A 57,671-nucleotide genomic window follows, 5' to 3' on the forward strand; every position below is an offset into this window, starting at 1 on the left:
CGACCGCCATGGCGTTACCGCCCACCGCGTCATCCGAACCACAGATGCTCTGACGATCGGTGGTGCTGCCGGCGTTGAACTGGCACTGGTACGAATTGGAGTTGTAGTACACCGCCTTCGGACCAATGGTGTTGGACTGGAAGCCACGCACGGTGCTCGAACCACCGGCGTAGAAGTTCTCGTAGAACGGCATTTCCTTGCCGCCCAGCCCATCCGCGTAACCCAGACGGCCGCGACCCAACAGCACCCAGGTGCGGTCGTCGTTGATCGGCACGTACTGTACGCTGTCCAGCGTCACCTTGTAGTATTCGTTGTCCGACCCCGGAATGGTGACCTTGCCGTTCAACGTGGTGCGGTTACCCGAAGTCGGGAAGTAGCCGCGGTCCAGGTTGTTGTAGGTCCAGCCCAGGTTCAGGGTAAAGTCGTCCGTCGAGTAGCTGGCGCGGTCGGTCTTGTTCGCATCCACGCCCATCGAGTCGAGGTAACGCCACATGGCGATCTGCGGCTGCATGTTCGACAGGCCGTTGTGGACATAGCCCAGGCCGGTGCGCAACGAGTTGTTTTCATTGATCGGGAAGCCCAGCGTGCCGTCAACACCGTAACTCTTGTTGGTGTAGTCGGACAGATCCGCGTTATCCGCTTTAAAGTCGTTGTAGAAGACGCGGCCGCCCAGGCTCACACCGTCAACTGTGAAGTACGGGTTGGTGACCGAGAATTCGGTATACGTCTGGTAATCGTTCTTGGTGCCGCTGATGCCGACCGAGTAGCCGGTACCCAACCAGTTATCCTGCTGCACGCCGGCCTGGAAGCTGACGCCGCTCTCGGTGCCGTAACCGACGCCGAAGTTAAAGGTACCGGTGTTGCGTTCTTTAACCTTGTAGGTCACGTCGACCTGATCGGCAGTGCCCGGCACACGCTGGGTTTCCACGTCAACCGTTTCGAAGTAGCCCAGACGGTTCAGACGCTCTTTGCCCTGCTCGACCTGCTCGTTGCCGAGCCAGGCGCCTTCCATCTGGCGCATTTCGCGACGCAGTACGGAATCCTTGCTGGTGTCGTTGCCTTCGAACTTGATGCGACGCACGTAGAAGCGGTTGCCCGCGTCAACGTTGACGTGCAGTTTGACGGTTTTATCCGCGTCATTGATCTCCGGCTGGGTGCCGACGCGCGGGTAGGCGTAACCATAACGGCCCAACATCGTTTTGATGTTGTCTTCCATTTTGGTCACTTTGCTGCCGTTATACAGCTCGCCCGGCTCGATTTTGGTGATCTGAGCGACTTCCGCCGAGTGGCCGGCCAGGTTGCCGTTCACGATAACATCAGAAAGCTTGTACTGATCGCCTTCGGTGATGTTGATGGTGATGTAGATGCCTTTTTTATCCGGCGTCAGGCTCACCTGGGTAGAATCGATGTTAAAGCGGGCATAGCCGCGATCCAGATAGAAGCTGCGCAGGGTTTCGAGATCGCCCGCCAGTTTTTGCTTCTGGTATTTGCGATCGCCGACCAGGTTCCACCACGGCACTTCGTCACGCAGCTGGAAGCGCGAGATCAGTTCGTCGTTGGTGAAGGCGTGGTTGCCGACGATGTTGATTTGTTGAATCTTGGCGGAGACCCCTTCCGTGAACACCAGCTTCAGGTCGACACGGTTGCGCGGCAACGGCGTGACCACGGCTTTCACCGAGGCGCTGTATTTACCAACGCTGTAATAGAAGTCTTCCAGCCCTTTTTCAATGCTGGAAATCGTGGTGCGGTCGAGCGCCTCGCCCACCCGGACGCCGGAGGCTTCCAGGTTTTGCTTGAGCATGTCATCCTTCACCGACTTGTTGCCGGAGAAAGTGATGCTGGCGATGGTAGGACGTTCCTTCACCTGCACGATCAAGGTATTACCATCGCGCAGTACGCGCACGTCCTCGAAGTTGCCGGTGGCAAACAAGGCACGAATGGTATTACTGATGTCATCGTCAGTGACGGTATCGCCGACGCGAACCGGCATGTTGAGTAACGCCGCACCGACGGCAACTCGCTGCAGGCCTTCGAAATGAATGTCTTTCACTACGAACCCGTCTGCACCGTATACGGTGGCGCTGCCAAACAGCAGCGACGCTATGAGCAACTTTTTCATCGCCATCGTTGTTATGCGTTCTTCCTAACCTATCCCCGCCCCTAAAGGCGGGAAAAATCATTGAAAAGTGCAAGACCCATCAACAACACCAACACGATCGAACCTATGCGGTAGCTGTAGTCCTGTACTCGCTCGGAAACCGGCCCACCCTTCAGCTTTTCTATCGCCAGGAAGAGGAGATGCCCACCATCTAACACCGGTAATGGGAACAGGTTGATGATCCCCAGGTTGACGCTAATCAACGCCAGGAACATCAGATAATACACGAATCCGACTCCGGCTGACGCCCCAGCTCCCTGTGCAATCGAGATCGGGCCACTCAGGTTGTTCAGCTTTACATCACCGGTTATTAATTTGCCCAGCATGTTGACCGTCAGCCGCATCAGCTGCCAGGTCTTGTCGCCGGCCTGATACAGCGCCGGGAACGGTCCATACTGGCGAATCGTCTTATACTCTTCCGGCAGCGGCAGCACCTTTGGAATGATGCCTGCAAACCCCACCGATTTGTCTTTTCCCACCGGCTTTGTATCCGGTATCAGCGTCAAAGACAAGGGGGCGCCGTTTCTTTCAATCTCCAAAGCCAGCGGTTGCCCCGGGCCATCGTGGATACGCTTCACCAGCGTCTGCCAACGACCCAACGGCTGACCATCGACTTTAACGATCCTGTCCCCCGCTTGTAAACCCGCCTTTTGCGCCGCCGAGTTCGGCTGCACTTCCGCCAACACGGATTCGATCTGCGGGCCGCGCGGCATAATCCCCAGCGCGACAACGGGATCCTGCTTGTCCGGTTCAAAGTTCCACTGGCGCAAGTCCAGGGTTTTGGTCACCACCTGCGAAGAGCCGAACGGCGCTACGCCGACTTCGGTTTGCGCATCGCCAATCTTCGCCACCAGCGCCAGACGAACTGACTCCCAATCAGGCGTTTCGATGCCGTCAACCGACTTTAGTTCCATGCCAGACGAAATTTCAGCCTTGGCGGCGATCGATTGCGGCGCGATTTCGCCGATCACCGGACGGAAACTCGGCACGCCGATGATGAACACCAGCCAGTAGGCAAGGATAGCAAACAGGAAGTTGGCGATGGGGCCGGCGCTGATGATGGCCGCGCGCTGCCAGACGGTTTTATTGTTGAAGGCCTGGTGGCGCATCTCCGGCGCCACCGACTCCACGCGCTCGTCCAGCATCTTCACGTAGCCGCCGAGCGGGATCAGAGCGATAACGTACTCGGTGCCCTGGCGATCGGTTCGGCGCCACAGCGCCCGGCCAAAGCCGATGGAGAAGCGTTCAACGCGCACGCCGCAACGACGGGCAACCCAAAAGTGTCCGAACTCATGCACGGTAATCAAGATACCGAGCGCAATCAGAAACGCCACCAGGTTCCAAAGCACGCTGACCATCATCCCTCACTTTCCGTCATCGACGGATTAAAACACCAACAGCATCAGGCAGGCAAACACCGGCACCGCCGCGGTCAGGCTGTCGATACGATCCAGTATGCCGCCATGACCGGGAATCAAATGCCCGCTGTCCTTGATGCCCGCTTCGCGTTTGAACATGCTTTCGGTCAAATCGCCCAGCACCGAAGCCAGCGCGGCGATCACCGAACAGGCCAGCAGCGTGGTCGGCACCACGTTCAGCGGCGCGTAGCGGCCGAACAGCCACGAGATCACCGCCGACGTCAGCAACCCGCCGATCAAACCTTCCCACGTTTTGCCCGGTGAGACCTTCGGCGCCAGCTTATGCTTGCCGAACAGCTTGCCGAACATGTAGGCACCGGAATCTGCGCCCCACACCAGCAACATCACGTACAGCAGCCACCAGGCGCCGGTAAACGGGTTTTGCTCGTAGCCGAACTGGCGCAGCGCCAGCATGCCCCAGAAAAACGGCACGATGGTCAGCAGGCCAAACAGCAGGCGCAGCGGGCGCGAATTGCGCCAGATAGCGGCCGAGCCGGGATAGAACAGCACCAACAGCAACGCCGCCAGCCACCAGGCCAACGACAGCCACAGCGAGCCGCTTATCTGCGGCACGGATTGATGGTAAGCGGGGACGCTGAGCATCATCAGCGCAAGCAGAAAACCGCACAGTATCGCCAACCAGATGCGCTGCGAACGGGAGGTAAAACCGGCCAATTGGCCCCACTCCCAGGCAGCTAACATGCACACGACGAGCGTTACCAGAGCAAAGGCCAACGGCGGCAACAGGAACAGCGCCGCGATAACGATCGGGATTAAAATCAGAGCAGTTATGAGGCGATACTTCAGCAAAAGTTCTCCCTAGGACGCATCGGCGCCGTTAGGTGTTGTTCCCCCGAAGCGGCGCTCACGTTGTGCAAATGCATTCAGCGCACCTTCAAAGACAAGTTCATCGAAATCAGGCCAGAGCACATCAGTAAAGTAAAGTTCAGCATAGGCGATTTGCCACAGCAGGAAATTACTGATGCGATGCTCGCCACCGGTGCGGATAACCAGATCCACCGGCGCCAGGTCGCTCATGCAAACCCGCTCGTTCAATAATTCCTCGCTGATCTGATCCGGGTGCAACTCGCCTACCCGTACCTGTTCGGCCAGTTCCCTTACTCCCTGAATGATATCCCAACGGCCGCCGTAGTTGGCAGCGATATTGAGCGTCAGGCCATCGTTATTTTCCGTCAGAGCTTCAGAGCGGCGGATCCGCTCCTGCAAACGCGCGCTGAATCGGCTGATATCGCCGATCACTCGCAGCCTGACGTTATGTTTATGCAGGCTTTTTACTTCACTATCCAAAGCGCGGACAAAAAGCTCCATCAGGGCAGAGACTTCCTGCACCGGACGGTTCCAGTTTTCGCTGCTGAAGGCATAAAGCGTGAGCGCATCTAAATGGTGGCTGGCGGCAAAACTGACCGCGCGGCGAACCGATTTCACCCCTGCTTTATGACCGAAGACACGTAACTTGCCCTGACGTTTGGCCCAGCGTCCGTTACCGTCCATGATAATGGCGACATGGCGCGGCCCCGGGGAAGATGGATTAGCCTCTTGTTGGTTTGCGGACGACATAACTCGTACTTATTTCCTCAATAGAAATATAACTGCCTTTCCGGAACATCAGGCCCTTACGCGCAAAAAAAGCCGTGTGCCCGACACGGCTTTCAGCCTGCCCTTGCGACACCCGGCGCAGCCGGGCCGCCATTGACGCACAAGGCGCCAATCGGGCCATAATTCAACGGTATAACCGCTGACAGGTGGCGCAGACTATACCACCTCAGCGGGGCATGAACAAACGGCCCCGCTGCGGCGCACGCGAATTACGAGCAAAATCGGATAATCACCGTGATCGGCCGCACAACGCGCGAACCCGCTCCTCAGCGGCGGCGCGCGCCTGACGGTCAATGTCTAAGACCGCTTCGATGCTCGTCGGTTCCTGCAGCGCGAGACGTTCCACCACCTGGCGATTGACCGCCGCGATATCGGTAAAGCGAATCTGCTGCTGCAAAAATGCCGCCACGGCGATTTCGTTGGCCGCGTTCAGCGCGGTGGTGGCCGCCTGGCCGGCATCAAACGCTTCGATCGCCAAATACAGGCAAGGATAACGCTCACGCTCCGGTTCGGCGAAGGTCAGCGAACCGATACGGCAGAAGTCCAGCGCCTCCACACCGGAATTCACACGCTGCGGATACGCCATCGCGTGAGCGATTGGCGTGCGCATATCCGGCGTCCCCAACTGCGCCAGCACACTGCCGTCTGCATAGCGCACCATCGAGTGAATCACCGACTGCGGGTGCAGGATCACTTCCATTTGCTCGGCCGAGGCGTTAAACAGCCAGCGGGCCTCAATGTATTCCAGACCTTTGTTCATCATGGTGGCGGAATCCACCGAGATCTTGCGGCCCATCGACCAGTTTGGGTGGGCGCAGGCTTGATCCGGCGTCATCGCGGCGAACTGTTCCAACGGCGTGGTGCGGAACGGGCCGCCGGAACCGGTAAGCACGATGCGCGAAACACCATGACTGTCCAGTGAAGAGTATCCCAACTGACGCTGAATGTTCTCAGGCAAACTCTGAAAAATCGCGTTGTGCTCGCTGTCGAGCGGCAGCAGTTGCGCCTGGCTTTGCCGCACCGCGTCCATAAACAGACGGCCGCAGGTGACCAGCGACTCTTTGTTGGCCAGCAGCACCTGCTTGCCCGCGCGGATCGCCGCCAGCGTCGGCAACAGCCCCGCGGCGCCGACGATGGCCGCCGTCACTTGATCGACGTCATCCAAAGCGGCCAATTCACAGGCCGCTTGTTCCCCAGCCAACACTTCGGTAGCGACACCGTTCTCCGCCAGGATAGCGCGCAGCTCGCGCGCGGCGCTTTCATCCGCCATCGCGGCAAACGCGGGCCGAAATTCCATGCATTGCTGCGCCATGACCGCAACGTTGCGGCCGGCCACCAGCGCTTTGATCGCAAAACGGTCGAGATTCGCCCTGACCACGGCCAGGGTGCTGGTCCCTACCGAGCCGGTCGAGCCAAGAATGGTCAGTTGCTTCATGAGTTCACTCTGAATAACTGTCTGATGAGATCGGAGGTGCTCCAGTGTGGAACCTTGGACACCGCTTGTCCATGATCTTTCAGTACGATGAAACGGGATCTGCGCCACAAAAAACAAAGCGCCGCCCAGGCGACGCTTTTTTTCTGCGCGATGCTGATTAGAATTCCATCAGCTCTTTTTCTTTCTCCGCCAGCGCGGCGTCGACCAGCTTGATGTAAGCGTCGGTCATTTTCTGAATCTCGTCTTGTGAACGACGCTCTTCGTCTTCGCTGATCTCTTTATCTTTCAGCAGCGCCTTGACCTTGTCGTTGGCGTCGCGACGCACGTTACGCACCGCTACGCGGCCCTGCTCGGCTTCGCCGCGCACGATCTTGATCAGATCCTTACGACGTTCTTCGGTCAGCGGAGGCAGCGGAACGCGAATGTCAGAACCGGCGGAAGACGGGTTGAGGCCCAGATCAGAGCTCATGATCGCTTTCTCAACGGCCTGGCTCAGGCTGCGGTCGAATACGTTGATTTTCAGCGTGCGGGAGTCTTCCACGGTCACGTTGGCCAGCTGACGCAGCGGCGTAGCGGCGCCGTAGTATTCCACCATGATGCCATCCAGAATGCTTGGAGAAGCGCGGCCGGTACGGATCTTGCTGATTTGGTTTTTGAATGCTTCTACGCTTTTTTCCATGCGTGAATCAGCATCTTTTCTGATTTCATTAGTCACGTTGCAAACCCTTGGAAGCTGGTTACTTGGCAGGCGATACTCAAGTATAGCCCGTAATCGTACTCGAAGAGCGCGCGGCGCCTGGCGTCACGCGCTCCGAAAAAGAGGTGTGAACAGCCTTATTTGCTGATCAGCGTACCTTCGTTCTCACCCATCACCACGCGGCGCAGCGCACCGGGCTTGTTCATGTTGAACACGCGGATCGGCAGACCGTGATCGCGGGCCAGCGTAAACGCCGCCAGATCCATCACTTTCAGCTCGCGCTCCAGCACGTCCTGATAGGTTAATTGTTCATACAGCGTCGCATCCGGGTTTTTCACCGGATCGGCGGAGTATACGCCATCCACTTTGGTGGCTTTCAGCACCACGTCCGCTTCGATCTCGATGCCGCGCAGGCAGGCAGCGGAATCGGTGGTAAAGAACGGGTTGCCGGTACCGGCGGAGAAGATCACCACGCGGTTGTTGCGCAGCAGGCTGATAGCCTCTGCCCAGCTGTAATTATCACATACGCCGTTCAGCGGGATCGCTGACATCAGGCGGGCGTTCACATAGGCACGGTGCAGTGCATCACGCATAGCCAGGCCGTTCATCACGGTAGCCAGCATTCCCATGTGGTCGCCCACTACGCGGTTCATGCCAGCTTGCGCCAGCCCCGCGCCGCGGAACAAGTTCCCGCCGCCAATAACTACACCGACCTGAATTCCCAGTTCGACCAGCTCTTTCACTTCCTGAGCCATGCGATCCAAAACGCTGGCGTCGATACCAAAACCTTCTGCACCTTGCAGGGCTTCGCCACTCAGTTTAAGCAGAATACGCTGATATACGGGTTTTGCATTGGTTGCCATGGTGTTCTGTCCTAAGAAGCAGTATTAGTATTGGGGATTTCAGCCGATGAAACGCGCCTGAGGTGAGCATCACGCTGCAGGGCCTGCCACCGGTGTAATTCTGGCTGGATAGTATGGAACCGCCAGACGGCGGTTCCATCGACAGTCATTAAGACTGTTTGCTCATCGCGGCAACTTCAGCAGCGAAGTCGGTTTCGACTTTCTCGATGCCTTCGCCCACTTCGAAGCGAATGAAGTTGGTCACGTCAGCGTTGTGCTCTTTCAGCACCTGAGCAACGGATTTGCTCGGATCCATAACGAAAGGCTGACCGGTCAGAGAAACTTCGCCGGTGAATTTCTTCATGCGGCCTTCAACCATTTTCTCTGCGATTTCTTTCGGCTTGCCGGACTGCATGGCGATGTCCAGCTGAACCTGGTACTCTTTTTCTACCACTTCAGCAGACACGTCTTCTGGCTTCACGAACTCTGGCTTGCTCGCCGCAATGTGCATTGCGATTTGCTTAACCAGCTCTTCGTCAGCGCCTTTAGCCGCAACCAGAACGCCGATGCGCGCGCCGTGCAGGTAGCTGCCCAGCACGTCGCCTTCCAGGGAAGCAACGCGACGAATGTTGATGTTTTCGCCGATTTTTGCCACCAGCGCTACGCGCTCTTCTTCGAACTGTGCTTTCAGCACGTCAACGTCAGTGATTTTGCCGGCCATAGCGGCATCCAGCACTTTGTCGGCGAACGCCTGGAAACCGGCGTCTTTCGCAACGAAGTCAGTCTGGCAGTTAACTTCCAGAATGATGCCGTAGTTGCCTTCGATCTTGGTTTTGATCACGCCGTCAGCAGCTACGTTGCCTGCTTTTTTAGCGGCTTTGATCGCACCGGACTTACGCATGTTTTCGATTGCCAGTTCGATGTCGCCGTTGGATTCAACCAGCGCCTTCTTGCAATCCATCATGCCAGCGCCGGTACGCTCGCGCAGTTCTTTTACCAGGGCAGCGGTAATATCAGCCATTTATTTTTCCTCGGTTATCTCGCGTGGAGACAGTTCTCATTCAGATAAGCAAAGGGGGCCTTTACAGGCCCCCCTAACCAACATATGTCAATACCTGGTTAATAAGGGCTCAGTGACGAGCTTGCCTTATTATTCAGCTTCTACGAAGCCTTCTTCCGCCTGAACGGCCAGATCTTGAGAACGACCTTCACGCACAGCGGCAGCAACAGCAGTCAGGTACAGGTTTACTGCACGGATTGCGTCGTCGTTACCAGGGATGATGAAGTCAACGCCGTCTGGGTTGGAGTTGGTATCAACGATAGAGAATACCGGGATACCCAGGTTGTTGGCTTCTTTGATCGCGATGTGCTCGTGATCGGCATCGATAACGAACAGTGCGTCTGGCAGACCGCCCATATCTTTGATACCGCCCAGGGAGTTTTCCAGCTTGGCCAGTTCACGAGTGCGCATCAGCGCTTCTTTCTTGGTCAGCTTGTCCAGGGTGCCGTCTTGAGACTGGATTTCCAGATCTTTCAAACGCTTGATGGACTGACGAACGGTTTTCCAGTTAGTCAGCATGCCACCCAACCAGCGGTGGTTCACGAAGAACTGGTCACAGCTGTTCGCAGCGTCTTTTACCGCTTCGCTTGCTGCGCGTTTGGTACCAACGAACAGGATCTTGCCTTTACGGGAAGAGATCTTGCTCAGTTCAGCCAGAGCGGCGTTGAACATTGGTACAGTCTGCTCCAGGTTGATGATGTGAACCTTGTTACGAGCGCCGAAGATGAAAGGCTTCATTTTCGGGTTCCAGTAACGGGTCTGGTGACCAAAGTGAACACCAGCCTTGAGCATGTCGCGCATGGAAACAGTTGCCATGATTAAACCTCTATAGATTAATTGGGGTTATGCCTCCACGTATCCCATAACGCCGACCCTGGCGGCGACAAGTCACCTCAGGGCACCCCGGCGGATGTGCCGATACGTGTGTGTTATTTACACAAAATGAGTGCAGTTAAAGTATTTTCGGCTCATTCCCGCCAGGTCACAAGAACCAAGACACGGATCGCCGGCGCGCTTTATACCATAAACCCGCCGCCGACACCAACTTTTGTTGCGTTTCGCCGGGCGTCAGGAAATGAAATTTGGCAGCCCCCGGCCGGGCTGATACCATAAGTCACTGCTTCTTATTGTCGACGATAACGACACCTGCGGACGAATTTCATGGCAATCTCAATTAAAACACCTGATGACATCCAAAAAATGCGCGTGGCCGGCCGCCTGGCCGCCGAAGTGCTGGAGATCATCGAGCCGCACGTCAAACCTGGCGTGACCACCGGCGAGCTGGACCGTATCTGTCACGAGTACATCACCAACGAGCAGCAGGCCATTTCCGCCTGCCTCGGCTATCACGGCTTCCCGAAATCCGTGTGCATTTCGGTGAACGAAGTGGTGTGCCACGGCATCCCGAGCGACGACAAAACGCTGAAAGACGGCGACATCGTCAACATCGACGTGACCGTGATTAAAGACGGTTTCCACGGCGACACCTCGAAGATGTTCATCGTCGGCAAACCGACCATTCTGGGCGAGCGCCTGTGCCGCGTTACTCAGGAAAGCCTGTATCTGGCGCTGAAGATGGTCAAACCGGGCATCCGTCTGCGCACCCTGGGCAAGGCTATCCAGCAATTCGTCGAAGCCGAGAAGTTCTCCGTGGTGCGCGAGTACTGCGGCCACGGCATCGGCGAAGTGTTCCACGAAGAGCCGCAGGTGCTGCACTATGACGCGGACGACGGCGGCGTGGTGCTGCAGCCGGGCATGGCCTTCACCATCGAACCGATGGTCAACGCCGGCGACTACCGCATCCGCACCATGAAAGACGGCTGGACGGTAAAAACCAAAGATCGCAGCTTGTCGGCGCAGTATGAGCATACTATTGTGGTGACTGATAACGGCTGCGAGATAATGACGTTGCGCAAGGATGACACCATCCCCAACATCATTACGCACGAGATGTAAGCACCGCGGCGAACGCCGCGTGCAGAATATCACCAGGCCGGCTTATGCCGGCCTTTTTTATGGGCTGCGCACTATGTCTGACAATCTTCTTCAACAGGCGGCCCCGGCCGTGCCGATGCCGCCCGCCTCCCCCAGCGCCTACGGCGACGACGAGCTCACCTGCCCGGTGCTGAAACAGCGGCTGGAACAGTTTCAGCTGTGGCTGGCGGCGGCGTTCGACGCCGGCTCCAGTGCAGAAAGCCTGGTGGCGGCGCGCAGCGACTTCATCGATCGCCTGCTGCGCCGGCTGTGGACGTTCTACGGCTTTGAAGATATCCCGGAAACCGCGCTGGTGGCGGTCGGCGGCTACGGCCGCGGCGAGCTGCACCCGCTGTCGGATATCGACGTGCTGGTGCTCAGCCAGCGCCGGCTGACGGAGCAACAGTCGCAGCGGGTCGGCGAATTCATCACCCTGCTGTGGGATCTCAAGCTGGAAGTGGGCCACAGCGTGCGCACCCTGGAAGAGTGTCTGCTGGAAGGGCTGGCGGATCTGACCGTGGCCACCAACCTGATCGAATCGCGCATGATCTGCGGCGACGTCGCGCTGTTCCTGCAGATGCAAAAACATATCTTCAGCGACGGCTTTTGGCCTTCGCCGCAGTTTTTCCACGCCAAGATCAACGAGCAGCAAGAACGTCATCAGCGCTACCACGGCACCAGCTATAACCTGGAGCCGGATATCAAAAGCAGCCCCGGCGGCCTGCGCGACATCCACACGCTGCTGTGGGTGGCGCGCCGCCACTTCGGCGCCACCTCGCTGGACGAAATGGTCGGCTTCGGCTTTCTCACCCAGGCCGAACGCAACGAGCTGAACGAATGCCAGAGCTTCCTGTGGCGCATCCGCTTTGCGCTGCACCTGGTGCTGCCGCGTTACGACAACCGTCTGCTGTTCGATCGCCAGCTCAGCGTCGCGCAGCTGCTGCGCTATGAAGGCGAAGGCAACGAGCCGGTCGAGCGCATGATGAAAGACTTCTACCGCATGACGCGGCGCGTCAGCGAGCTGAACCACATGCTGCTGCAGCTGTTCGACGAAGCCATCCTGGCGCTGGACGCCACCGAAAAACCGCGTCCGCTGAACGACGATTTCCAACTGCGCGGCGATCTGATCGATCTGCGTGACGAAACGCTGTTCATCCGCGAGCCGCAAGCCATCATGCGCATGTTCTACCTGATGGTGCGCAACCGCGAGATCAAAGGCATTTACTCCACCACCGTGCGCCAGCTGCGCCACGCGCGCCGCCACCTGAAACAGCCGCTGTGCACCATCCCGGAAGCGCGCGATCTGTTCATGGCCATCCTGCGCCACCCCGGCGCGGTGTCGCGCGCGCTGGTGCCGATGCACCGTCACAGCGTGCTGTGGGCCTATATGCCGCAGTGGGGCAAGATCGTCGGGCAGATGCAGTTCGATCTGTTCCACGCCTATACCGTCGACGAACACACTATCCGGGTGCTGCAGAAGCTGGAGAGCTTCGCCGATCCGCAAACCCGGCCGCGCCATCCGCTGTGCGTGGAGCTGTATCCGCGCCTGCCGCACCCGGAACTGCTGCTGCTGGCGGCCTTGTTCCACGATATCGCCAAAGGGCGCGGCGGCGATCACTCGATCCTCGGCGCGGAGGACGTGGTGGAGTTCGCCGAGTTGCACGGCCTCAACTCGCGAGAAACCCAACTGGTGGCCTGGCTGGTGCGCTGCCACCTGCTGATGTCGGTCACCGCGCAGCGCCGCGATATCCAGGATCCGACGGTGATCCAGCAGTTCAGCAGCGAAGTGCAGAGCGAAACTCGCCTGCGCTACCTGGTATGCCTGACGGTGGCGGATATCTGCGCAACCAACGAAACCCTGTGGAACAGCTGGAAGCAGAGCCTGTTGCGCGAGCTGTATTTCGCCACCGAGAAACAGCTGCGCCGCGGCATGCAAAACAGCCCGGATCTGCGCGAACGCGTGCGCCACCACCGGCTGCAGGCGTTGGCGCTGCTGCGCATGGACAACATCGACGAAGAGGCGCTGCACCGCATCTGGAGCCGCTGCCGCGCCGACTATTTCCTGCGCCACTCGCCGAATCAGCTGGCCTGGCACGCCCGCCATCTGCTGGCCCACGATTCCACCCAGCCGCTGGTGCTGGTCAGCCGCCAGGCGACGCGCGGCGGCACCGAGATCTTCATCTGGAGCCCGGATCGTCCTTATCTGTTCGCCGCCGTCGCCGGGGAGATGGATCGCCGCAACCTGAGCGTGCACGACGCCCAGATCTTCACCAACCGCGACGGTATGGCGATGGACACCTTTATCGTGCTGGAGCCGGACGGCAGCCCGCTGGCGCAGGATCGCCACGCGGCGATCCGCCAGGCGCTGCTGCAGGCCATCACCCAGCGTGAGTACCAGCCGCCGCGCGTGCGCCGCCCCTCTTCCAAGCTGCGCCACTTCAGCGTGCCGACCGAGGTCACTTTCCTGCCGACCCACACCGATCGCCGCAGCTACTTGGAGCTGACCGCGCTCGACCAACCCGGCCTGCTGGCGCGGGTGGGCGAAGTGTTCGCCGATCTGGGGCTGTCGCTGCACGGCGCGCGCATTTCCACCATCGGCGAGCGGGTCGAGGATTTGTTTATCCTGGCCGACGGCGAGCGGCGCGCGCTCGACCAAGAAACGCGCAGAAAGTTGGAGCAACGGTTGACAGAGGCCCTCACCCCAAACGATAAAATGTGATACAAGTAACTTTTTACCGACAACATCAGGAAAGAGAACAGCATGCAGCAATTACAGAACGTTATTGAAAGCGCCTTCGAACGCCGTGCGGACATCACCCCGGCGAACGTAGACACCGTAACGCGCGAAGCGGTAAACCAGGTGATCGGCCTGCTGGACAGCGGCGCCCTGCGCGTCGCCGAGAAGATCGACGGTCAATGGGTCACCCACCAGTGGCTGAAGAAAGCCGTGCTGCTCTCTTTCCGCATCAACGACAACAAGGTGATGGACGGCGCGGAAACCCGCTACTACGACAAAGTGCCGATGAAATTCGCCGACTACGACGAAGCACGCTTCCAGAAGGAAGGCTTCCGCGTCGTGCCGCCGGCCACCGTGCGCCAGGGCGCGTTCATCGCTCGCAACACCGTGCTGATGCCGTCTTACGTTAACATCGGCGCCTACGTCGACGAAGGCACCATGGTCGACACCTGGGCCACCGTCGGTTCTTGCGCGCAGATCGGCAAAAACGTTCACCTGTCCGGCGGCGTCGGCATCGGCGGCGTGCTGGAGCCGCTGCAGGCCAACCCGACCATCATCGAAGACAACTGCTTCATCGGCGCGCGTTCCGAAGTGGTGGAAGGCGTGATCGTGGAAGAAGGCTCGGTGATTTCGATGGGCGTCTACCTCGGCCAGAGCACCCGCATCTATGACCGCGAGACCGGCGAAATCCATTACGGCCGCGTGCCGGCGGGCTCGGTGGTGGTTTCCGGCAACCTGCCGTCGAAAGACGGTTCTTACAGCCTGTACTGCGCGGTGATCGTCAAGAAAGTCGACGCCAAAACGCGCGGTAAAGTCGGCATTAATGAGTTATTGCGTACTATCGACTAAATTGAAATAGCGGGTGATTCACCCGCTATTTTTTTGTCTGCGTTTCGCTGGCAGTCACAGTCGCAGATCTCGCTTTCCGCCATAATCGCAGTCGTGGAATATAACGATCACATCTAAAGAGGGCGCAGTATGTACGATAACTTGAAGAGTTTGGGCATCAATCAACCGGAAGACGTCGATCGCTATAGCCTGCGTCAAGAGGCCAACAACGACATCCTCAAGATCTATTTCCGCAAGGACAAGGGCGAGTTCTTCGCCAAGAGCGTGAAGTTCAAGTATCCGCGCCAGCGTAAAACCGTGGTGGCGGACAACGCCGGCCAGGGCTACAAGGAAATTCACGAGATCAACCCGAACCTGCGTTACGTGATCGACGAGCTGGATCAGCTGTGCCAGCGCGATCAGGTGGAAGTGGATCTGAAGCGTAAAATCCTCGACGACCTGCGCCATCTCGAAGGCGTGGTGTCGCACAAGATTGCCGAGATCGAAGCCGATCTGGAAAAACTCACCCGCGGCAAATAATGCGGATCGGTTGACCCGCATCATCGTTAAGGCGCCCTTTTGCGGCGCCTTTTTACGTTATGACTGCAGCAGCGTGCCCCACTGCTCGACCCACGGGCAGGCGGCCACTTCCGGCTCCGGCTGTTCCATCGCATCGATTTCCAGCACTTCGCCAACGCGGGTGGCGCCCTGTTCCTGCAGCAGCGCATCGAACGTGCGCCCGGCGCCGCAGAAGTGGTCATAGCTGCTGTCACCGAGGGCGATCAGCCCATAGCGCAGCTCCGGCTGATAGCCAACCTGATCGCGGATAGCGTGGAACAGCGGCGCGATGCTGTCCGGCAGATCGCCCTGCCCGGTGGTGGAGGTGATCACCAGCGCGTAGTGCTGACGATAAAACTGCCAGGCCTCCAGCGTGCCCTCTTCGAACAGTTTGACCTCATGGCCCTGCTCGCTGAGGATGTTTTGCGCCTCTTCCGCCACCAGCAGCGAATTGCCGTAGACCGTTCCCACGAAGATACCAACCTGAGCCATGGCTCCTACTCCCTTCATTACCTTTAAAAATTGTCAGCTATCCTGACCGTTAGCCGCGTTAAACTCAACCCCGGCAAGTTCAGGGAATACCCCCGCCCAGCCGAACTGCGCCATCCCCCCTTGCCAGGCCTCGTCCCAGCGCGCCGTTACCTGCAGCGGCTCGCCGGTCACCGGGTGCGTCAGCTGCAGATGGCTGGCGTGCAGCATCAGGCGCGGGCAACCGAAATGCTGCGCCATCCCGCGATTCTGCCGCAGATCGCCGTGCTTGCTGTCGCCGATGATCGGGTGGCGCAGGTGCGCCATATGGCGCCGCAGCTGATGTTTGCGGCCGGTTTCCGGCTGCAGTTCCACCAGACTGTAACGCGCGCTGGCGTAGCGGCCGACGGCCACCGGCATCTCTACCTGCGCCAACGGCCGGTAGTGCGTCACGGCCGGCTGCGGCCCCTTGTCGGCATCGGCATGTTTATCGGCGATTTTATCCAGCTCCGCCGTCAGCGGGTAGTCGAGGGTCGCCTCCTCCTGCACGTAACCGCGCACCACCGCATGGTAGGTTTTCTGCACCTGATGCTGCTCGAACTGCTGCGACAGCAGGCGCGCCACCTCGCTGGAGAGCGCCATCAGCAGCACGCCGGACGTCGGACGATCGAGACGGTGCACGGTAAAGACGTGCTTCCCGAGCTGATCGCGCACCGTCTGCATCATAAAGCGAGTTTCATGACGGTCCAGCCAACTGCGGTGCACCAACCAGCCCGACGGTTTGTTCACCGCCACCAGGTGTTCATCCTGATACAAAATCTCAATCACATCGCATTCCCAGGTCAATAGCCGTTTCGGGCGCGAGTATAACAGGCATGAGACGCAACGCTAGTTCACCCATTCGATGGTCACCAGGCGCGTATCGGCGCGGCCGCGATCGTCCACCGCCCGAATGCGGTAGCGCCCGTTGTTGATCGGCCGCCAGTCGATCGGTTTTTTGCTGGCGCTGCTGCCGAGATAGATATCGTCGACGAACCAGTACACCGTCTTGCTGTCGGCGTCCGTCACCGCATTGAAGGCGATTTTGTCCCGTCCCTGTTGCGACTGGCGCAGGGTATAAGTGGTGTTTTTCAACGGCGAGGTGATGCGCGGCGCGTTGCCGCCGACGGCGATGCCGTTGTCCTTGCAGCGATTGACCGGCGGCGCCCGCTTCGGCAGCCCGGCCTGGGCGAACACGTTGGCCAAATCGGAAGGCCAGAATTCAAAAATTTCGGTGCGGGTCTGCGCCGCGTCATACGGCGGGCAAACAACCTCGCCGCTGTGAATATCCAGCACCACCGGCCGGTAGACGCTGTCTACCTTGATCGGCGACTTGCCGGGAATGAACCAGGTCTTGCCCTTTTGCTGGCACCACGGCGTCGGCAGATCGCCGCTGGCGAGACAGATGTCTACCCGCCGCAGCCGCTTGGGGAACGGATGTTTCGGTTCCCGCAGGGCGGGATAGCTGGCGTTGACGCTGTCGATGATATTGAAAAACAGCGGCGCGGCCGCCTCGGCGCCGACCAACGCATTGTTGCCGCGCCCATCGAAGTTGCCTTCCCACACCACCAGCACGTAAGGGCCGAAAATCCCGACGCTCCAGGCGTCGCGAAAGCCCCATGAGGTGCCGGTCTTCCAGTACACCGGCAGCGACGAAGAACGCTGCGCCAGCGTATCGCCCGGCCGCCGGTGCTGGCGCAGCATATCCAGCGTGATGAAACTGGCCTCCTCGCTCAACAGCCGCACCGGCCTCGGTTCACCCTCGTTCAGCCGCAATCGCAGCGGCCGCAGCTCGCCGCGGTTCGCCAGCAACGCGTACAGCTTCGCCAGCTCCTGCGCCGTCACCTCGCCGCCGCCCAGCACCAGCGACAGTCCGTAGTGGCTCTCATTGGCCATATTGGCGACGCCGGTCAGGCGCAAAAACTGATAAAAGGTCGGCTGACGCAGCTGTGAGGCGACATAGACCGCCGGGATGTTACGGCTGAAATTCAGCGCGTCGGTGGCGGTCACCGGGCCGAGAAAACGCCGGTCGAAATTTTCCGGCGCATAGGCGCCGAACGACGAAGGCACGTCTTTCAGAATGGTCATCGGATGCAGCACGCCCTGCTCCATGCCCAGCGCGTAGATGAACGGCTTCAGCGTCGATCCCGGCGAACGCTTGGCGTTGGTGCCGTTCACCTGCCCCTGGATCGGACGATTGTAATAGTCCGCCGAGCCCACCAGCGCGCGCACCCCCATATCGCGGCTGTCCACCAGCAGCACCGCGGCGTTTTGGATGCCGCGGCTGCGGTTGCGGGCGATAAAAGCGTTGACCTGCCGTTCGACCAGCCGCTGCAGCCCGGCGTCCAGCGTCGTGTCTACGCGGGTATCGCGCTGCACCAGTTGCTGCGTCTGCAGGCGCAGCTGTTCGATAAAGTGCGGTGCGATATAAGGCACTTGTTCAGGCTGCCGCAGCGCCAACGGCAGGCGGAACAGCGTTTGCTGGCTGGCGTCGGTGGGGTAAACCCGCTGCCAACGCTGGAACAGACGATTGCGCGCCTGCGTCAACGCCGCGCCGAGCACGCCGGTTTTCGGCTCCAGACGGTAGCTGGGTGACTGCGGCAAGACCGCCAGCGTCAGCGCCTCCGGCAGAGTCAACTCCCGCGGCGGCTTGGCGAAATAGATCAGGCTGGCGGCGCCGATGCTTTCAATGTTGCGGCCGTAGGGCGCGTAATTCAAATAGGCTTCCAGGATATCGCGCTTGGAGTAGCTCAGTTCCAGCTGCACCGCACGCAGCACCTGCAACACCTTGCCGCCCGGCGTACGGGTATTGAGATGCCAGCGCATCCGCGCCAGCTGCATGCTGATGGTCGAACCGCCCTGCATTTTGCCGCCGGCGACATAGCTGCGCCAGAAACCGCGCATCAGGCTGACAGGGTTAAAGCCGGGGTTATAGTAGAACCAACGATCTTCGTGCAGCAGCAACCCGCGCACCGCCAGCGGCGACACTTGCTCCAGCGGGGTCCACAGCCGGTAGCGATCGTCGTTGGCCAGCGTAATGCGCAGCAGCGCGCCGTGCCTGTCGTAATAAACGGAAGACTGCGGCAGCCCCTGCCACAGGGGCGGATGCGGCCACAGCCGAATTGCGGTCAACAGCAGCGCCAGTAAAAACACCGCCATCAAGCCGTTTTGCAGCACGCGCCCGGTCAGGATCTTCATACGTTCTCAGCATTCCGGCGCCAGACGCTGGCCTGGCGCCGGATACGGCCTAGTCGTTGCCCGCCGGCACCACCACCAGCTTGCCGCCGCCGGCCGACATGGCCTGCACTTCTCGGTCATACATGGCTTCGCCGTAGGCCGGTGGAATAATAAAGCTGCCGGTATTGGTGGCCTTGATCTGATAGACGAACTCCTGCACCTCGGTGCCGGCGCTGCCGTAGATAATCACCCGATCTTCACGGATGTCGCTGTAATCCGGCGCCCAGGTGGAGCCGGTGGCGGCCAGCGGCGACTGCCAGCCGCCGCGATCGTCGCTCTCCTCACCGGCATCGGCCGGTTCCGGCGGCGTCTGCTGCACCACTTCGAACCCGCCCGGCAGCAGATCGACAATCGCCAGGTTGCTCTGCCCCTCTTTCGAGTTGGCGCGCACCTTCAGATGGACGTTGATCTTCTGCCCCAGCGTCACCTGCGTCACCGCTTTGCCTTGCTCGTCGGTGTAATCGCGGACAATCTCAATGCCGCGCGACAGCGCTTTTTGCGGCGCATTCAGGTCGTAACCGGCCTGCGTCACCACATACCAGGCCGGCGCATTGCCGCCGTTGGTGAAGCGCACGGCGGTGGCATCAGCGTTGAACTGCCCCTGAACGAACAGCCCCTGCAGCTCACTGATGCGCTGCGGGTCGCCGCCGCTTTTGCCCACCTGCACGATGCCTAACGCGTCCGCATTGGCGGATTGCGCCGCCACCTGGGCCGAATAGCTTTCCAGCGCCAGGATGCTCATTGCAGAGGAGTAGGTGGTGTAACGCTCTTCCTTCAGTGCCTTGACCATATTCTCCAGCACCTGCGGCGGAATCGACGCCACCTTCTCAGGGAAGTGACGGGTAATCAAATACAGCCGCGTCGCATCCTGCACCAGCGGATCGAAATAGTTCTGCGTCCACCAGGCGCTGTCATAGGCTTTGCTCAGTTGCTGCCAGCTGGGTTGCAACAGCGCGGCGGCTTCGTCGTCCATCTTCAACAAACGATAGGAAGAGGCCAGATACAGCGCGCTCAGATCGGTTTTCCACCCTTCGCCATAGCGTTTTTGCAGCGTATCCTGCACGGCCGCCAGCGAGTTGGTGGTCACTTCGCCCTGCAGCGTCAGCAGGTAGACCGCCCAACTACGCAGGCGCAGCAGATACAGATCATCGAAACCGCTGGCCGCCAGCTCGCGCAGCGCGCCGTTAGCTTCGTCCAGCATGCCTTCCGGCAGGGCGTAACCCGCCGCTTTGGCTTCGAGCAGATATTGCACCACATAAGGCGTGACGAAAGGATCGGCATCCGGCGACGAACGCCAGGCGCCGATCGCCCCGCTGTCGTTCTGACGGGCGCGCAGCACGCCCAGCAGGTTGCGCAGCTGCTTGCTGACTTCCGCCTGGCTCAGGCTGCCTTTCATCTCTGGATGGCGGCTCTGCAACATCAGCGGAATGGAACGGCTGACGATCTGCTCGGAACAGTAATACGGATAATCCGCCAGGTATTGCGCCAACCCGCTGGTCAGCACCAGCGGCGAATTCGACACCGCCGCCCGGCGCTGCGCGAAAGCGTCGAACATCTGGCGCAGGCCATCGACATTCTGGCTGCCGCCGCTCATGCGCCCCATCACCGATTGAGTACGGTACGGCGCCGCCGGCCGCACCGAGGTGCTGACGGTGCGACGGCTGGCCTGGTCGCCGTAACGGGCGTCGAACACCAGCGGCGCATCGCCCAAAACGGCTTTGGCGCGCAGACGGAAGGCGATCACGCCCTCGCGTTTTTCCGCCAGCGTCAGGCTTTGCGTCGCGTTGCCCACCACCTCCAATTGCGGCGGCGGCGTCAGCAGGACGTTGATGGCTGCCGACTGGCCGTTCAGCCCTTCGAGGTTGTTGCTGACGCCCACGCTGACGTCGAACTCATCGCCCGGCGCCACCATCGCCGGCACGTTCGGCGTCATGATGAAGCTGTCGCGCACCGTAGCGGCGGTTTGCGCCTTGCCGATTTTCTCCGGCGTCACCGAAATCGCCATGACGCGGATCTTGCCGTTGAAGTAATCCGGCACCGGATAGACGAACTGTTTCTCGCCGCTGACCTCGGTAATGCCGGACCAATAGGCCACCGGCTTATCGTGCTTGCGCTTGAACGGGTTGAGGTTGAGATCCAGCCCTTCGCCCGCGTCGCCGCCCGGCGCCGCGGTGAGCGCCATCAGCTTGCTGAACTCCGGCAGGATCAGATCGAGGATCTGCGAGCTACTCACGTTCAGTTCACGCTTGCTGAAGAAGAACTCCAGCGGATCCTTCAGGCGGTAACGCGCCACCTGCAGAATGCCCTCATCGACGGCAAACAGCGCCACCTGCTGCGGCGCATCGGTCTTGACCGTCATCGTCAGGTTTTCACCCGGTTTGATGACCTCCGGTGCCGTCACCTCAAGGCTGTTTTGGCGCGCCTTGGTGCTTATCTTGAACGGCATCACGCCGTAGCTCAGCGGGCTCATGAAGATCTCGCTGGAGTTGATGTCGCGCACGAACTGCACGTTGATGTAGCCGTTGCCCTCCATGCCGGCCGGCACGCGGATCGTCTGCACCGAGCTGGTGGTGTCGGTGTGGAACCACTGCCAGGCGTAAACCTTGTCCTTCTCGATGGTGATCAAGCCGCTACCGGTATAGGGCGCGTTAATCGCCACCTCGATCTCTTCGCCGGGCTGGTATTCCGCCTGGTTGAGTTTTAGCTTCAGTTCGGCGTTGCGATCCAGCGAACGGCTCAGGTTGGCGTTGCCGGCCACGCTGTAGGCGACGCGGTTGAGCGTCTTGCCCTGCGCATCTTCGATCACCAGCACGAAGTCGCCCGGCTTATCGGTCGCCAGCCGCAGATCCGCGCCCTGATCGCCCAGCGCCAGCGGCTGTTCCGAGAGCTGCACTTCCTTCATCTTCGACTGGTATTTGTAAACGCCCGAATCCTGTTTGGTCAGCACCGAAATGTATTTCTGTTCGATCAGCACCTGCTTCAGGTTCGGCATGGCGATCTGTTTCAAGGCCGGATCGATGGCGATCACGTTCAGATGCCGCTCCGCATCGCGATTGATGTAGCCCAGATCGCCGTCGGCCTTCACCCCAATCAGGTAATCGTAAGGCGAAACCAGCGTACGGGCGGTAGCCGCCACCGAGCGACCGCCGCCGGCAACGAACGCCTCCGACAACAGCTGCAGCTGATAAGTGGCGTCGGCGTAAGATTTCAGATCGAGCGGAATATCAGCCGCTCCGTGTTCATCGGTGGTGCGATCTTCCAGCTCGGTTTCGAACCCGTCGCTGTTTTGCCGGTTTTCGTAGAACGCATAATCCGGGAAACGATCGAAGCTTGGATACATTGGCCGCAGCGTCAGCCTGGTGGTCACACGGCGATCTTGCGCCGGGGTGCCGAACAGGTTCTGCACATCGATGCTGGCCTTCAGCTCAGACGGTTTGACCCAGCCTTGCTGGCGGTCTGGCGTCAACGCCAGCTTCACTTTCAGTTGATCCGGCTCGAACTCCTTCACATTGACTGCGGTATGGCCGAGCAGCGTGGAGGTGTCGTTGTTTTTGCCGATCAGATACAGATAAACGTTCCACTCGCCGGTGGGCGAGTTTTCATCGGTGGTATAGCTCAGTTCGTTGAAACCGCTGGCGCCCAGCGTCAGCGGCACGGTGGACATCAGCTTGTCGCGCGGATCGCGAATTTCGGCGCGCACCGGCACGCCGGCGAGGCCAACGCGCCAGTCGGCGGCGCGAGTGATCAGGCCGATATTGAAGGTATCTCCCGGCCGATACACGCCGCGGTCGGAGAACAGGTAGCTGCTGAGCGTGCGCGGATCGGTCGGCGTTTGTTCACCGGCAACGTCGAAGCGCGAGAAATCCAGCCCGCGATCGTTATAGCTGCCGGTCGGCAGGAAGGAGACATCCCCTTCTTTCTCCACCAGGAACATCACCGGCTGGCGCTCGTTGGTGTACACATCCAGCGCCGGGAAACGCACGTGGCCGTCGGCGCCGGTGGTTTGGCTGAGCAGCGTCACGCCGTTTTTGGCCACCACCGATACGTTGGCGCCGCTGACCGGCGCACCGCTTTGGATCGACTGCACGAAGACGTCGCGCGTCTTATCCTGCGAGCTCTTGGCGACGATGCCCAGATCGGTCACCACCACAAAACGCGAATCGCCGACGTCGGACTGCTCTTCCCCTTCGCTTTCATCTTGTTCCTGATCCTGCTCGGCGCCCGCCTCTTCCGCCGCCGGTTTGCGATTTGGCTGCCATTCCGACAGCGTCAACAGAAACACCCCGCGATGGGAACTGGCGTTGGTGGAGAGATAGCGGGAAAGATCGATGCCCTGATAGTTCACTTCCCCCGGCCGCTCGTTGTTGAGCGCCGTCTGGTATTTGAAATGCTCGGTGAAATACTCATCGTTGAGCCGGTTGAATTCCGTGGACGAGTATTCCCGGCTTTTGAAGGAAACAATGTGCTGCAGCTGACTCGGGATCACCCGCTTGATGTCCAGCCGCAGGCCCGCCACGTTGCGCGCCGCCACGCTGATCTGCTTGTCGCCGTTGACCGACAGCAGCGAGCCCTGCGACATGAACTGCAGCGATTTCGGGAACTCCGGCACTTCGACCACCCGATAAACCTTCTTCGGCATTTTGTAACCGCCGGCGGAGATCAGCTGGTTATCGATCTCGAGCAGCATAAAGCGGTGCGCCGGGGCGTCAAAACGGAAGCTGAACTGCGGCTGATAGGCCTCTTCCGCCTCGTTAAGTGTCAACGGCAGCGGCGTCGCCTGCGCCAGCACGTTCTTGCCGACGCTGTCTACCGTCCATGGGTAAAAGTCTTCAGCATCATTGGCGGCCTCGGCATCGCTCGGATCGTGCTGCGGCAGCAGCCAGGCTTTCGCGGCTCGCGCCAGCTCTTTATCCTTCACCGCATCGCTGAAACCAACCACCAGCGCACGCTGCCCTTTGCCGCCGTCGGTGTCCACCACCTGGGCGCTGGCGTCGCTCAGCGCCAGGCTGTACAGGGTAGGAACCTTGACCCAGTTGCTTTTCGCCTCTTCGACCGCGTTGCCGGCCGCCGTCGATTTAACGCCCTTGCCGACGGTCAGATGTACCGCGCCGCCCTGATCCAGCGCCTGCAGCGGCTCGGAATGCACCCAAGCGTTCAGTTTTTTCTCGTCATATACCAGAGAGAAATTCAGCTTCTTCTCGGAGGTGGCGCTGCCTTCTTTCAATCCCAGCGAAATCTGTTTTTCAAAGCTGGCGACGTCGACCGGCGCGTTGAACTGCAGATTGAAAATCGCGCTGCGTTTCTGCGCATTCTGCGGATCGCGGTAGTACTCGGCCTGCCCCAGACGGTAGCCGAACGCAGGCACGGTGAAGGCATAGCGGGTTTTGGCGAGTTTGACCTGCGGCGCCAGCAAGGTAGCGGGCTCGAGGGTCACGTCATATTTCGCGCCCATCGGCAGCGGCTTTTTCGGCGTGAACACCAGCGTCGATTCATTGTTCCACGCCCACTGCCCTTCCGCCGTCGGTTTGAGGGTGATGCCGGCGCTCACGGTTTTGCCCACCGCGGCGATCGGCGCGACCGAGCCGCTGAAGGCCAGACTCACCGTTTGTGGCGCTTGCCGGGCGGCGGTGTAATCTATCGGCGCGGGGTTAGCCAGCGATGCGCTGACCTCCTGAACCACCATCGGCGCCGGTTCGATCGGCTGAGGCCGATTTTGCCACCAGTGCCAACCGTAAAACGCGCCGCCCGCGGCGCCTGCCAGCAGCAGCAGGCCCAGACCGATCGCTTTCGGATGTTTATCCACGCCGCTTTCCAGCCGCAGAAAACCGCGCGGCAGCGCAGCCCACCAGGCCGGCGCGCGCCAGCTGAGGTTGCCGACCAGCGGTCTCAGCAACCGCCCCAACAGCGACAAGACCCCACCCAACAGGCGGCAAACGCCCTTAACCAGGGTAAAAGGCAAACGAAGGATAAACCTTAATAAATCCATTATTGCAGCACCTCATCATCCTAATGCAGCCCCCGGTCAACCGCCGCGGTTTAACCGAGCCGAAAGACGCCGTCGGCTCTCCTGCCCGGCATCCGCGCGAGTACTCTACACTGCCGGGCGGCAAAAATCTGCGCGCCGCCGGCGAATTACGGCTCTTTATTCAACATCAAATCCAACTGCTGCAGCAGCACCAACAGCGGCAGACTGCTCGGCTCACGCTCCTTCAACGCCTCCTCGAAGTAAGGCGTGATGGCAAAACGCGTCGGCAGCGGCGCTTCGGCGTCCAACAGCGCATACATGCGTGGCAGAAACACCCACTGCAGCCAAGCCTCGGCCGACATGCTGTCGATGCAGAACGGCTCGGTGCTGGAGAAAGCCTCAGGCTCGGGCGGCGCGGCCTGCCACAAGGCCAAATCGCGCATGGATTGTTCAATCGCCTGCAAACTGCGGCGAACCTGATTATGTATACTCATCTGCATTCCCGATCTCTTTTCATCATGATATTCAGCTCGCTGGCTGAGAGGCGGCAAAGCATAGCATTTTTATAGCCCAAATTTGGCGCGCCCGAGACCGGCTGCCGTTTTTATCTGGTGGCGTGCGCCGCCGCGCGGCACAATAGGCCCACCGAATTCACCACACAGATAAAGATTCATGTCCGTAATAACAGAGAAAAAAAATCACGCGACGCCCGGTAAGGCCATGCTGGCCTCGGTCACCGGTTACGCCATGGACGGGTTTGACCTGCTGATCCTCGGCTTTATGCTGCCGGCCATCAGCATCGAATTAGGATTAACCTCATCGGCCGCCGGTTCGCTGGTCACCTGGACGCTGATCGGCGCAGTGCTGGGCGGCGTGATCTTCGGCCATCTCAGCGATCGCTTCGGCCGCATCCGGGTGCTGACTATCACCATCCTGATGTTTTCCCTGTTCACCGGCCTGTGCGCCGTGGCGCAAGGCTATTGGGATCTACTCGCCTATCGCACGCTGGCGGGCATCGGGCTGGGCGGCGAGTTCGGCATCGGCATGGCGCTGATCGCCGAAGCCTGGCCGGCGGAGAAACGCAACCGCGCTTCAGCCTACGTCGGCATGGGCTGGCAGTTGGGGGTGCTGGCGGCCGCTTTCCTGACGCCTTTGCTGCTGGAACATATCGGCTGGCGCGGCATGTTCCTGGTCGGCCTGCTGCCGGCGCTGGCGTCATTCCTGATCCGCCGCACGCTGGGCGAACCGGAGGAATTCGTGCGGCAAAAAGACGCCGGGCAGCCGCTCTCCTTCCTTCAGCGTTTGCGCCTGCTGTTTAAGGATCGCGCCACCAGCAAGGCCAGCATCGGCATCTTCATTCTCTGTTCGGTGCAGAACTTCGGCTACTACGGGCTGATGATCTGGATGCCGACTTATCTGGCGAAAAACTTCGGCTTCTCGCTCACCAAGTCCGGCCTGTGGACGGCGGTGACGGTGGTCGGCATGACGTTCGGCATCTGGCTGTTCGGCGTCCTGGCCGACCGCTTCGCCCGCTGGAAGATTTTCGTGCTGTATCAGGTCGGCGCGGTGGTGATGGTGATCGGCTACGCCCAGTTGAGCGATCCGATGCTGATGCTGTTCGCCGGCGCAGTGATGGGCATGTTCGTCAACGGCATGATCGGCGGTTACGGCGCGTTGATTTCCGATACCTATCCGGTGCAAGCGCGCGCCACCGCGCAAAACATCCTGTTCAATCTGGGACGCGGCGTCGGCGGCCTGGGGCCATTGGTGATCGGCGCGCTGGTGACGCAGGTGTCGTTTACCGCCGCCATCAGCCTGTTGGCGGCGATTTACCTGCTGGATATCTACGCCACGCTGTTCCTGCTGCCGAAAAAACAGGGCGCAGGCGATACGCTGGGCGCGATTGGTTAACGCGGAAGAAGGATTGAGACGGGGCGCACGCGCGGCGGAATAGAACAAAAAGTTGGGGGCACTGCGTTAACAGTGCCCCCGGTTCGTTTTATAGCCATCCCGCTACACAGCATGCTCCCTGCTCAATCCTTGAAAACTTTTCCTGCGGCCATCCTGACCAAGTGGTCCTTGCATCATCCTGCAGCATCGTCCTGACGCGGTTCCTCAGCCTTCCTGACCCGCCGACAGTCCTGCGCCGGCTCTCAATCTCCGTCCTGGAGGTGTCCTTGGTTTCAATCCTGAAACATCCTGGGCATCTCCTGACGCCATCCCTCGCTCTTGCCTGAGCGCATCCCTTTCTTCTTCCTGAAGCTGCATCATCCTGATGCTTTCCTGCTCCGCCGGGTCCGTGCCGGTAATGATAAGATCGCTCAAATTTCCCGGAATCACAAGGGTTTGAGAGGTGTCTCACACTAAATTAAGACTAAGAGTTATCCTAAAGAAATTCTAACCAATTGATCTGGATAACAATAATCTCATGGTCCAAAGAGAGGTGAAAAAAATTAAGAGCGATCTCTCACAGCCCGTGTGAGAGATCTCTTACACGACCGACGGCGAATCCGCCGCGCTTCAGTCCAGCACTGGGCGCAGCGCATCGAGGAAATTCCCCAGCGTCGCCGCCAACAAGGTGCGCTTATCGCTGCCGAACTGCTCCAGCACCACGTTGCCGCTGACGTTGCACAGCGACACCATCGTCATCTCGGATTCGGTGGTCGCCAGGAAGAGGGTCGGTGACAATTTGAGGCGCTTTTGCGTCACCAGATGGCCGATCAGATTCTCCTGCAGGCGGATGAAATCCTCTTCGCTCCATACCTGCAGCAGGCTCAGGCGATGCTCCCCAAATTGCGCGCTCATGTCACCGGCGTATTGCTGCGTGTAGAAACGGTGCGCATCCGGCTGCAAACGCAGCTCCAGCGCGGCCTCGACCTTCTCCAGCGTCGCCGCCGGTTCGAAAGGCTGCGGCAACCACAGCACGTCGTCCTCGCGATTCTCCACGATGCAGGGCGACGGCACGCCGTACAGCGCCTCGCTGGCCGGCGCGTGGCCGCGCTCTTGCTGCCACAACTCGACATAGCGTTGAGTGAATTCACGCAGAGCGTGCGATACATCATGGTCCATATTCTTTCTCGCATACGTTAAACTGACGGCCATTGTACCTATCTCTGACCGAGGTGACAGCAGATGTCCTCATATCAAGACCACCAGGCCCTGTCAGGGCTGACGCTGGGCAAACCCACCGCCTATCGCGATCGCTACGACGCCACGCTGCTGCAGGCGGTGCCGCGCAGCATGAACCGCGAGCCGCTGGGGCTGTATCCCGACAACCTGCCCTTCCACGGCGCGGACATCTGGACGCTGTACGAACTCTCCTGGCTGAACGCCAACGGGCTGCCGCAGGTGGCGGTGGGCGAGATCGGCCTCAACGCCGACAGCCTGAACCTGATCGAATCGAAAAGCTTCAAGCTGTATCTCAACAGCTTCAACCAAACGCCGTTCGCCGATTGGGAAACGGTGCGCAGCACGCTGCAACGCGATTTGTCCGCCTGCGCCCAAGGCGAGGTGAGCGTCACCCTGTTCAGCGTCGACCAACTGGAAGGCAGCCCGATCGCTCGTTTGGCCGGCGACTGCATCGACCAGCAGGATATTCGCATCGACAATTATGAGTTCAACGCCGACTACCTGCAGAACGCCGCCGGTGAAGAGGTAGTGGAAGAGCAATTGGTCAGCCACCTGCTGAAGTCCAACTGCCTGATCACCCATCAGCCGGACTGGGGCTCGGTGCAGATAAGCTACCGCGGCGGCAAGATCGATCGCGAAGCGCTGCTGCGCTATCTGGTTTCCTTCCGCCACCACAACGAATTCCACGAGCAATGCGTCGAGCGCATCTTCAACGATCTGATGCGCTATTGCCGGCCGCAAAGCCTGACGGTTTACGCCCGCTATACCCGCCGCGGCGGACTGGATATCAACCCGTGGCGCAGCAACGTCGCATTCGCTCCCGAGCACGGCCGCCTGGCGCGCCAATAAGTGCGAAACATTGCTCAACAACTGAGCTAACGAGCGGTTTGTGTTGGTAAAAGCGCAGGGACGGCGGTAAGGTTAAAACGAGGCTGCGGCCGGGCAGAGCGCCCGCTTCGCCGCAGCACGCCAACCATAACGAGATGCTGTTTTGCTGCGTATGGATTACTACCGCCCCACACCGGGTGCAAAGGAGTTACCTTGATTACACACATCAGCCCGCTTGGCTCTATGGATTTATTGTCGCAGCTGGAAGTAGACATGCTGAAGCGCACCGCCAGCAGCGACCTGTACCGCCTGTTTCGCAACTGTTCGCTGGCCGTGTTGAACTCCGGCAGCCAAACCGACAACAGCAAACAGCTGCTGTCGCGCTATGAAACCTTCGATATCAACGTGCTGCGCCGCGAGCGTGGCGTGAAGCTGGAGCTGGTCAATCCGCCGGAAGAGGCGTTCGTCGACGGCCGCATCATCCGTTCACTGCAGGCCAACCTGTTCGCCGTGTTGCGCGACATTCTGTTCGTGCACGGCCAAATCGCCAGCGCCGGCCGTTTCCAACACCTGAACCTGGAAAACTCGGCCCACATCACCAACCTGGTGTTCTCGATCCTGCGCAATGCGCGCACGCTGCATCTGGATGAAGATCCCAACATGGTGGTGTGCTGGGGCGGGCACTCGATCAACGAGAACGAATACCTGTACGCGCGCAAGGTCGGCAGCCAGCTGGGCCTGCGCGAGTTGAACATCTGCACCGGCTGCGGGCCGGGCGCCATGGAAGCGCCGATGAAAGGCGCGGCGGTCGGTCACGCGCAGCAGCGTTACCGCAACAGCCGCTTCATCGGCATGACCGAACCGTCAATCATCGCCGCCGAGCCGCCTAACCCGCTGGTGAACGAGCTGGTGATCATGCCGGACATCGAAAAACGTCTGGAAGCGTTCGTGCGCATCGCGCACGGCATCATCATCTTCCCGGGCGGCGTCGGCACCGCCGAAGAGCTGCTGTACCTGCTGGGTATCCTGATGAACCCGGAGAACAGCGAACAGGTGCTGCCGCTGATCCTGACCGGGCCAAAAGAGAGCGCCGATTACTTCCGCGTGCTGGACGAGTTCATCATGAACACGCTGGGCGACGCCGCGCGCCGTCACTACACCATCATCATCGACGATCCGGCGGAAGTGGCACGGCAAATGAAAAAAGCCATGCCGCTGGTGAAGGAGAACCGCCGCAACACCGGCGACGCCTACAGCTTCAACTGGTCGATCCGCATCGCACCGGATCTGCAGCTGCCGTTCGAGCCGACCCACGAGAACATGGCAAACCTCAATCTGTATCCGAACCAGCCGCCGGAGCAATTGGCCGCCGCGCTGCGCCGCGCCTTCTCCGGCATCGTGGCCGGCAACGTGAAGGAAAACGGCATCCACGCCATTGAGCAGTTCGGCCCGTACAAGCTGCACGGCGAACCGCAGATGATGAAGCAGATGGACAGCCTGCTGCAGGGCTTTGTCGCCCAGCACCGCATGAAGCTGCCGGGCAGCGCCTATGTGCCCTGCTACGAAATCGTCGCCTGATCCTCAATCCCGGGCGGCGTAACGGCCGTCCTGTTTTTTCTGACCTTGCCGCCCATGATGATACACCTACTGATTGTCGACGCCCTGAACCTCATCCGCCGCATTCACGCCGTACAGGGCTCCCCTTGCGTCAACGCCTGTCGCCACGCGCTGCAGCAGTTGCTTCAGCACAGCCGCCCGACCCACGCGGTGGCGGTATTTGACGAGGACGACCGCAGCGAAAGCTGGCGTCACCAAATTCTGCCGGACTACAAGGCCGGGCGCTCGCCGATGCCGGAAAACCTGCAACAGGAGATGCCGCAGCTGCGTGAGGCCTTCGCCGAACTGGGCGTCGCCAGCTGGCATTCACCCGGCAACGAGGCAGACGATCTGGCGGCCACGCTGGCGGCGAAGGTCGCCGGCGGCGGCCACCAGGTGACCATCGTCTCCACCGACAAAGGCTATTGCCAACTGCTGGCGCCGAACGTACAGATCCGCGATTACTTCCAGAAACGCTGGTTGGATATGCCTTTCGTGCAGCAGGAATTCGGCGTGCTGCCGCAGCAACTGCCGGACTACTGGGGGTTAGCGGGGATCGGCAGCAGCAAGATCCCCGGCGTGGCCGGCATCGGGCCGAAAACCGCCGTGCTGCTGTTGCAGCAGTCGGGCAGTCTGGACGGGATCTATCAGCACCTGGAGCAGGTGCCGGAGAAATGGCGCGGCAAGCTGGAGCAGCACCGCGAGCTGGCCTACGTCAGCAAACAAGTCGCCACGCTGCGCACCGATCTGTCGCTGGACGGTAACCTGCAGCAGCTGCGCCTGCCGATACAATAAGGGCGCTGCAAGCAGCGCCCTTCATCAGGTTTAACGCGATTAATCGCGCTCGTCGCGGCGGCCCGGCACCGCCGACCACATGCGGCGCACGTGTACGGTGATCTCTTCGCGGTCGTGATACAGCTGTTTGGCGTGCACTTCAGCGCTGATGCCGGCGGCGCTCAGCGCTTCGCGGATGCTCATCAGGTTTTGCGACACTTCCTCGTAGCGTTTTTTCATCGGCAGTTTGAGGTTAAAGATCGCTTCGCGGCACCAGCCTTTCACCAGCCACTGAATCATCAGGCTGGTCACCTTCGCCGGTTTTTCCACCATGTCGCACACCAACCAATAGATCTTGCTGCTGTTCGGCTCGAACTTGAAGCCGTCGGCGCGGTGATGCGTTACCTGGCCGGTTTCCATCAGGCTCGGCGCCATCGGGCCATTATCCACCGAATGCACCATCATGCTGCGCTTCACCAGCTGATAGGTCCAGCCGCCCGGGCAGGCCCCCAGATCGACCGCATGCATGCCGCTGGCCAGGCGCTCGTCCCACTCGTCGGCGGGGATGAACACATGGAACGCTTCTTCCAGTTTCAGCGTCGAACGGCTCGGCGCATCGGCCGGGAAGCGCAGACGCGGAATACCCATGTAGAACGGCGAGTTGTTGTTGCTGTAGGAGTAACCGACATAGCAGCAGCCCGGCGCGATGAAGAACACGTGCACCACCGGGCGAGTCGGGTTCTCCCGCGCCATCAGCACCTTCTGCTCACGCATCGCGGCGCGCAGCGGCACCGTCAGCTTGCGGCAGAATTTCATCAGCTCTTTGCTTTCGTTGGTGTCCGGCACTTCCACCCGCAGCTCGCCGCCGCGATCAACCACGCCGATCAGCATGCCGACGATCGGCGATACCCGATCTTCCGGCGGCAGATCGCGCAGCAGCTCACCCACCACGAGCATTTGGCGGGCGAAAATCAGTTCGCGGAACGGAATCTCCCGCGCCAGGCGGTCGGCATCGTCCGGCTGATAGCATTCGAACAACACGTAACCGCTGTGCTCTTTTACCCGCGCAAAGCCGTAAATCTCCAGCTGGGCGGCTTTATCGGTGATCTCCGCCGCACACTCTTTTTCGAAGCCGGGGCGGCAGTACAACGCAATCTTATTCATGGCGCTCGGCCTTTTTCCTCAGACGCAAAGCGCCAATCAACATCAATATCCAGCCGATCAAGAAGCACACGCCGCCAACCGGCGTGATATATACCCAGACCTTCAGGTGCGACAGCGCCAGACAATAGAGGCTGCCGCTGAACAACACGGTGCCGAACGCCAACAGCGCTCCGCTCCAGTAAAACCACAGGCTCACGCGGCGCTGCATCGCGACCGCCAGCGCCAGGATGGCCAGGGTGTGGAACCCCTGATACTCCAGCCCGGTGCGGATCCAGGCCATTTCGTTGGCGCCCAGCGTGCCGCTTAACACATGCGCGCCGAATGCGCCCAGCGCGACAAACACAAAGCCGCTGATAGCGGCGAAAACCAGCATGGAACGGCTGCTCATCGTGATCTATCCCATTAAAAATCACCGGCCGCGGCAAGGCGGCGGCCGGCCTTATTGTTCGTAGCGGAAGCGGAACTTCTCTTGTTCGCTGGCGGCACGCGCCAGGATCCACTGCCGGAAGGCGGCTATTTTACCCAGTTCTGCCTGGCTGTCATGACATACCAGATAAAAAGCATTTTTACTGACCAACACATCGTTGAACGGGCACACCAGACGACCGGCTTCAATCTCGGTTTGCGCCATCACGTTGTTCACCAGCGCCACGCCCTGACCGTGCACCGCCGCCTGCACCACCATGGCGCTGTGGCTGAAGATTGGCCCCTGCTGCACGTTGATGTGCTGCAACCCCAGCTGGCGCGTATAGGCCAGCCAGTCGCGACGTGAAACGTCATGCAGCAGCGTATGATAAGCCAGATCGTCTGCGGTTTTCAGCGGATGATCGCCGGTCAGCAGGCTCGGCGAACAAACCGGCAGCAAATATTCCGCATACAGGCGCTCGGCGCGCAGCCCCGGCCAATTGCCGCGGCCATAGAAAATCGCCACGTCGACGTCGTCCGCCAGCTTGTCCTCTTCACGGTCCACCGCCTGGATGCGCACGTCGATGCCCGGATAAGCTGAGTTAAAGCCGGACAGACGCGGCACCAGCCACTGAATGGCGAAGCTCGGCGGCAAACTGACGGTCAATGCCCCCTTGGCGCTGCGCGCCTGCAGCTTGCGCGTCGCCTCGTTGATCGAAGAGAAGATCTCCTTGATATCAAGGTAGTAACTTTGCCCCTCTTCGGTCAGCAGCAGCGAGCGATTGCGCCGGCGAAACAGCTTCAGTCCGAGGAAGTCCTCCAGCGACTTGATCTGGTGGCTCACCGCGGCCTGAGTCACGAACAGCTCTTCCGCCGCCTTGGTGAAACTCAGGTGGCGAGCGGCCGCATCGAACACGCGCAGCGCATTGAGGGGAGGTAAGCGTTTAGACATTAAATTAGCTACTTTTGTGTAACATTAATCCGAATGATTCGGCGCCGAAAATCGGGCGGCTTTGTGTGGCAAGCCATGGACAAACGCTAACGGCGCATTGCCATTAGTTTTTTTAATCCGAGCCATTATAATTTGTCCGTTGAGGATGCGCCAGCAAATACCTATAGTGGCGGCACTTCCCGGGCCGGAACGAAAAGGGAGTGGGTGTCGAGGACGCCGATGAACTTTTGGCTTGTGGTTGTGATGTTGTGTTTGCAAATTGTCCGGCGATTCCGGACATGGTAGCTAGGCTACTGTTTTTTCACTTCCTGTACATTTACCCTGTCTGTCCATAGTGATTTTATGCAGCACCGCAAAACTTGCGGTGCTTTTTTTTTGCCTGACGGTTACTGGTTGCTTTCAACCATCTCTTTCACATCGGCGCGGTTGATCTGCTGTTCGACGCCGTTGGCGTCTTTATAGCTGATCATGCCGGTATCGTTATCCACTTTAGGCTTGCCGTCAGCGACAATGGTGCGTCCGTCATTGGTATGCATCACGTAGTTGCTGGAACAGGCGGCCAGGGTGAACGTAAGCATCAGGGCAGAGAGAACTGCGGCTGTTTTCTTCATTGAGGACTCCTTTTTAGTTTTAAATGCTGATAAATACCTTTTATGCGTATAGATGCGATTAACAAGCGCACGTTTAATAGCATAACAAACTTTCCCAATTTTGCCAGGCGATAAGTCCTAATCGGCGCGAACGCTTGTCTCCGGCGGCAAAATAGGACAGGATCACCCATCGACTCAAGCCAGTGACAATCAGGGTATGACGCCTTTTAACCCCAGCCTTTTTCGCCAACAGTTTCCCGCGCTCGCGCAGGACGGCATCTATCTGGACAGCGCCGCCACCGCGTTGAAGCCGCAGGCGGTGATCGACGCCACGCAGCAGTTTTATCGCGACGACGCCGCCACCGTGCACCGCAGCCAGCATCGGGCGGCGCAGGATCTGACCGCCCGTTTCGAGCAGGCGCGCGGCCAGGTCGCGCAACTTATCCATGCGCCGTCGGCCGACGACATCGTCTGGACGCGCGGCACCACCGAGGCGATCAACCTGGTGGCGCAGAGTTATCTGCGTCCGCGTCTGCAGCCGGGGGATGAAATTCTGGTGAGCGAAGCGGAGCACCACGCCAACCTGATCCCCTGGCTGATGGTGGCGGATCAAACCGGCGCGCGGGTAGTGAAACTGCCGATCGGCGCCGACCGTCTGCCGGACCTGGCGCAGCTGCCCGCCCTGCTCAACGATAGAACCCGCCTGTTGGCGCTGGGGCAAATGTCCAACGTCACCGGCGGCTGCCCGGATCTGGCGCCGGCGATCGCGCTGGCCCATGCCGCCGGCGCGCGCGTGATGATCGACGGCGCACAGGGCGTGGTTCACGACCCGGCCGACGTACAGCGGCTCGATATCGATTTCTACGCCTTCTCCGGCCACAAACTGTATGGCCCGACCGGCATCGGCGCGCTGTACGGCAAATCCGAGCTGCTGGCGCAGATGGCGCCGTGGCAAGGAGGGGGAAAGATGTTGACCCAGGCGTCGTTCGACGGTTTTATCCCGCAAAAACCGCCGCACTGCTTCGAAGCCGGCACGCCAAACATCGCCGGCGTGCTGGGGTTGGCCGCCGCGCTCACCTGGCTTCGCGAACAGGACATGGCGGCGGCGGAGCGCTACAGTCGCGAGCTGGCGGATCGGGCAGAACAGCGGTTGGCGCAGCTGCCGGGCTTTCGCAGCTTCCGCAGTTCCGGTTCCAGCCTGCTGGCGTTCGATATCGCCGGCGTACACCACAGCGACATCGTCACGCTGCTGGCGGAGCAAGGCATTGCGCTGCGCGCCGGCCAGCACTGCGCGCAGCCGCTGATGGCGGCGTTAGGCGTCAGCGGTACGTTGCGCGCGTCGTTCGCCCCCTACAATACTCAACAGGACGTCGATACGCTGGTCAGCGCGTTGACCCACGCCCTCGACCTGCTGGCCGACTGACTTGATTCCCGGAGACGCTATGCTCGCCCCCCATCCTTTTGGCCGAGAGATCACCGCCGAAGCGTTAATCGCCACCTTCAGCGCGCTGAAACAGTGGGAAGACCGCTACCGACAACTGATTATGCTCGCAAAACGGCTGCCGTCGCTGCCGGAGGCCTTGCGCAGTGAAGAAATGGCGTTAAGCGGGTGTGAAAACCGCGTCTGGTTGGGGCACCAGTTGCTGGAAGACGGCACGCTGCACTTTTATGGCGACAGCGAAGGCCGCATCGTGCGTGGCCTGTTGGCGGTGCTGCTGACCGAAGTGGAAGGGAAAACGCCGCAGCAGATCGCCGAATTGGATCCGCTGGCGCTGTTCGACCGCCTGGCGCTGCGCGCTCAGCTGAGCGCCACTCGCGCCAGCGGGCTGGCGGCGTTAGCCGCCGCCGTGCAGGCGATCGCCGCCCGTTACGCCTGACGCGCCGCCTTCGCCACCATCTTTTTCAGCGCGTGCGACACGGCGACGAAGCCGAAGGTGGCGGTGACCATGGTCGCCGCGCCGAAACCTGCGCTGCAATCCATTCTTTTCGGCCCCTCCGCCGTACTGCGCGAAGCGCATACCGAACCGTCCGGCTGCGGATAAACCAGCGGCTCGCTGGAAAAGACGCAGTCGATGCCCAGCTTGCCCTTGCCGTTTTTCACCACGTTAAAATCGTGCTTCAGCCGCTCGCGCAGCTTGGCGGCCAGCGGATCCTGAATGGTTTTCGCCAGATCGGCCACTTCGATTTTGGTCGGATCTATCTGCCCGCCGGCGCCGCCGGTGGTCACCACCGGGATCTTGAAGCGGCGGCAGTATGACAGCAGCGCCGCTTTCGGCCGTACGCTGTCGATTGCGTCGATGACGTAGCTGAAGTTATGGTCCAGCAGCTCGGCGACGTTGTCCGGGGTAATGAAATCGTCAATGCAGGTCACCCGGCATTCCGGGTTGATCGCCAGGATACGCTCCGCCATTACCTCGGTTTTCGATTGCCCGACATGCTGACGCAGCGCGTGGATCTGACGGTTGGTATTGGTGACGCAAACATCATCCATGTCGATCAGAGTGATGGCGCCGATGCCGGTGCGCGCCAGCGCCTCAGCCGCCCAGGAACCCACGCCGCCGATGCCGATCACGCAGACGTGCGCCTGCGCGAACACCGCCAGCGCCTGCTGGCCGTATAACCGCGCCGTGCCGCCGAAACGCTGCAGATAGGCTTCCGAATAAGCTGTGCTCATAACGCTTTAATTACCTTCGTAATGCAAATGATAAGGGCCGGAAAATCCGGCCCTTGCGGGTCAATCTTTTCACGCCGTGCGCGTTTAGCGGGTGACCAGCAACGAACCGCCGCCGTTTGACTGATTGGCGCTGAACAGCTGGCCGCCGCCGTTGTTCTTCAGCACCCAGACGCGGCCATAGTGGTTGTAGTAGCCCGCCGAGTGGCCGGCTTCCGGCCCGATGCCCTGATACATGTCAAAATGCTGGCCCTTGATGGCGCCGCCCACGTCGAGCGCGACCATCAGACGCATCTCGTATTTTCCCGTGAATTTACCCTTGTTGTCCAGCAGCGGCACTTCGGCCAGCAGCGTGGTGCCTGCCGGGATCAGTGAACGGTCGGAGGCCACCGACGCTTTGGCGATCAGCGGCACCGCGCTGGCGCCTTTCACCGGCGCAAAAGCTTCCGGGCGGAAGAACACGAACGACGGGTTCTGCTCCAGCAGCTCGCGCACCTCTGCGGCGCTGTGGGTATCCGCCCACTGACGGATCGCCTGCATCGACATGTCCGCCTTGGCCACTTCACCGCGATCGATCAGCACTTTGCCGATGCTGCGGTAGGCGTGGCCGTTCTTGCCGCCGTAGCCGAAGAACACCAGCGGCTGACCGTTGCCGTAGTCGACGTAGCCGCTGCCCTGGACTTCCATCATGAAGTTGTCCATCAGCGAGTTGGTGTAAGCGATGATATAGCGATCGTCGAGCGCGCCAGAATAAATGCCCGCGCGATCCGGCAAGCGGCTCCTACCCTTCGGCGGCATGCGGTACAGCGGATAACGGAACTCGCCCTGTTGGGTATAGCGCGCCTGCACCACCGGCGTGTAGTAGCCGGTAAACTGCACGTTGCCGTAATTGTCGACGCCTTCCATCTGGTAAGCGCTGAGGCCGTACTGGCTCAGCATGCGCGTGTCGGCGCCGGACGCCATCCAGTTTTGCACCGCCTGATAGGTGCTGTTGTTGCGGTTAAACAGCGAAGGCGACGCGTACTTGATCTCCATCAGCTGATCCGAATAATCCTTGGCGTTGACCGGCGAACCTTTGGCGTTGGGCTGATTGACCAGCTCCAGCGATTGATCCAGACGGCCGTCCTTATATTGCTGACCCCGATCGGTCGGCTTGGACGAACAGCCCGCCAATACCGCCACCATCAACCCGCCCAGCAGGTATTTGCCCCAACGTCCTTTCATCGCGCACACTCTCAAACTGATATGATCTACCGGCTGAACGATAACAAACGCTCATTGATAAAGGAATCGCTGCAAATAAAAAAAGCCGCACGGAGGATGGTGATGAAAAAGAAGGCAAATTGCGGGCAAATTCAGCAGAAAAACGGGTTTAGGCCAATAAAATGCAAAAAGGGTTTGCAACAAAACGCATGGAGAGTATAGTGCGCATCCATCGGACGCGGGGTGGAGCAGCCTGGTAGCTCGTCGGGCTCATAACCCGAAGGTCGTCGGTTCAAATCCGGCCCCCGCAACCAACCGATGCCGCAGTGGCGGTATTTTGCGTTTGGGTTCGATAACAAAGTATTACACGGACGCGGGGTGGAGCAGCCTGGTAGCTCGTCGGGCTCATAACCCGAAGGTCGTCGGTTCAAATCCGGCCCCCGCAACCAACCGAATGCCGTACCAGCGGCATAACATGAACGGTGGTTTCGTCGTAATACCGCATCAAGACGGACGCGGGGTGGAGCAGCCTGGTAGCTCGTCGGGCTCATAACCCGAAGGTCGTCGGTTCAAATCCGGCCCCCGCAACCAACTCTTGATGACAACAGATAAGCACCCTGACGGGTGTTTTTTTGTATCTGCAATCCGCAAAAACAGCCGGACTTGCGCCCGGCCCTGCCGCTATCGGCTCGCTAACGCGCCGCCGTTGGCGAAATAAGCCTTGATGCCCGCCAGAATCGACTCCGCCACCTGCTGCTGGAAATGGCTGGTGCGCAGCTTGCGCTCCTCTTCGATATTGCTGATAAACGCCGTTTCCACCAGGATCGACGGGATATCCGGCGCCTTCAACACCGCAAAACCGGCCTGATCGACGCGATTCTTGTGCAACCGGTTGATTTTACCCATCCGGTTCAGCACTTCCTTGCCGAACTTCAGGCTATCGTTGATGGTTGCGGTCTGGATCAAATCGAACATGGTGTGGTCGAGATAGCGGTCGCCGCTCTTGCTGACGCCACCGATTTGGTCCGAGGCGTTCTGCGTCTGCGCCAGGAACTTGGCCGCCGAGCTGGTGGCGCCTTTGGTGGACAACGCGAACACCGATGACCCGCGCGCGGCGCGGCTGGTGAAGGCGTCGGCGTGAATCGAAACGAACAGATCGGCGCGCTGCTTGCGCGCCTTGGCGACGCGCACCTTGAGCGGGATAAACACGTCTTCATTGCGCGTCATGAACACCTTCATGTTCGGCTCGCGCTTGATCATGGCGCTCAGCTTGCGGGCAATCTGCAGCACGATGTCTTTCTCGCGCGTCTTATACTTGCCGATCGCACCGGGATCTTCGCCCCCGTGGCCAGGATCCAGCATGATGACGATCGGCCGATCGCGCCCCGCCTTGCCGGCCTGCGGCGCTTCGGGCGGCAGCGTGCGCTCCAGATCGCCTTTGTTGTAATCTTCCAGTAACGCCAGTAGCGGATCATACTCCTCGCCGCCGCTGCCGCCCTTGGTCGGGTAGAGATCCATCACCAGACGGTTGCGATACTCCGGCACCGGCGCCAGCGAGAACATGTGCGGGCTGACGCTTTGCTTGAGCTCCAGCACCAGCCGCACGGTATTCTGATCGAACTGGCCGACGCGCGCCTGCTTGAGATAAGGATCGTCGGCGCGCACCTGCCCGGCGATGCCCTTCAGCACGCTGTTGAGATGCACGCCTTCGATATCCACCACCACGCGATCGGGATTGGTCAGGGCGAACTGCTTGTATTTCAGTTCGACGTTGGATTCCAGCGTGACGCGGGTATAAGTGGAGGACGGCCAGACGCGCACGGCAATCACGTGCGATGACGCGGCGAAGCCCGTGCGACTCACACTCAGCAACCAGCTGGCGGCAACGCCCTGTAATAAACGACGGCGGCCCAGATTGTGATTAGCGTTTGGCATGCGGCTCCGGCAGTAATAACTGTTTACAACAGATGAAAAAAACACCAATGACTTGGGAATGCCGAAAACTTTAACCAATCATTCCAGCCCTGTCATCAGAAAATCTTTTTATGGTTTTTCAATTTATTAACGATTTAGCGCCCTTAGCTCGCTCTTCATGACGATTTCCCACTTGCCATTGGCGCAATAAAAGAATAAAAATACAAAAATATCGTATAAATATGCAAAGAGGTTTGCCCGTGAAGGAACGTAGTACAGAGCTGGTGCAAGGATTCCGTCACTCCGTCCCCTATATCAACGCCCACCGCGGCAAGACGTTTGTCATCATGCTCGGTGGGGAAGCCATCGAACACGAGAATTTTTCCAACATCGTCAATGATATCGGGCTGCTGCATAGCCTGGGCATTCGCCTGGTGGTGGTTTACGGCGCTCGGCCGCAGATCGACGCCAATCTGGCGCAGCACAACTATGAACCGATCTACCACAAGCATACGCGCGTGACCGACGCCCATACGCTTGAGTTGGTCAAGCAGGCGGCCGGTTTATTGCAGCTGGACATCACCGCCCGGCTGTCGATGAGCCTCAACAACACGCCGCTGCAGGGCGCGCACATTAACGTGGTCAGCGGCAACTTCATCATCGCGCAGCCGCTGGGCGTCGATGACGGCATCGACTACTGCCACAGCGGCCGCATTCGCCGCATCGATGAAGAAGCGATCCATCGTCAGCTCGACAGCAACGCCATCGTGCTGATCGGCCCGGTCGCCGTCTCGGTGACCGGCGAGAGCTTCAACCTGACTTCGGAGGAAGTCGCGACTCAGCTGGCGATCAAACTGAAAGCGGAAAAAATGATCGGTTTCTGCTCCTCGCAGGGCGTGACCGACGCGGAAGGCAACATCCTTTCCGAGCTGTTCCCCAACGACGCGCAAAAGCGTCTTGAAGAGCTGGAGGAAGGCGGTGATTACCATTCCGGCACCGTGCGCTTCCTGCGCGGCGCGGTGAAAGGCTGCCGCAGCGGCGTGCGCCGCAGCCACCTGATCAGCTATCAGGAGGACGGCGCGCTGGTGCAAGAGCTGTTCTCACGCGACGGCATCGGCACCCAAATCGTGATGGAAAGCGCCGAACAGGTGCGCCGGGCGACGATCAACGACATCGGCGGTATTCTGGAGCTCATCCGGCCGCTCGAACAGCAGGGTATTCTGGTGCGCCGTTCGCGTGAACAGCTGGAGATGGAGATCGACAAGTTCACCATTATCGAACGCGATAACCTGACCATCGCCTGCGCGGCGCTGTACCCGTTCCCGGAGGAAAAAATCGGCGAGATGGCCTGCGTGGCGGTGCATCCCGATTACCGCAGCTCTTCGCGCGGCGAGATGCTGCTGCAGCGGGTGGAAAATCAGGCGCGGCAGATGGGATTGAAGAAGCTGTTCGTGCTGACCACACGCAGCATCCACTGGTTCCAGGAGCGTGGCTTCACCCCGGCGGAGGTCGACGTGCTGCCGATGCAGAAACAAGCGTTGTACAACTACCAACGCCGCTCCAAAATTCTGCTGGCGGATCTGTAATCCCTGTGGGCGCGGCCGCTACCGCGCCCCTTCATCGCTTATTCCATCGTCTGCAGCCGTTCAGCCAATCCGCTGCGACGCTGGGTCGGCGTGCGAATGGCCCGCAGCAGCACCGCGTCCGTGGCGTACAGCGAGAGCTGCTGACGCGCACGGGTGATCGCGGTATAGACCAGCTCACGCGTCAGCACCGGCAGGAAATGGTTCGGCAACACCAGAACCGTATGCTCAAACTCCGATCCCTGGGACTTGTGCACCGTCATGGCGTAAGCGGTTTCATGCGCCGGCAAACGGCTCGGCTGCACCGACTTGATGCTGCCGTCCGGCAGTTGGAAATGCACGCGCAGCTCGCCGCGCTCATCCGGCAGAGTAATGCCGATATCCCCATTGAATAACCCCAGCGCGCTGTCGTTGCGGCCGATCATCACCGGCCGCCCCCGATACCAGCGGCCGAGCACACCCGGTTTGCGGTCGATCAGGCCGGCGCGCTGCAGCCCGAGTTCAATACGTTCATTCAGGCCGGCGACGCCGAACGGCCCTTCACGCAGCGCGCACAGCACCTGGAAGCGGCTAAAGGCGGCCAGCACCGCCGCCGCATCCGCGCCTTCGGCAGTCAGCCGCAGATAGTCGCGATAGCCCGCCACGCACGCGTCCAGCAGCGCCTGATACTCTTCGCTCGTCGCCAGCGCATAGCCCGCGACATCGCCGAAACGGCCGTTTAATGCCGCCAGCGCGCGATCCCCCGCACCGGCGTTGACCGCCAACGCCAGTTGACCGATGCCGGAACGGGCGTCGAAGCGATAGCTCTTACGCAACAGGCACAGGCTGTCGCGCACCGCCGCTTGCGCGTCGGCCCGCTGCCCAGCGATCGAACAACCGGTCAGGCGGCTCAGCTCTGCGGCGCGCGCCTCGCTGTATCCCTGCTCGGCAAAACGGCAAATATCCCCCAGCACCGCGCCGGCCTCTACCGAAGCCAGCTGATCGCGGTCGCCGAGGAAAATCACCCGGGCCCGATCGGGCAACGCCGCAATCAGGCGCGCCATCATCGGCAGATCGACCATCGAGGCCTCATCCACCACTAACACATCCAAATGCAGCCGGTTACCGCGGTGATAGCGCATGCGCTGACTGTTGGGTTGCGCCCCCAACAAACGGTGCAACGTCGCCGCCTCCGTGGGGAACAACGCCTGCTGCGCCGGGGTCAACGCCAGCTGACGGCTGGCGCTGCCAAGCGACTCCGTCAGGCGTGCCGCCGCCTTGCCGGTTGGCGCCGCCAGCTGAATCCGCAAGCGCGCGCTTTCATCCAGCTGCACCAGCGCCGCCAGCAGTTTAGCGACGGTGGTGGTTTTACCGGTGCCCGGTCCGCCGGAAATCACCGCGATGCGCCGCGTGGCAGCCACCGCAGCAGCGATCTTCTGCCAGTCGGGTTCATCGCTCGCCGCGCCGAACAAGCGGTCGAGAATGGCGCGCAACGCCTCCTCCGGCACCGTCAGCGATTCACCTTCACCGCCGATAAACGCCGCCACTTCACCTTCGTTTTGCCACATGCGTTGCAGATATAAGCGCTGCCCACGCAGCACCAGCGGCGTAGCGCCGCTGCCGTCCCCAACCGCCGCGCTGCTCGCCAGGCGCTGCTGCCAACGTGCGCTATCCGGTCGCCCGGCCGCCTCCCACAGCGCCAGCGCCAGCGCCGGTTGGCGCCCTTCAAACAGCGTGTCCGCCTGCAGCTGCTCCAGCATCAGGCAAACATGCCCCGCCCCCGCCTCTGCGCTCAGACAGGCGGCGGCCAGTAAAATATCAGGCTCGTCTTCGCTCGCCACCACGCGGGCGAACTGCACGTCCAGCGGGCGCAGCGCGCCAAGCGCCACCGCCTGCTCCAGCAGTGCGATCATGATTTTTCCTCCGTCGCCGCAGCTTCGCCGCTGAACAAGCTATCCATTCCCGCCACCAGCTCAAACGCGGGGAGACAGGTGAAAATGCCGTTGCCCGGGTGCGCCGCATCCACGCCGCGCAGGAACAGATAAATCACCCCGCCGAAATGGCGCCGGTAATCATAATCCGGCAACCGATGGCGCAAATAACGATGCAACGCCAGCGTATACAGCTGGTATTGCAGATCATAACGATGCTCCGCCATCGCCTGCTCCATCGCCGGCCGGGTATAGGCGCTGCTGTCCTCCCCCAGCCAGTTGGACTTGTAGTCCAGCAGGTAGTATTTGCCTTGCCAGCAGAACACCAGGTCGATAAAGCCTTTCAGCATGCCCTGCACCTGATGGAAATCCAGCGCCGGGCAGCGGGCGGAAAGCGGATCGTAACGCTTCACCAGAGCATCGAGCTCCTTCGCCTGCAACAGCCGGTTAATCGGTAAATAGAACTGCAGCTCTGCCTGCTTATGCTGCGGCGTCAGCGCCGCCAACGTCACGCCGCTGTCATCGAGCGGCGTATTGAGCAGCACCTGCATCCACGCCAGCAGTATCGGTTGCCAGTGTTCGGCAAACCCTTGCTGCTGCAGCTGTTCCAGCAGCCACTGTTCGTCGAGCGGCTGGGTGAAGTCCAGCGTTTCAAACAGGCTGTGCAGGAAGGTGCCGGGCGTTGCGCCGCGCGGGAAGGTATGCGGTGTAAGCGCTGGCTCACTTTCTTCCCCGCGCTCACCGGCCGCGTCGACATCCAGACGCGGCAGCAGATCCTGCATCAGGCTCGCGCCGTGCTGTTGCAAACCGGTATAGCTGGTCACCCGCCAAAAATCCTGGATCCGCCGGGTAAAGCTTTTCGCCGCCAACGCTTCGGCCAGCGACGCCTGGGGTTGCCAGGGTTCTGCATCCGGCGGTTCAACCAGCGACAGCGCGATACCGCCACCCACCAATTGCTGCAGCCGCTCCTGCAGATACACGGCATCGCCGGGCTGCCCGCCCTGCACCAGATAGCCCAATGCGCTGCGGTGCAGGTCGGTATCGCCCTGTTTCTTGCGCGTGCCCTGGAACAGCGGCGCAATGCCGATACTGCAGTGGTACACCGAGCGGGTCAGCGCCACATACAGCAGACGCAGATCCTCCGCCAACCGCTCCTCCTCCGCCCAGGCCTGGCTCTCTTCATTGGCGTCGAGGTCCAGCAACGCCTGGAAACTGTGGCGATCGTGATACAGCGCCTGCTGCTGCTGGCGGAAGTTGCCGACGAACGGCAGCCACACCAGATCGAACTCCAGCCCCTTGGACTTGTGGATCGTGATCACCTGCACCAGATGCCGGTCGCTCTCCAGCCGCAGTTGCTGATTGTCGGACTGGCGATTAGGCTGAGCGATCTGCTGCGCCAGCCAGCGCACCAGCGCATGCTCGCTGTCGAGCTGCGCCGCCGCTTCTTGCAACAGCTCCCCCAGATGCAGCACGTCGGTCAAGCGACGCTCGCCGCCGGCGCTGGCCAGCAGGTTCTCCGCCAATTGGCGAGTTTTCATCACCTCGCTCAGCATCGGCAACACGCCGCGGCGCAGCCAGAGCGTGCGGTAATTGTCGAATTCATTAACCAGCGCGTCCCAGGCGCGCTCATCGCGGCTCAGGCCGTCCAGCGTCGGCGCGTCCAGCCCCATCAGCCCGGTGGCCATGGCGCTGCGCAGCGTGCGCTCCTGCTCCGGCGCCAACACCGCCTGCAGCAACCACAGCAGGTCTTTGGCCTCCGGGGTGTCAAACACGCTGTCGCGGTTGGACAGGTAGACCGACGGAATAGACAGCGCGCTGAGCGCATCGCGCACCAACGCCGCCTCGTTGCGGCTGCGCACCAGCACCGTGATATCAGAGGCTTGCACCGGCCGTGACGCCTTGCCGCTCTGCAGCCGCGCCAGGCCCTGCTGCCCGGCGCTGAGCCAGTCGCGAATTTGCGTGGCGCACAGGCGCGCCATTAGCTGTTGGTAATCACTTACACCCGCGCCTTCCCCCTGCTGCAGCCAGAATTGCATCGCCGGCTGCGGCTTGCCGTGCAATTCAAACGCCAGCCCTTGGTTCTTTTCCGCCGCGTTAACCTCAATAAAGGGGATTTGGCCGAACAGGAAAGGTTTTTCTACCTGAGAAAACAGGTGATTGACGCTGGCGACCATCGACGGCGACGAGCGCCAGTTGGTCTCCAGCGTATAGTGGGCGCTCACCTCTGAACGCGCGCGCATGTAGGTAAAGATGTCGGCGCCGCGAAAGGCGTAAATCGCCTGCTTGGGATCGCCGATCAGCAGCAGGCCGCAATCAGGCCGGCCGACGTAAAGTTTTTGGAAAATACGGTATTGCTGCGGATCGGTATCCTGGAATTCATCGATCATCGCCACCGGATAGCGCTGGCGGATCGCCTGCGCCAACTGTTCGCCGCCGCCGCTTTGCAGGGCGCTGTCCAAACGGCTGAGCAGGTCGTCAAACCCCAGCTCGGCGCGCTGGCGCTTTTCCTGCTGAATGGAGGTGCGGATCTCGCTGAGCGCGCGCGCCATGATCAGGTCGCGCAACGTCAAGGGTTCATCGAACAGTTCGTCTATCGCCGTGAACAGCGCATGACGCGGCGGCTCGCCCTTCTTGGTCTTCTCCAGCAGCACCGACTGGCGAAACTTGTCCAGCTCCTTCGGCAGTTGGTAATCCTGGGTCTCCTGCCCGCTCCATTCGCCGACCTTGTTCAACCAGTTCGGCAGGTGTTTGCTGCTGTAGCTGCGCTTATCGACGCCGGACTGGGCGATTAACGCCTCAAGATCGCCCGCCGCCGCCCGCCATTGCGCCTTGATGGCGTCGATGCGCGCGACGATCTGCTCGTGGCGCATCAGAACGGTTTCTTCGTCCTTCGGTGGTCGCCGCAGCGCCGGCGCTTCACCGTGCAGATAACCGGAAAGGTCGGCCAGCAACGCTTCCGGGCCGCTCCACTCCTGGCTGATCGCACGCGCCACGCCCAGCGGCAACGGATAGCAATGACGGCGCCAGAAATCGGCGCAGGCCTGCCGCCGCAGCGGCAGTTCGTCCTGCACCAGCGTTTGTTCAAACAGCATGCCGGACTCGAAGGCGTTGTGGGTCAACATCCGTTGGCAAAAACCGTGGATAGTGTAAATCGCCGCTTCGTCCATCTGCCGCTCCGCCGCCAGCAGCTGCGCAGCGGCGTCAGACAAATCGTCAATTTCTTCCATCAGCGCCGAAAACAGCGGGTTAGCGCTGATGCCGCGCACGCAGGCGATGCGCAGCCCGTGGATATTGTCACGGATACGCCCGCGCAGCTCCTCGGTGGCGGCCTCGGTAAAGGTCACCACCAGGATTTCTTCGACCGTCAACGGGCGGGGAAACGCCGCTTCCCCCCCCAATCCCAGCAGCAAGCGCAGATACAGCGCGCCGATGGTAAAAGTTTTACCGGTGCCCGCCGACGCCTCGATCAGGCGTTCGCCAAACAGCGGCAGCGTCAGCGGTTCTAGCCTCTGCGGGGCGACTTCCGTCATGGCGTAGCCACTTTACGCGGCAGGATCTGCTGCAATGCCGACGCGTTCGGATAGGTGACCCAATCCTTAGGCGCCGCGTAATCCGCTTTGTCCTGCCCGCTGCCGCTGACCTGCGACAACACCGCCAGCCCCTGCGGCTGGATCACTGCCTGGTGGAAATAATCCGCCAGTTTGGTCGGCGTCAGCTGTTGCACCTGCGCGATCAGCTTCTGGCGGGTATCAAAGGCGAAGTTGCCGCGATCGAAATCATTGGCGAACCGGCTGGCCTCCTCGCTGAGGGTTTGCGGCCGCTGTTTGAGTTCGTTGATCAGCGCCTGTTTGTACTGCTCAAAATCGGCCTCGCTCATTTCACGCAGGCGTTTCTCGGTTTTCGGATAGAAATCCTGATAGCGCTGGTACAGGTAGGCCGGCTGTTTGCTGTTGCTCTGCAACAGGAAGCCTACGCCCCACTGGCGGCCCACCGACATCGGGAAGGCAAAGACCGCATACCCCAATTGTTCCTGAGTGCGCAGCTGGCTGTAGAACCACGGCTGAATAATCTGCCCCAACAGCGAGCTGTAGGCCATGCCGGTCACTTCGTCGTAACCGGTCGGTACGTAGACCGCCGCCAGCGCCGAGTCGGTGCTGCTGCCTACCTGTTGCAGGTTGGCCAGCTGATTCTTGTCCACCACCACGTCTTCGCCGTGCCACCACTCAATACCGGTACAGCCCAGACGGTGCTTCAGCGTCGACGCCAGCGTATCGACCTGTTGCTTGCTCATGTTGCCCACCACCAGCAGCTCCGGCGTGGCCTCGGCCAGCAGGCTGTCGCGATACGCCAGCACGTCTTTCAGCGTCAGCGTTTTCAGCACTTCGCGGCGCTCGCTGCGTTCGGAATACGGCACGCGGGAAACCATCTGCACCGGCTGAATGGCCAGTTCAAACGCCTTGCCCTTCTCGGCGGCGTCCAACTGCTCCAGGTACCAGGACTTGGCCTGCGCCAGCTGATCTTCCGTCGGCGTGAAGCTGGAATAGCCCTCGATCAGCGCCGTCAACAACTGCGGCAGGCGCTGGGTAAAGCCGTTGGCGTTAAACATCAGGCCGTTGTTCGGCGACGTCGAGAAACTCAACCCGCCGACCGACGCCTGATAGCTCAGCTGATCCAGCGCCAGGCCGGCCAGATAATCCGTCAGCGAGAACAGCACCTGGTTGCGCGCGGAATCCATGGTCTTGGCGTTGCGGAAAGCGACGGTGACATCGGCCTTCGGCTCATCGGCGAAGTAACGGCTCGGCATATACAGCACGCGCAGGCCGGGCTTATCCACTACCATTTCCGGCTTTTTGAATTCATGCGACGGTTTGGTCAGGGTGAAATCATCCGGAATGTACGGGTTGAGCGCCGGCAATGACAGGGAAATGCCGCTGCCCAACTGCTGCCACTGCGTAAAGCGCTGTGGCGTGATTTTGTCGACCTGGTAAGGCGCATTGACGAAATAGGCCGTCTTGTTGTGCGGCTCATCGGGGCTGACGAACCAGATGCGCGCATTTTGCGGCGTCATGGCATCCAGACGTTCAGCGATCGCCTTAGGATCATAGCGATCGGCCAGGTAAGGCGCGTCCAGCGCATGCTCAACCGGCACGCGCAGCATAGTGTCCACCAGCCATTCGATGTAGTCCATGTCGCGCGTGATCGACGGATAGCGGAAGTCCAGGTTCAGAACATGCGAGATTTCGTCGAAGTAGCTCTGCTTGATACCTTCGCTGCGCAGCATTTTCAGGTAGTTGAAAATGGCGGCGACGACTTGGTCGCGCTGGGCCAAGCCTTTGTCAGTCAGCGAGACGCTGATGGCGAAGACGCCGCCGTTGCGATCCACCATCGGATCGGCGCCGGCATTGATGGCGTCCGCCAATCCCTGCTTCTGCAACCAGTCGGACAGGGTATTTTTACTGCGGTTGCCGATCAGGTAACCGATGTAGGTATCGGTTTTGCTGCGAAACGCGGCGCTGTTGTTATCGATGCGGAACTCAACCTTCAGCTGCTTGCGCGGCTGCGCCGGCACATAGTGAATGATGATGCCCTGCTGCTCCGGCGTGACGGCCGGTACGGTGATCGGCGGCACGCTGGCGTCATGATTCGGCACGCGGCCAAAGGTTTTTGCGGCAATGTCAGCCAGCTGCGGCAGCGGTTGATTGCCGTACAGCACCCCCATCATCAGATTGGCGGAGTAGTAGCGCTTATAGAACCCCATCAGCTCATCGTGTAACTTGCTGCCCGGCTTGTCTTTCAGCGTGTCCAGATTACCGCCGGAGAAGCGCGCGCTCGGGTGCGCCGGGTTGAGGGTTTCCGCACCGACCTGCGCCATACGCATGCCGTCGCGCGAACGCGCCATCGTCAATTCTGCATTCACCGCGTTGCGCTCGCGATCGGCATTGCCCGGATCCAGCAACGGCTCCGCAATGGCGTCGGCCATGCGATCGACCGCCGGCTCCAGCGCGTCATTCTCCACTTCCAGATAGAAGGCGGTGCGATAAGAAGCCGTGCTGGCGTTGTGGCTGCCGCCGTGCTTTTTCAGGAATTCGGACAGGTTTTCCGGCTCGGGATAACGTTTGGAGCCCATCAGCACCATATGTTCCAGATAGTGCGCCAAGCCCAGTTGGCTGTTCGGATCTTCGAGCGACCCGACCGGCAATGCCAGCGCCGCCAGCGATTTCGGCGCCTGGACATCGGACACCAGCAGCACCGTCATGCCGTTAGCCAACTTGATCGCCTCGTACTGACGCGGATCGTGCTCGCTCTTGTTGATCTTCTCCGCCAGCGGTTGCCATCCTTGTGCGGCCCAGCTCAACGGCGCCCAACACATAGCCAATAATACCAGCCCGGTGATGCGGGCCAACTGTCTGCGCATATCCAAAATAAACCCCTATTCTGACATCGCCACGCCCACTCCCTGACGCTGGCGACGTACATCAAAACCACATAACCAAATCTGTACTCGCCGGGTTCTTCGCCAATGTGGCGCCCCAAAACGCGGCGGGTATATGCCTGTACGTTATGTAAGACCGGGAATTACCCCAATGGTTGAATATAACCTTCGTTATTTTTACCACCTCCCGCCGCACAGCACCACCGGGGGATTGTTACCCCAGGTTATGACGCGCCACCGGCAGCAGATAACGCTCTGTTTCGGCCAGTATTTGCGCCAGGTAGTCATTGTCCAATTGGCGGAACACTCGCTGAACATAGGGATCTTCCCCTTCTCCGGGAATGCGCTGATCGCCCTGCCAAGCCTGCAGCAATTTGGCGCGAGCCTTTGCTTGCGCTTCTTCCTCCCAGTCGATTTGCTGCGTTTCCGGCTGATAGCACTGACTCAGCCACGCCCAGCCGCTCTTGTTCAGCAACAACAGCGGCTGACACAGACCGCGCTGATAGCCCGCCAGCAGTTCCGCCAGCTGCGCTTGCGCCTCTTCAGGCGCAAGCGCGGCAAAGCGCCAGGCGGAGTTCTTGCGACCATACATGCGGCTCTCGCCGGTGCCGCCGGCGCAGCAGTACACCAGGTGCTCCAGCCACAGTAATATGCCGTCCACCGCCGACAACGTGGCGGGCCGCCAGCGCAACAGGCCGTCATCCTGCACCTGATGCAGCCAGCCGCTGAGGCGCACGCCAGCAATATCGATGTCCAATTCCAGGCTGTGGCTCTCTGCGCGTTCCGCACGCACCTGCTCGGCCAGTTCGCTCATCTCTTCCTGCTGCTTTTGCCAATAGATCTCGCCGAAGGCGCCATAGGGCAACCCCCCGGCGGCGCGCACCCGTTGGAACAACCGTTCGGGATCGTCGCCGTCAATCAGGGTATTCAGCAGTTGGCTGTTGAACTGGTAGCGGCTGAGGTTATCCAGCGTGAAGGGCTCTTCGTCCGGCAGCTCGGTCTCTTCCAGGATAAAGCTGACGCCCAACCGCAGCTGGAAGAAGGCGCGAATAGGATGGCGGTAAAACCGCAGCAGCTCATCCAACGCTATTTGCTGCAGCGCTTCGGCGGGCAGCGGCTGGTTGAAGGCCGGGTGCGCCGCCCCGCGCCCGTCGGCGGCGGGCAGCCACTCGGCGGCATAGCTTTGCGCTTCCGAGCCCGGCAAGAAATTCTCGGCGGCGAACGGCATGCGCGCATGCCACTTCAGCAAATGCTCGCCCACTCGCCGGGCGCTGTCGTCTGCGGTGCACGCCTCGTCTCCCGGCAGGCAATAGCTTTGCTCCAGATACTCCAGCAGCTCGGTAACCAGCACCGAAGGATAGCGCGGGCTGTTGTCCTGAATGGAACGGCCAATGAAGCTGATATACAGCCGTTGTTGAGCGGACAGAATCGCCTCCAGGAACAGATAGCGGTCGTCATCGCGCCGGCTGCGGTCGCCGCGCTTGACCTGCTGCGCCATCAGATCAAACCCCAATGGCGGCAACGTGCGCGGATACACGCCGTCGTTCATGCCCAACAGGCACACCACCTTGAACGGAATCGAGCGCATCGGCATCAGCGTACAGAAGTTGATTTGCCCGGCGAGGAAGCGCTGGCTGATGCGCTCCTGATCGAGGCGCGCCGCCAAATCGTCGCGCAGAATCGTCAAGGGCACGTCATCCGGATAGCGCGCCGCCAGGCCAAAATTGATGGCCTGCTGCCACTGCTGCTCGATCAATGCCAGCACCACTTCGGTATCGCTATCCGCTTCGAAGAAGGCATCCAGCAGCTGTCGGCACAGCGGTAGCCATGCCTCGAGCGAGCGCGCTTCGCTCAAGACTTGCCGCCAATGGCTCAATTGGGCCAGCAGATCCGCCAACTGCCCCGCCAGTTCGGCGACCAACCCGCTCGACTCGTCGTAAGGCAAAATGCCCTGCCAATCGCCGGCGTTGCTGTCCATCGCGTAACCGAGCAGCATGCGCGTAATGCCGAATCGCCAGGTGTGCTGGCCCGTGGCGGGCAGATCCAGTTCTCGCACGTTATCGTCGTCCAGCCCCCAGCGCACGCCGGATTCACCGACCCAGTGACGCAACAGGCGCAGCCCCTCTTCGCCAATGGCGAAACGGGCGGCCAGGGCCGGCACTTCCAACAGCGCCAGCACCTGTTCCGACGTAAAGCGGCTTTGCGGCAGATCGAGCAGGGAGATGAACGCCTGCAAAGCCGGATGCGCCTGTCGCGCTTTACGATCAGAAATGGCGAACGGCAGGTAGCGCTCGGCGGGAGCATTGCCGAACACGGCCTGAATATAAGGCGTATAGCTGTCGATATCCGCCACCATCACGATGATGTCGCGCGGCGTCAACGCGGGATCCTGCGCGAGCATGGTCAGCAGTTGATCGTGCAGCACCTCCACTTCCCGCTGTGGGCTGTGGCAGGCGTGCAGGCTGAGGGAACGATCTTGCGGATCGAGCCTGCGCTTGCTGAAACTGCTTTCCAGCGTTTCCGCCGTGATGCCGATCACCGCGTGATCTTCCAGCTCCAGCATATCGCGTTGAACGGCGTGCAGCATGGTATCCGCCGGGATATCGACAAAGGCGTCGACCTCTTGCGCCCCTTCCATCTGCGACAGCAAATAGAGGTGATCGCGCCCGAGCTTGCCCCAGGAGGCCAGCAGCGGGTTACTGAGCTGCTGCTGCCCTTCAGCGTCAAACAGACGCGCCGCGTCAGCCGGTTCGCGAAACAGCCCTTGCTCGCGCGCCTGATGATAGTGACGGCGCTTGCGGCTCTGCAAGCGGGCCAGGAAAGCGTAATCCTGAATGTCGCCCCAGTAATAACGACAAGGGTTGGTGAACATCAGGTGGATATCGATATGCCGCCCCAGCGCCTGCAGCGCCTCCAGATAGACCGGCGGCAACGCCGAGATGCCGCAGATAAACACCCGCGGCGGCAAACCGGGCGGACACGTTGTTGCCTGCTCCAGCGCGTGGATAAAGCGGCTGTACAGATTGGCGCGGTGCCATTCCGGCTGCCCCAATTCGCGCGTGTACTCCACCAGCCGCGCCCAGAGCGGCGCCTGCCACTGCTGAGCCTCGGGCAGACCGTCGATGCGTTCGCCGCGCTGCCAGCTCTCCAGCCACTGCGGGCGATAAACCAAATACTGGTCGAAAAGGTCGGCAACCCGGCCGGCCAATTGGTGGATTTTTCGCTTGTCGCCGTCATCGGTGAGATAGTGCTGCAGTGGCGCGAACGCCGGCTGGGTCAGCATCTCCGGCAGCAACCACATCAGCTTCCAGGTCATGGCGTCCTTGCTGAAGGCGCTCTCTTTCGGGATATCCGGCAACACGCGGGTGAACATGTCCCAAATGAAGGTCGCCGGCAGCGGAAACGCGACATTGGCGGCGATGCCGAACTGCTCCGCCAGCTGCATTTGCAGCCATTGCGCCATACCGGGGCTCTGAACCAGCACCACTTCCTGTTGAAAAGGATCGGCCAACGGATCTCTGGCTATCAGCGCGCTGGTCAGCGTTTTCAATAAATCCAGCTGATTGGAATGATAAACCGTGAACATGATGGCTCCTTTAAAACAAGATACGTACCGGCTCAAAAACGGGTGCAATACCAGCGGCTCAGCGTCGCCCACTGCCGTTGCGGAGTTTGTACTCTGACCGTCAATCGGCGGCAATCCGCATCCGCGCCGTCGAACGCCGTCTCGCGTCGCCAGCCTTCCGGCAGCGGTTCGGCATCGAGCCGACCGGTGACGGCGAATGCCTCCAACTGCTGATGCGCCATCACCCAGGCTTGCCGGTAGTGCCACTGGCGCTGGAACGACTGCAACAGCACCTGATGATACTGTAACAAGCCCAGCAGCGACACCGAGAACAACAATGCCGCCACCAACACTTCCGGCAGGCTGAAGCCGTTGCGGGATAACCGCCCTGCGCGAGCGTTAACCCTCACAGTCGGCCGGCCTTTTCTCGGGGCAAAAATCCAGCCGGCCGCCCGGCTGCGCTTGCACCCTGCCGACCGATTCCGCACCGTCAAACGCGCCCCATTGATACAGCCAAAGCAGCTCACCGCCGCGCATCTCCCCAAGGCCGCGTACCGTCACGACGCCCGCTCTGGCAGACAGCCGGGCGCAGGCCGTCAGTTCCGCGCGCTGCCTGCATAACCAGGCCGCCGCACTCAGCTCGGCGCGCGGCCAACGCTGGAGCATGCCCCAACTCAGCGCCGAAGCGGCCTGATTGTAAGCCTGGAGGTAGCGCTGCTGATCGGCGGCCAGTAACAGCGCGTTATCCAATTGCCGGTGCTGGGCATTGAGCAACATCAACCCCAACGCCAACAGCAACATTACCGCCGCCAAAGTACTGCCGCCTCGCTGGCTCCACCGGTTCATGGCAACGCCGCCATTTCGACGTTCCCGCTCAGGCTGCGCCTGATACGCGCATCGCCGACAGAGCGCCCCGCCAGAGTCAAACGGGCCAGCGCACCGCCATGCTCCCCGCGCTCTATCGCCACATGAAACCGCTCAATCTGCACTTCGTCACGATCGAGCAGCCGCTCCCAGCCGCCGCCGTCGCATTGGCTTACGCCGCGCTGCCCTTCCAAGCCGCCATTGCGCAGCCGATAACCGAAATAACCTGCATCCTCGCCCGAGGTGAGCCATTGCCCGCTGCGGGTGATGTCGTAAGCGACGATAACGCAGCTGCCCGCCGCTTCTCCCGCCGCCTGGCCGATCAGCAGCGGGCGGCCGGCGCACTGCCCGGCACAGAAACCGGCGCGGCGCAGGTCCTTCTCGATGCCGAACGCAAGTTGCCGCAGCGTTGACTCCAGCCGAAAATGCTGGCCGACGGCCACGTTTTGCTGGCGCAACAGCGGGTAGGTTTTCGCGGCGCCGAGCGCGATCACGCTGCCGAACACCAGCGCCAACATCACCTCCGGCAAGGTAAAACCGCGTTCGACAGTCAGCATGGCGCGGTCCCCCTTATCCGGAGCCCTTCGCTGCACAAACGCAGCCGCCCTCGGGCGGACAGCACCAGCCGCAGGCCGCCTGCCTCGTTGCTGAGCAGGATGTGCCCCGCCTGCGCGGTATTGCGCAAGCCGTAAAACCCGATCTCTTTGTCGGTGTAGCCGCTCAAAACGACGTCGCGGTAAGACGGTGAGAAAACGGAACCCTCGGCGGAAGCGCAATCCGGCGGCGGCACACCGCCGCCCAGGCACCAGGGCGTGCCGTTCTTGAACCACAGCAGCGTCGTGCGGTTGCGCCAGTTGGCGTCCGCCTGCAGTCGCAGTAAAAATGCCAGCAGCTGCTGGGCAGTATGTTCCAGGCGCAGCGTTTGCTGATGGTGGCGCCATTGACCGACGCCCCAGCCGGTGAGCATGCCGGCGATCAGGAGCGCCGCCAACAGCTCAATCAGCGTCATGCCACGCTGGCGGTCATCGATGTTCGAGAGCGTATTTTCTTTCATGCGGCCAGTTTAAGGGCCGTAACAAGGCGGTAAAGCCGCATGCGCAAGCCTTGCGGCAAGCTGCGCAATGTTTTCCCTATAGCGACAAATGGCGACAATAAAATGCGGCGCGGCGCGCAATGCGGATAAAAAAAGGGGCGCAATCGCTGCGCCCCTGGTGTGATGCGGTTAAGGTCAGATCGCGACCGGCGCCTTGATGACCGGGTGCGGATCGTAACCTTCGATCTCGAAGTCTTCGAAACGGTAATCGAACAGCGAAGCCGGCTTGCGTTTGATCACCAGCTTCGGCAACGGACGGGGTTCACGCGTCAGCTGCAGCTTCGTCTGTTCCATATGATTGCTGTACAGATGGGTATCGCCACCGGTCCAGACGAAGTCGCCAACGTCCAAATCGCACTGCTGCGCCATCATATGCACCAACAGCGCGTAGCTGGCGATGTTGAACGGCAGGCCGAGGAACACGTCGCAGGAACGCTGGTACAGCTGGCAAGAGAGCTTGCCGTCCGCCACGTAGAACTGGAAGAACGCGTGGCACGGCGCCAGCGCCATCTGGTCCAGCTCACCGACGTTCCAGGCGGAAACGATGATGCGGCGCGAATCCGGATCTTGTTTCAGTTGCTGGAGTACGTTGCTCAGCTGATCGATCTGACGACCGTCCGCCGCCCCCCAGGCTCGCCACTGCTTGCCGTACACCGGGCCGAGATCGCCGTTTTCATCGGCCCACTCGTCCCAAATGGTGACCTTGTTGTCACGCAGATAGGCGATGTTGGTATCGCCGTTCAGGAACCACAACAGCTCATGAATGATCGAACGCAGATGACATTTCTTGGTGGTCACCAACGGGAAGCCTTCCTGCAAATTGAAACGCATCTGGTGGCCGAAAATCGACAACGTGCCAGTGCCGGTACGGTCGGCTTTAGGAGTGCCCTCGGCGAGCACCTTGTTCATCAAATCCAGATACTGTTTCATTTGTCCCTCACGACAGTTGTTGCTGCGGGCGACGACGGTACGCCCAAATCATCATAATAACACCGGCCACCACCATCGGGATGGACAGGATCTGCCCCATGCTGATCACGCCGTCGAACAGGCCAAGCTGGGCATCCGGCTGGCGGAACGCTTCAACGATGATGCGGAATGCGCCATAACCGATCAGGAACAGGCCCGATACGGCACCCATCGGCCGCGGCTTGCGGATGAACAGGTTCAGAATGATAAACAGCACCACGCCTTCAAGCAGCAGTTCATACAGCTGGGACGGGTGACGCGGCAGCACGCCATACTGATTCAGCAGCGGCAGCAGAGAAGGATCGGCGGCGGCGAGCGCCACGTCTTCGCTGCGCGAGCTTGGGAACAGCATCGCCCAAGGGGTGTCGGTGGTCACGCGGCCCCACAGTTCACCGTTGATGAAGTTGCCGAGGCGGCCGGCGCCCAAACCGAACGGGATCAATGGCGCGATAAAATCGGAAACCTGGAAGAAGGTGCGTTTGGTGCGGCGAGCGAACCAGAACATCACCAGAATCACCCCCATCAATCCGCCGTGGAACGACATGCCGCCATCCCAGACTTTAAACAGATAGAGCGGATTATCCAGGAACAACGGCAGGTTGTAGAACAGCACATAGCCCACGCGGCCGCCGACGAATACGCCCAGGAAACCGGCGTAGAGCAGGTTTTCCACTTCGTCTTTGGTCCAGCCGCTGCCCGGCTTGTTGGCGCGGCGCACCGCCAGCCACATGGCAAAAACGAAGCCGACCAGATACATCAGGCCGTACCAATGCAAAGAAACCGGGCCAATGGAGAAAATGACCGGATCAAATTTAGGAAACGCCAGATAGCTATTGCTCATCTATCACCACAACATGTCTGTTATTTTTCCCCATGCGGGGGCGGCAGGTGCCAAACGTCGGCGCAGGTTGTCACACGCCTTTCAAACGGCAGCGTTGGCCGCTGCGGTTTGCAAGACGACGAACATGCGTCGCGCTGAGGTTGCGCATCATAAC

General features: G+C 60.5%; 43 protein-coding genes and 3 tRNA genes (1 of these 46 running past the window's edge). 14 read left to right on the forward strand and 32 right to left on the reverse strand.

Annotation, left to right across the window (positions count from 1 at the left end):
• The 9 genes from bamA to rpsB form a co-directional block, all read right to left on the reverse strand.
• On the reverse strand, positions 1-2,125 hold the 5' portion of the coding sequence (bamA, locus tag CPH57_RS16040) for an outer membrane protein assembly factor BamA (RefSeq protein WP_096242555.1). 302 nt of this gene lie to the left of the window's left edge; 2,125 of the gene's 2,427 nt are visible here — the first part of the coding sequence; the start codon lies at positions 2,123-2,125; its stop codon lies beyond the left edge, outside the window.
• Positions 2,126-2,160: 35 nt separating this feature from the next.
• Positions 2,161-3,516 carry a sigma E protease regulator RseP gene (rseP, locus tag CPH57_RS16045; protein ID WP_025304033.1) on the reverse strand — a complete coding sequence of 452 codons (1,356 nt, stop codon included), beginning with the start codon at positions 3,514-3,516 and terminating at the stop codon, positions 2,161-2,163.
• A gap of 27 nt (positions 3,517-3,543) precedes the next feature.
• On the reverse strand, positions 3,544-4,386 hold the full coding sequence (gene cdsA / locus CPH57_RS16050; RefSeq protein ID WP_033644875.1) for a phosphatidate cytidylyltransferase: 843 nt from the start codon (positions 4,384-4,386) through the stop codon (positions 3,544-3,546).
• Between the two features lie 9 nt (positions 4,387-4,395).
• Positions 4,396-5,154: a (2E,6E)-farnesyl-diphosphate-specific ditrans,polycis-undecaprenyl-diphosphate synthase gene (gene ispU / locus CPH57_RS16055; protein WP_033644874.1), complete on the reverse strand. Its 759-nt coding sequence runs from the start codon at positions 5,152-5,154 to the stop codon at positions 4,396-4,398.
• Positions 5,155-5,422: 268 nt separating this feature from the next.
• Positions 5,423-6,628 carry a 1-deoxy-D-xylulose-5-phosphate reductoisomerase gene (ispC, locus tag CPH57_RS16060; RefSeq protein WP_046687715.1) on the reverse strand — a complete coding sequence of 402 codons (1,206 nt, stop codon included), beginning with the start codon at positions 6,626-6,628 and terminating at the stop codon, positions 5,423-5,425.
• Between the two features lie 157 nt (positions 6,629-6,785).
• Complete coding sequence (gene frr / locus CPH57_RS16065; RefSeq protein ID WP_025160240.1) at positions 6,786-7,343, reverse strand: ribosome recycling factor; 558 nt, start codon at positions 7,341-7,343, stop codon at positions 6,786-6,788.
• A 119-nt stretch (positions 7,344-7,462) separates the two neighbouring features.
• Positions 7,463-8,188, reverse strand: coding sequence for a UMP kinase (gene pyrH, locus CPH57_RS16070; RefSeq protein ID WP_004931940.1), 726 nt, complete (start codon positions 8,186-8,188; stop codon positions 7,463-7,465).
• 148 nt (positions 8,189-8,336) lie between these two features.
• A complete protein-coding gene (gene tsf, locus CPH57_RS16075) occupies positions 8,337-9,188 on the reverse strand; it encodes a translation elongation factor Ts (protein ID WP_033644872.1) in 852 nt (283 codons plus the stop codon).
• 129 nt (positions 9,189-9,317) lie between these two features.
• Entirely contained in the window at positions 9,318-10,043 is a 726-nt protein-coding gene (rpsB, locus tag CPH57_RS16080; RefSeq protein WP_016929891.1) for a 30S ribosomal protein S2, read from the reverse strand.
• A 345-nt stretch (positions 10,044-10,388) separates the two neighbouring features.
• Here rpsB and map point away from each other — a divergent pair, with 345 nt between their 5' ends.
• The 4 genes from map to CPH57_RS16100 all read left to right on the forward strand — a co-directional run bounded on the left by map (position 10,389) and on the right by CPH57_RS16100 (position 15,306).
• The gene (gene map / locus CPH57_RS16085) at positions 10,389-11,183 is read left to right on the forward strand and encodes a type I methionyl aminopeptidase (RefSeq protein WP_028127527.1); all 795 of its coding nucleotides are present in this window, start codon (positions 10,389-10,391) and stop codon (positions 11,181-11,183) included.
• Between the two features lie 73 nt (positions 11,184-11,256).
• Complete coding sequence (gene glnD / locus CPH57_RS16090; RefSeq protein WP_033652507.1) at positions 11,257-13,920, forward strand: bifunctional uridylyltransferase/uridylyl-removing protein GlnD; 2,664 nt, start codon at positions 11,257-11,259, stop codon at positions 13,918-13,920.
• A 42-nt stretch (positions 13,921-13,962) separates the two neighbouring features.
• Positions 13,963-14,787 (forward strand): 2,3,4,5-tetrahydropyridine-2,6-dicarboxylate N-succinyltransferase, encoded by an 825-nt coding sequence (dapD, locus tag CPH57_RS16095; protein ID WP_004931932.1) that lies wholly within the window; start codon positions 13,963-13,965, stop codon positions 14,785-14,787.
• 129 nt (positions 14,788-14,916) lie between these two features.
• Complete coding sequence (locus CPH57_RS16100) at positions 14,917-15,306, forward strand: DUF3461 family protein (protein ID WP_004931929.1); 390 nt, start codon at positions 14,917-14,919, stop codon at positions 15,304-15,306.
• A 57-nt stretch (positions 15,307-15,363) separates the two neighbouring features.
• On the opposite strand, the gene CPH57_RS16105 is transcribed toward CPH57_RS16100, so the two are convergent.
• From CPH57_RS16105 to CPH57_RS16125, 5 genes are all read right to left on the reverse strand, one after another.
• Entirely contained in the window at positions 15,364-15,816 is a 453-nt protein-coding gene (locus tag CPH57_RS16105; RefSeq protein ID WP_033644870.1) for a flavodoxin, read from the reverse strand.
• A 33-nt stretch (positions 15,817-15,849) separates the two neighbouring features.
• A complete protein-coding gene (gene truC / locus CPH57_RS16110; protein ID WP_096242852.1) occupies positions 15,850-16,620 on the reverse strand; it encodes a tRNA pseudouridine(65) synthase TruC in 771 nt (256 codons plus the stop codon).
• 60 nt (positions 16,621-16,680) lie between these two features.
• Complete coding sequence (gene pbpC, locus CPH57_RS16115) at positions 16,681-19,029, reverse strand: penicillin-binding protein 1C (protein WP_033644869.1); 2,349 nt, start codon at positions 19,027-19,029, stop codon at positions 16,681-16,683.
• Positions 19,030-19,078: 49 nt separating this feature from the next.
• Positions 19,079-25,054, reverse strand: coding sequence for an alpha-2-macroglobulin (locus CPH57_RS16120; protein ID WP_096242556.1), 5,976 nt, complete (start codon positions 25,052-25,054; stop codon positions 19,079-19,081).
• Between the two features lie 146 nt (positions 25,055-25,200).
• Positions 25,201-25,527 (reverse strand): YqcC family protein, encoded by a 327-nt coding sequence (locus tag CPH57_RS16125; protein ID WP_033644943.1) that lies wholly within the window; start codon positions 25,525-25,527, stop codon positions 25,201-25,203.
• A 178-nt stretch (positions 25,528-25,705) separates the two neighbouring features.
• Between CPH57_RS16125 and CPH57_RS16130 the strand changes: the two genes are divergently transcribed.
• Positions 25,706-26,944, forward strand: coding sequence for an MFS transporter (locus CPH57_RS16130; RefSeq protein WP_033644867.1), 1,239 nt, complete (start codon positions 25,706-25,708; stop codon positions 26,942-26,944).
• 609 nt (positions 26,945-27,553) lie between these two features.
• Here the strand turns inward: CPH57_RS16130 and syd are convergent.
• Positions 27,554-28,102, reverse strand: coding sequence for a SecY-interacting protein (gene syd, locus CPH57_RS16135; RefSeq protein ID WP_033644866.1), 549 nt, complete (start codon positions 28,100-28,102; stop codon positions 27,554-27,556).
• 63 nt (positions 28,103-28,165) lie between these two features.
• Here syd and queF point away from each other — a divergent pair, with 63 nt between their 5' ends.
• The 3 genes from queF (at position 28,166) to xni (ending at position 31,381) form a co-directional block, all read left to right on the forward strand.
• Positions 28,166-29,011, forward strand: a complete 846-nt coding sequence (gene queF, locus CPH57_RS16140) for an NADPH-dependent 7-cyano-7-deazaguanine reductase QueF (RefSeq protein ID WP_046687717.1) — start codon at positions 28,166-28,168, stop codon at positions 29,009-29,011.
• 192 nt (positions 29,012-29,203) lie between these two features.
• Complete coding sequence (gene ppnN / locus CPH57_RS16145) at positions 29,204-30,568, forward strand: nucleotide 5'-monophosphate nucleosidase PpnN (RefSeq protein ID WP_019455737.1); 1,365 nt, start codon at positions 29,204-29,206, stop codon at positions 30,566-30,568.
• Between the two features lie 54 nt (positions 30,569-30,622).
• On the forward strand, positions 30,623-31,381 hold the full coding sequence (gene xni, locus CPH57_RS16150) for a flap endonuclease Xni (protein WP_033652493.1): 759 nt from the start codon (positions 30,623-30,625) through the stop codon (positions 31,379-31,381).
• A 39-nt stretch (positions 31,382-31,420) separates the two neighbouring features.
• Here the strand turns inward: xni and rlmM are convergent, their stop codons facing one another.
• From rlmM to CPH57_RS16170, 4 genes are all read right to left on the reverse strand, one after another.
• Positions 31,421-32,524 carry a 23S rRNA (cytidine(2498)-2'-O)-methyltransferase RlmM gene (rlmM, locus tag CPH57_RS16155; protein ID WP_033652492.1) on the reverse strand — a complete coding sequence of 368 codons (1,104 nt, stop codon included), beginning with the start codon at positions 32,522-32,524 and terminating at the stop codon, positions 31,421-31,423.
• On the reverse strand, positions 32,517-32,912 hold the full coding sequence (locus tag CPH57_RS16160; protein ID WP_004931896.1) for a DUF423 domain-containing protein: 396 nt from the start codon (positions 32,910-32,912) through the stop codon (positions 32,517-32,519). The genes rlmM and CPH57_RS16160 overlap by 8 nt, the downstream gene beginning before the upstream one ends.
• Before the next feature lie 51 nt (positions 32,913-32,963).
• Entirely contained in the window at positions 32,964-33,881 is a 918-nt protein-coding gene (locus CPH57_RS16165; protein ID WP_004931894.1) for a transcriptional regulator GcvA, read from the reverse strand.
• A 386-nt stretch (positions 33,882-34,267) separates the two neighbouring features.
• The gene (locus tag CPH57_RS16170) at positions 34,268-34,492 is read right to left on the reverse strand and encodes a YgdI/YgdR family lipoprotein (RefSeq protein WP_025304050.1); all 225 of its coding nucleotides are present in this window, start codon (positions 34,490-34,492) and stop codon (positions 34,268-34,270) included.
• 196 nt (positions 34,493-34,688) lie between these two features.
• Here CPH57_RS16170 and csdA point away from each other — a divergent pair, with 196 nt between their 5' ends.
• Positions 34,689-35,894 (forward strand): cysteine desulfurase CsdA, encoded by a 1,206-nt coding sequence (csdA, locus tag CPH57_RS16175; RefSeq protein ID WP_042785270.1) that lies wholly within the window; start codon positions 34,689-34,691, stop codon positions 35,892-35,894.
• A 19-nt stretch (positions 35,895-35,913) separates the two neighbouring features.
• The gene (gene csdE / locus CPH57_RS16180; RefSeq protein ID WP_046687719.1) at positions 35,914-36,348 is read left to right on the forward strand and encodes a cysteine desulfurase sulfur acceptor subunit CsdE; all 435 of its coding nucleotides are present in this window, start codon (positions 35,914-35,916) and stop codon (positions 36,346-36,348) included.
• Here csdE and tcdA read toward each other — a convergent pair.
• The gene (gene tcdA, locus CPH57_RS16185) at positions 36,339-37,145 is read right to left on the reverse strand and encodes a tRNA cyclic N6-threonylcarbamoyladenosine(37) synthase TcdA (protein ID WP_004931886.1); all 807 of its coding nucleotides are present in this window, start codon (positions 37,143-37,145) and stop codon (positions 36,339-36,341) included. The genes csdE and tcdA overlap by 10 nt on opposite strands.
• An 84-nt stretch (positions 37,146-37,229) precedes the next feature.
• Positions 37,230-38,366: a murein transglycosylase A gene (gene mltA / locus CPH57_RS16190; RefSeq protein ID WP_096242557.1), complete on the reverse strand. Its 1,137-nt coding sequence runs from the start codon at positions 38,364-38,366 to the stop codon at positions 37,230-37,232.
• A 216-nt stretch (positions 38,367-38,582) separates the two neighbouring features.
• Here mltA and CPH57_RS16195 point away from each other — a divergent pair.
• From CPH57_RS16195 to CPH57_RS16205, 3 genes are all read left to right on the forward strand, one after another.
• Positions 38,583-38,659 (forward strand) — tRNA-Met (locus CPH57_RS16195).
• Positions 38,660-38,717: 58 nt separating this feature from the next.
• Positions 38,718-38,794 (forward strand) — tRNA-Met (locus CPH57_RS16200).
• A 65-nt stretch (positions 38,795-38,859) separates the two neighbouring features.
• Positions 38,860-38,936 (forward strand) — tRNA-Met (locus tag CPH57_RS16205).
• A 90-nt stretch (positions 38,937-39,026) separates the two neighbouring features.
• On the opposite strand, the gene amiC is transcribed toward CPH57_RS16205, so the two are convergent.
• Entirely contained in the window at positions 39,027-40,280 is a 1,254-nt protein-coding gene (amiC, locus tag CPH57_RS16210; RefSeq protein WP_033644859.1) for an N-acetylmuramoyl-L-alanine amidase AmiC, read from the reverse strand.
• A 239-nt stretch (positions 40,281-40,519) separates the two neighbouring features.
• On the opposite strand from amiC, the gene argA reads away from it, so the two are divergent.
• The gene (gene argA / locus CPH57_RS16215; protein WP_015378910.1) at positions 40,520-41,845 is read left to right on the forward strand and encodes an amino-acid N-acetyltransferase; all 1,326 of its coding nucleotides are present in this window, start codon (positions 40,520-40,522) and stop codon (positions 41,843-41,845) included.
• Positions 41,846-41,883: 38 nt separating this feature from the next.
• Here the strand turns inward: argA and recD are convergent, their stop codons facing one another.
• From recD to lgt, 10 genes are all read right to left on the reverse strand, one after another.
• The gene (gene recD / locus CPH57_RS16220; RefSeq protein WP_046687720.1) at positions 41,884-43,734 is read right to left on the reverse strand and encodes an exodeoxyribonuclease V subunit alpha; all 1,851 of its coding nucleotides are present in this window, start codon (positions 43,732-43,734) and stop codon (positions 41,884-41,886) included.
• The gene (gene recB, locus CPH57_RS16225) at positions 43,731-47,282 is read right to left on the reverse strand and encodes an exodeoxyribonuclease V subunit beta (protein WP_046687721.1); all 3,552 of its coding nucleotides are present in this window, start codon (positions 47,280-47,282) and stop codon (positions 43,731-43,733) included. Before recB ends, recD begins: the two co-directional genes overlap by 4 nt.
• On the reverse strand, positions 47,279-50,167 hold the full coding sequence (ptrA, locus tag CPH57_RS16230) for a pitrilysin (RefSeq protein WP_033644854.1): 2,889 nt from the start codon (positions 50,165-50,167) through the stop codon (positions 47,279-47,281). Before ptrA ends, recB begins: the two co-directional genes overlap by 4 nt.
• A 232-nt stretch (positions 50,168-50,399) precedes the next feature.
• Positions 50,400-53,771: an exodeoxyribonuclease V subunit gamma gene (gene recC / locus CPH57_RS16235; RefSeq protein WP_046687722.1), complete on the reverse strand. Its 3,372-nt coding sequence runs from the start codon at positions 53,769-53,771 to the stop codon at positions 50,400-50,402.
• A 32-nt stretch (positions 53,772-53,803) separates the two neighbouring features.
• Positions 53,804-54,160: a prepilin-type N-terminal cleavage/methylation domain-containing protein gene (locus tag CPH57_RS16240; protein ID WP_015378915.1), complete on the reverse strand. Its 357-nt coding sequence runs from the start codon at positions 54,158-54,160 to the stop codon at positions 53,804-53,806.
• The gene (locus CPH57_RS16245; protein WP_096242558.1) at positions 54,150-54,596 is read right to left on the reverse strand and encodes a YgdB family protein; all 447 of its coding nucleotides are present in this window, start codon (positions 54,594-54,596) and stop codon (positions 54,150-54,152) included. The genes CPH57_RS16240 and CPH57_RS16245 overlap by 11 nt, the downstream gene beginning before the upstream one ends.
• Positions 54,593-55,171 (reverse strand): prepilin peptidase-dependent protein, encoded by a 579-nt coding sequence (locus CPH57_RS16250; RefSeq protein WP_047573881.1) that lies wholly within the window; start codon positions 55,169-55,171, stop codon positions 54,593-54,595. Before CPH57_RS16250 ends, CPH57_RS16245 begins: the two co-directional genes overlap by 4 nt.
• Positions 55,165-55,668, reverse strand: coding sequence for a prepilin peptidase-dependent protein (locus tag CPH57_RS16255; protein ID WP_047573880.1), 504 nt, complete (start codon positions 55,666-55,668; stop codon positions 55,165-55,167). The genes CPH57_RS16250 and CPH57_RS16255 overlap by 7 nt, the downstream gene beginning before the upstream one ends.
• Before the next feature lie 174 nt (positions 55,669-55,842).
• Entirely contained in the window at positions 55,843-56,637 is a 795-nt protein-coding gene (gene thyA, locus CPH57_RS16260) for a thymidylate synthase (protein ID WP_047573877.1), read from the reverse strand.
• Positions 56,638-56,644: 7 nt separating this feature from the next.
• Positions 56,645-57,517 carry a prolipoprotein diacylglyceryl transferase gene (gene lgt, locus CPH57_RS16265; protein ID WP_015378920.1) on the reverse strand — a complete coding sequence of 291 codons (873 nt, stop codon included), beginning with the start codon at positions 57,515-57,517 and terminating at the stop codon, positions 56,645-56,647.
• Positions 57,518-57,671 lie beyond the last annotated feature (154 nt).

It is taken from the genome of Serratia sp. JKS000199, assembly GCF_900215455.1.
In the GTDB taxonomy this organism is placed as follows: Bacteria; Pseudomonadota; Gammaproteobacteria; order Enterobacterales; family Enterobacteriaceae; genus Serratia; species Serratia ureilytica.

Excerpts from the sequence above, each read along its gene's own strand:
- rseP (WP_025304033.1), bottom strand. The coding sequence starts at position 3,516 with ATGGTCAGCGTGCTTTGGAACCTGGTGGCGTTTCTGATTGCGCTCGGT.
- ispU (WP_033644874.1), bottom strand. The coding sequence starts at position 5,154 with ATGTCGTCCGCAAACCAACAAGAGGCTAATCCATCTTCCCCGGGGCCG.
- ispC (WP_046687715.1), bottom strand. The coding sequence starts at position 6,628 with ATGAAGCAACTGACCATTCTTGGCTCGACCGGCTCGGTAGGGACCAGC.
- pyrH (WP_004931940.1), bottom strand. The coding sequence starts at position 8,188 with ATGGCAACCAATGCAAAACCCGTATATCAGCGTATTCTGCTTAAACTG.
- tsf (WP_033644872.1), bottom strand. The coding sequence starts at position 9,188 with ATGGCTGATATTACCGCTGCCCTGGTAAAAGAACTGCGCGAGCGTACC.
- rpsB (WP_016929891.1), bottom strand. The coding sequence starts at position 10,043 with ATGGCAACTGTTTCCATGCGCGACATGCTCAAGGCTGGTGTTCACTTT.
- map (WP_028127527.1), top strand. The coding sequence starts at position 10,389 with ATGGCAATCTCAATTAAAACACCTGATGACATCCAAAAAATGCGCGTG.
- glnD (WP_033652507.1), top strand. The coding sequence starts at position 11,257 with ATGTCTGACAATCTTCTTCAACAGGCGGCCCCGGCCGTGCCGATGCCG.
- dapD (WP_004931932.1), top strand. The coding sequence starts at position 13,963 with ATGCAGCAATTACAGAACGTTATTGAAAGCGCCTTCGAACGCCGTGCG.
- CPH57_RS16100 (WP_004931929.1), top strand. The coding sequence starts at position 14,917 with ATGTACGATAACTTGAAGAGTTTGGGCATCAATCAACCGGAAGACGTC.
- CPH57_RS16105 (WP_033644870.1), bottom strand. The coding sequence starts at position 15,816 with ATGGCTCAGGTTGGTATCTTCGTGGGAACGGTCTACGGCAATTCGCTG.
- pbpC (WP_033644869.1), bottom strand. The coding sequence starts at position 19,029 with ATGAAGATCCTGACCGGGCGCGTGCTGCAAAACGGCTTGATGGCGGTG.
- CPH57_RS16120 (WP_096242556.1), bottom strand. The coding sequence starts at position 25,054 with ATGGATTTATTAAGGTTTATCCTTCGTTTGCCTTTTACCCTGGTTAAG.
- CPH57_RS16125 (WP_033644943.1), bottom strand. The coding sequence starts at position 25,527 with ATGAGTATACATAATCAGGTTCGCCGCAGTTTGCAGGCGATTGAACAA.
- CPH57_RS16130 (WP_033644867.1), top strand. The coding sequence starts at position 25,706 with ATGTCCGTAATAACAGAGAAAAAAAATCACGCGACGCCCGGTAAGGCC.
- syd (WP_033644866.1), bottom strand. The coding sequence starts at position 28,102 with ATGGACCATGATGTATCGCACGCTCTGCGTGAATTCACTCAACGCTAT.
- queF (WP_046687717.1), top strand. The coding sequence starts at position 28,166 with ATGTCCTCATATCAAGACCACCAGGCCCTGTCAGGGCTGACGCTGGGC.
- xni (WP_033652493.1), top strand. The coding sequence starts at position 30,623 with ATGATGATACACCTACTGATTGTCGACGCCCTGAACCTCATCCGCCGC.
- rlmM (WP_033652492.1), bottom strand. The coding sequence starts at position 32,524 with ATGAATAAGATTGCGTTGTACTGCCGCCCCGGCTTCGAAAAAGAGTGT.
- CPH57_RS16160 (WP_004931896.1), bottom strand. The coding sequence starts at position 32,912 with ATGAGCAGCCGTTCCATGCTGGTTTTCGCCGCTATCAGCGGCTTTGTG.
- CPH57_RS16165 (WP_004931894.1), bottom strand. The coding sequence starts at position 33,881 with ATGTCTAAACGCTTACCTCCCCTCAATGCGCTGCGCGTGTTCGATGCG.
- CPH57_RS16170 (WP_025304050.1), bottom strand. The coding sequence starts at position 34,492 with ATGAAGAAAACAGCCGCAGTTCTCTCTGCCCTGATGCTTACGTTCACC.
- csdA (WP_042785270.1), top strand. The coding sequence starts at position 34,689 with ATGACGCCTTTTAACCCCAGCCTTTTTCGCCAACAGTTTCCCGCGCTC.
- csdE (WP_046687719.1), top strand. The coding sequence starts at position 35,914 with ATGCTCGCCCCCCATCCTTTTGGCCGAGAGATCACCGCCGAAGCGTTA.
- tcdA (WP_004931886.1), bottom strand. The coding sequence starts at position 37,145 with ATGAGCACAGCTTATTCGGAAGCCTATCTGCAGCGTTTCGGCGGCACG.
- mltA (WP_096242557.1), bottom strand. The coding sequence starts at position 38,366 with ATGAAAGGACGTTGGGGCAAATACCTGCTGGGCGGGTTGATGGTGGCG.
- amiC (WP_033644859.1), bottom strand. The coding sequence starts at position 40,280 with ATGCCAAACGCTAATCACAATCTGGGCCGCCGTCGTTTATTACAGGGC.
- recD (WP_046687720.1), bottom strand. The coding sequence starts at position 43,734 with ATGATCGCACTGCTGGAGCAGGCGGTGGCGCTTGGCGCGCTGCGCCCG.
- recB (WP_046687721.1), bottom strand. The coding sequence starts at position 47,282 with ATGACGGAAGTCGCCCCGCAGAGGCTAGAACCGCTGACGCTGCCGCTG.
- ptrA (WP_033644854.1), bottom strand. The coding sequence starts at position 50,167 with ATGCGCAGACAGTTGGCCCGCATCACCGGGCTGGTATTATTGGCTATG.
- recC (WP_046687722.1), bottom strand. The coding sequence starts at position 53,771 with ATGTTCACGGTTTATCATTCCAATCAGCTGGATTTATTGAAAACGCTG.
- CPH57_RS16245 (WP_096242558.1), bottom strand. The coding sequence starts at position 54,596 with ATGAACCGGTGGAGCCAGCGAGGCGGCAGTACTTTGGCGGCGGTAATG.
- CPH57_RS16250 (WP_047573881.1), bottom strand. The coding sequence starts at position 55,171 with ATGCTGACTGTCGAACGCGGTTTTACCTTGCCGGAGGTGATGTTGGCG.
- CPH57_RS16255 (WP_047573880.1), bottom strand. The coding sequence starts at position 55,668 with ATGAAAGAAAATACGCTCTCGAACATCGATGACCGCCAGCGTGGCATG.
- thyA (WP_047573877.1), bottom strand. The coding sequence starts at position 56,637 with ATGAAACAGTATCTGGATTTGATGAACAAGGTGCTCGCCGAGGGCACT.
- lgt (WP_015378920.1), bottom strand. The coding sequence starts at position 57,517 with ATGAGCAATAGCTATCTGGCGTTTCCTAAATTTGATCCGGTCATTTTC.